Genomic DNA, 54,664 nt, shown 5'->3' with positions numbered 1-54,664 from the left:
AAGGCGGCCTGTCTGCAAAGCACCGGCACCGGAACCGGTGATCAGCGGGTGGCCAACTGGGACAACCAGCGCGCTTACTACGAGTTGTGTTACTCCGACACCGTCCCGCTCTACAGCGCAGAGTTGTTGAGCCAAGGCAAGTTTCCCTACAAGTCGAGCTGGGTCGAGACCGACTCGACCGGCGCCAAGCAGATCCGCTACGACGGTCAGCCGGCGGTGCGCTACATGGAGTATCCGGTGCTGACCGGGATCTACCAGTACGTGTCGATGGCGCTGGCCAAGACCTACACCGCGCTGAGCAAGCTCGCGCCCCTTCCGGTGGTGGCCGAGGTGGTGATGTTCTTCGATGTCGCGGCATTCGGGCTGGCGCTGGCCTGGCTGGCCACCGTCTGGGCGAGTGCGGGACTGGCCGGCCGGCGGATCTGGGACGCCGCCCTGGTCGCCGGGTCGCCGATATTGATCTTCCAGATCTTCACCAACTTCGACGCGCTGGCAACGGCTTTCGCGATGGCCGGGCTATTGGCCTGGGCGCGACGAAAACCGGTGCTGGCCGGCGTGCTGATCGGCCTGGGTGCCGCGGCGAAGCTGTATCCATTGCTGTTCTTGGGCCCGATGCTGCTGCTGGGAATCCGGACCGGGCGCCTGCGCGCGTGGGTCCGCACTACGGTGGCCGCCGGTGTGACCTGGCTCTTGGTGAACCTGCCCGTGCTGGTGTTTTTCCCGCGCGGCTGGTCCGAGTTCTTCCGGCTCAACACGCGTCGCGGCGACGACATGGACTCGCTCTACAACGTCATCAAGTCGTTCACCGGTTGGCGCGGATTCGATCCCAAGCTCGGGTTCTGGCAGCCCCCGACGGTGCTCAACACCGTCGTCGCGGTGTTGTTCGTGGCCTGTTGTGCCGCAATCGCATTCATCGCGCTGACCGCGCCGCAACGCCCACGGGTGACGCAGCTGCTGTTCTTGGTGGTCGCGGCTTTCCTGCTGACCAATAAGGTGTGGAGCCCGCAGTTCTCGCTGTGGCTGGTGCCGCTCGCGGTGCTCGCACTGCCGCACCGCCGGCTACTGCTGGCCTGGATGACCATCGACGCGCTGGTATGGGTGCCGCGGATGTATTACCTGTACGGCAACCCCAACCGCTCCCTGCCCGAACAATTCTTCACCACGACTGTGCTGCTGCGCGATCTTGCGGTTATCATGCTGTGCGCGTTGGTGATTCGCCAGATATACCGGCCCGGCGAGGATCTGGTGCGATGGGGCGCACGGGTGGACGACCCGGCGGGCGGACCGTTCGACCGCGCGGCTGACGCGCCACCGGGCTGGTTGCCGGACTGGCTGCGCCCGGTTGGGTCACGCCGCTCGAACGTCCCGGCCTCCGACGAGGCCGACGAGCAACGCGTCGTGGCAAGCGGCGCGGCGCCATGACGCAAGTCGCGATCCCGATCTTCCCCCGGTTCACCGCGCTCGACGCCGTGGGGCCTTACGAGGTACTGCAACGCATTCCGTCCGTCGACGTTGTGTTCGTCGGGCACCAGCGCGGTGAGGTGCGGACGGAGAACGGAATGCTCGGTGTCAGCTGTGATGCCACCTTCGAGGAGGTGGGCGCTCCCGATGTGGTGGTGTTCCCCGGCGGCATCGGCACCCGGCAGCTGATTCACGACGAGGCCATCCGGGCGTGGCTGCAAGCGGTACACCACACCACCAGGTTCACCACGTCGGTGTGCACCGGCGCCCTGCTGCTGGCCGCGGCCGGCCTGCTCGACGGGCTCACCGCCACCACCCACTGGCGGGCCGCCGAGCTCCTCAATGGCCTGGGCGGGCGCTACGTGCCGGAGCGGGTCGTCGAACACCTGCCGCAGCGGATCGTCACCGCCGCCGGGGTGTCCAGCGGCATCGACATGGCGCTGCGTCTGGTCGAACTGCTCGTCGATCGGGAGGCCGCGCAGGCGGCCCAGCTGCTCATCGAATACGACCCGCAGCCGCCCTTCGACTCGGGCGCGCTTGCCAAGGCCGATCCGGCGACGGTGGCGAGGGCCCACGAATACCTGGCCGCCCGGCAATAGCGACGTTGCCCCGCCGTCCGGATTTTTCTGGTCAGCCCGCTATCCGGTACCCTGATGCGGTTGCCGACGCAGGCGACCCTCCTGCCACGGAGCGTCCGTGGCCGCTTGAGACCAGAGGAGGTGGTGAGGTTTCCATGCGTCCATACGAAATCATGGTCATTCTTGACCCCACGCTCGACGAGCGCACCGTTGCCCCGTCCTTGGAGACGTTCCTCAACGTCGTCCGCAAGGATGGCGGATCCGTCGACAAGGTCGACATCTGGGGCCGGCGCCGGCTGGCCTACGAGATCGCCAAGCACGCCGAAGGCATCTATGTCGTCGTCGACCTGAAGGCCGAGCCGGCGACGGTATCCGAGCTCGACCGCCAGCTGAGCCTCAACGAGTCGGTACTGCGCACCAAGGTGATGCGCACCGACAAGCACTAACAGCCTTGGCTGCGTCGCGTGCTTCTCGTCGGCGCACCTGCTTAGGCTGTGGGGAACTCAGCGAAAGTACGCTCATGACATCCATCACCGGAGCGGCGAGGAACAGGGTCGAACGAGGAGGAAATTGTGGCTGGTGACACCACTATCACCGTTGTCGGAAACCTGACCGCCGACCCCGAATTGCGGTTCACACCGTCGGGTGCCGCCGTCGCGAACTTCACCGTGGCGTCGACACCGCGTATCTATGACCGCCAGAGCGGGGAATGGAAAGACGGTGAGGCGCTGTTCCTGCGGTGCAACATCTGGCGCGAAGCCGCCGAAAATGTCGCGGAAAGCCTCACACGGGGTGCCCGGGTGATCGTCACGGGCCGGCTCAAGCAGCGCTCTTTCGAGACTCGTGAAGGTGAGAAGCGCACCGTGGTCGAGGTTGAGGTCGACGAGATCGGCCCGTCGCTGCGGTATGCCACAGCCAAGGTCAATAAGGCCAGCCGCAGCGGCGGTGGTGGTGGTGGCGGCTTCGGCGGTGGTGGCGGCGGCGGCGGATCCCGCCAGCAGTCGGCGCCGGCGAGCAGCGCGCCCGCGGACGACCCGTGGGGCAGTGCGCCCGCATCGGGCTCCTTCGGCGGCGGGGACGACGAACCGCCTTTCTGATACGACAAAACTTCAGTAATAGAGAACGGAAAGAAAGACAGACATGGCCAAGTCCAACAAGCGGCGGCCGGCTCCGGAAAAGCCGGTCAAGGCACGCAAATGTGTGTTCTGCGCCAAGAAGGATCAAGCGATCGACTACAAGGACACCACGCTGCTGCGGACGTACATCAGCGAGCGCGGGAAGATCCGTGCGCGTCGCGTGACCGGCAATTGTGTGCAGCACCAGCGTGACATCGCCATCGCGGTGAAGAATGCCCGCGAGGTGGCGCTGCTGCCCTTCACCTCCTCGGCGCGATAGTCGCCGCAGGCCTACCGAAAGTACGAAACGATGAAGCTGATTCTGACGGCTGACGTCGACCACCTTGGAACCGTCGGCGACACTGTCGAGGTCAAGGACGGTTACGGCCGCAACTTCCTGCTCCCGCGCGGATTGGCGATCGTGGCCTCCCGCGGCGCGCAGCGGCAGGCCGACGATATCCGCCGGGCCCGCGAGACCAAGGCCGTGCGCGATCTTGGGCACGCCAACGAACTCAAGACGGCGATCGAGGCGCTCGGGCCGGTTTCGCTACCGGTCAAGACGGCGGCCGATTCCGGGAAGCTGTTCGGCTCGGTGACCGCCGGCGATGTCGTCGCGGCGATCAAGAAAGCCGGTGGCCCCAACCTGGACAAGCGGATCGTGCGGCTGCCCAAATCGCACATCAAGGCCGTCGGGACCCACCCGGTGGCGGTGCACCTGCATCCCGAGGTCGACGTCGAGGTCGCGCTCGAGGTAGTCGCGCAGAGCTAAGCACCGACATTTGCTCGTTCCCGGCGGTGGCCTAGATCGGCCGCCGCCGGGCTTCGTTTGCGCTTAGGGCAAGCGGGCGCATCCCGGTGGCGCGGATCGCGGACGTGCTCCCTGGCGAACAATTTCCGGGGTGCATTTCGCTGGGGCGCTTTACCGGCCCGTAACGCTGGGAAAACACGGCGGAAAGCCAACACGCCCGGCGCAGTAACCTGGCCCGACACGCCGTAGAGATTCTTGTCCACATGAATTCCATGGCGTTGTATGGCCGGTATCTGCAGTGATGTCCGAGCCCTTTGCATCAATCCACAGGTTCTCCACACCCCGCTCAACACAGGTGTCGACGGATATGCACACACGATGCACAGCTTCATAAACAGCACCCCCTTTGCGTACTAGCCAGCAACGTTTAACGTCGTCCCGGCGCCGGGCGTACGGGTGCTGCGCGGCGCAGGTTGTCAGGATCTTGACTTACGCTCGATGTCGGCTATCGAATGTATGTTCGGATGCGTGAACCAGGGGAGGAGGGAATCCGTGGCGGTCGTCGATGACTTGGCGTCGGGCATGGATTCCTCGCCGCCGAGCGAGGACTTCGGGCGGCAGCCGCCGCAGGACATGGCGGCCGAGCAGGCGGTGCTGGGCGGCATGCTGCTCAGTAAGGACGCCATCGCCGACGTCCTCGAACGGCTGCGGCCCGGCGACTTCTACCGCCCCGCCCACCAGAATGTCTACGACGCGATCCTCGACCTCTACGGGCGTGGCGAGCCGGCCGACGCGGTGACGGTCGCCGCCGAACTGGACCGCCGCAACCTGCTGCGCCGCATCGGCGGGGCGCCGTATCTGCACACGCTGATCTCGACGGTGCCGACCGCGGCCAACGCGAGTTACTACGCGACCATCGTCGCCGAAAAGGCGCTCCTGCGCCGCCTCGTGGAGGCCGGCACGCGTGTGGTGCAGTACGGCTACGCGGGCGCCGACGGCGCCGACGTGGCCGAGGTGGTCGACCGCGCGCAGGCCGAGATCTACGAGGTGGCCGAGCGCCGGACGTCGGAGGATTTCGTTCCGCTCGAGGATCTGCTGCAGCCGACCATGGACGAGATCGACGCCATCGCCTCGAACGGCGGCGTCGCGCGCGGCGTCCCGACCGGTTTCACCGAGCTCGACGAGGTGACCAACGGTCTGCATGCCGGGCAGATGATCATCGTGGCGGCCAGGCCTGGCGTGGGCAAATCGACGCTTGGACTGGATTTTTTGCGGTCATGCTCCATCAAGCACCGCATGGCCAGCGTCATCTTCTCGCTGGAAATGAGCAAGTCCGAGATCGTCATGCGGCTGCTGTCCGCGGAAGCGAAAATCAAACTTGCCGACATGCGGTCGGGTCGCATGAGCGACGAAGACTGGACGCGGCTGGCGCGCCGGATGAGCGAAATCAGCGAGGCGCCGCTGTACATCGACGACTCGCCGAACCTGACGATGATGGAGATTCGTGCCAAGGCGCGCCGGCTGCGGCAGAAATCCGACCTGCGTCTGGTGGTGGTCGATTATCTGCAGCTGATGTCGTCGGGAAAGAAAGTCGAGTCGCGGCAGCTCGAGGTATCCGAATTCTCCCGTCAACTCAAGCTTTTGGCGAAGGAGCTGGAGGTGCCCGTCGTCGCGATCAGCCAGCTGAACCGCGGGCCCGAGCAGCGCACCGACAAGAAGCCCATGCTGTCGGACCTTCGTGAGTCGGGATCGCTGGAGCAGGATGCGGACATGGTGATCCTGCTGAACCGGCCCGACGCGTTCGAGCGTGACGACCCACGCGGGGGAGAGGCGGATTTCATTCTCGCCAAACACCGCAACGGCCCCACCAAGACGGTGACGGTCGCGCACCAATTGCATCTGTCGCGGTTCACCAACATGGCGCGGTGACCTGGGTCAAGCTCACCCTGCTCGACCGTCGCTGTGGCCTTGTCGGCGATTCCGCGGCGGCGTGTTACGGGCGGCATCGGCAGCTTTCTCCGCCGCCGTCGTGGCCAGCCACAAGCGCGGCGACTACTCGATGATCCTGTGGCGGAAGAATTTTCATCACGCTCTTGCGAACACCGGCGCTCTGAGTTATATAAAAATGTATGCCGCAAGGCATAGATAATCGGTGTGAAGTGCAGATAGATGGGAGTGTTGGAGGTGACGACCATGTTGGTGCGTAGCGATCCGTTTCGTGACCTCGGTCGCTTCACTCAGCAGGCGTCAGGCACCGCGGCGCGTCCGGCGGTGATGCCGATGGATGCCTGGCGCGAGGGCGAGCAGTTCGTCGTCGAATTCGATCTGCCGGGAATCGATGAACGGTCACTGGATCTCGATATCGAACGCAATGTGGTGACGGTGCGCGCGGAACGCCCCGATGTCGATCCAAGCCGGGAGATGCTGGCCACCGAACGGGCGCGAGGGGTGTTCAGTCGGCAATTGGTGCTCGGCGACAATCTCGACACGGACCACATCGATGCGCGCTACGACGCCGGGGTCCTGCGATTGCGCATTCCGGTAGCCGAGAAAGCCAAGCCGCGCAAGGTCGCGGTCAAGCGCGAAGACAGGCAATACGCCGCCATTAACGCGTGATCGGCGATGCTTACAGAACGCGGGTTTGCGATGCCACGCTGCGGCATGGGAGCAGCAGCAGCGCCCCGTACGGCCTCAGAAGGTTTGGCGGTGCCGCCGTCCGCGGTCCTACCAGACGAGGACCCGGGGTTGTGCCTGCTGATCGCTGAGGTCGACGCCATCTTGTGCGACGCGGCGGCCACCCTGCTTCGGCCCGCATCGCCTCCAGTCGCCGGCTGCGCCCTGGTCGGCCCGCCGTCAGTCGGTCGGGACGGCACGATCATCGTGCAGAGGTGGAGTGCGCCCGCACCCGACGTGTGCGCCGTGCAGCGCAGCCCTCCGAGAGCAGCATTCGCGAAAAATGGCGCTACAACACTTGAGGAAGGCAGGTGATGGCATCACACCGAGTATGACCAGGCCAGTCCGCCGGCCGGGGAAGACCGTGGGCGCTACCTGAATCCCGATACGGATCAGGCACGCCACTGCCACAGCCAGGCAACTCGTCTCCCCGGGCGGGCGGCCTGCACTCACATCCGCCAGTGAGGTGGCATCGATGCTGAAACATTGTGCTAGGTAGTGCTATTCGCCAGTGGGAGGAAGAGGTAACCGTGATCAAGCAAGCGATCCCCAACCGCGCTGCGCACGGACATTTGGGCGCGCTGCGCAACTTTCGCCCGGTAGAGGCCGATCTCGCCGACTGGGCCGAACAGCAACTATCCGTTCCCTTGGCCGACGACGAATATCCCCACACCGGTGGTGACCGCAGCAACTGGTGACTAGGTGGGTTTTCCCGGCATGGAGCGAAGGGAAGTGTGCAGTGCCGCTCTGGCTAGGCTCCTACCGTCAAGGCATTGCGCGACTGAGCGTTTCGCCGCCGTGCGGGGGCAAGTTCAAAAGGCCATGTCGTAGCTGACCCACAGCAACGGGCCGACCAAGAGCAAAGCCAGCAGGGTGACGCCCCCGATGATGCGCCATGCAATGGTCGAACGGAAGATCACCGCCGTCGCCGCCGAAGCGGTGGCCAGGACGGTCAGCACTGCCGCGATGACGATTTCGGTGCGCGCTGACTGCACCGCCGCTTCGGACAAGGGCGGGAAGAAGCCGGCTTCCAATTTGAATGCCAGAGCGCGGTTGCTCACGGCGATCAGCAGCAGAAGAATCGCGAGCATCATCGCCCCCAAACCGGCCAGCGACAGGCATGCTCCAAAGGTATTGCGGTTGCCGGGGTTTATCGGGCCGCTGTAGTGGGGCATCTCGTCCACAACCCAGATCGTAGGGGCTGAATCCACGGCAACGCGCGCAGGCAAAGGTCGCACCGTTCAGCGTTGTTGGCCGATTGATCATGCAGTGGATACCTGGTCGTGGCACCGTGCTGATGTGCGAGCCGACCCGTCGGCCGGCCGATCACGCCTGGCCGGCCGGTTTCACGCCTGCTGTGCGGCGTTCGTCGGACGGTTGCCGTTCGGACTCGGGGCCATCGTCGCGCCGACGTTTGTCGGCTTCTGTGTGATCAACGGCTGCACCTTCGCCGTCGATCTGGTGATCCTCACCTGCCTGCGGGGCGCGCTCGGGCTCGCGGTGCCGGTCGCCGTCACGGTCGCCTACGCGTGCGCGTTCGCCCTCAGCTACGTGCTCAATCGGATTTTCAACTTCCAGTCCCATGCGCCCGTCGGACCCCAGGTTGCAACCTACGTCGTGGTGGTCGTCGTCAACTACCTGGCTTTCATCCTCGGGGTGACCACGGCGCTGGCGGCCGTTGGCGTGCAGTATCAGCTATCGCGGTTGGCGGCCGGCACGTGTGAGGCGGTGTACATGTACAGCGCGATGCGATGGGTGGTCTTCCGCCGCTGAGCTGCTCGCCGGCCCGCACTTGGTGTCCGAGGTGTAGCCCGTGCGTGACCTCCTCGCGACGGCGAGGCAGGACCCTCGACACGTGACGGTAATCGCGGCGATCGCCGCGCTCGCGATAGCAGCATGCGTGGGCTACCACTTCGGGCGACGCGCGGCCTCGACGCGGGCGACCTGGAAGCAGCGAACGAGTCGCATCGCATTGGGCAGGCAGGCCTTCAACCTGCTCGCCATCTTCACCGCGCGCCGGATCCAGCGGCGCTTCGCCGCCGAGCGCATAGCCGCCGAGTTCGCCGCCAGATGCGGGCTGAGAATAGTTGCGCCACCCCAATTTCGACGCGGCGGCCTGGTGCGGTTGCGGTCCTATTAGAGTGCACGGGCATGGCTGCACTGCAGGGCAAGGTGGCGTTGGTGACCGGAGCGTCGTCGGGCCTGGGCGCTGAAACGGCGAAGTTGTTCTCCCGCGAGGGCGCGACGGTTTTCGGCATCGGACGCGATACGGATCGCTTGGCCGATGTGTTCGCCGCAGTCGAACGCGGCGGATTCGCGTCCGTGGACATCGGCTCGGCGCGGGCCTGCCGAGAGGCGGTCGAGCAGTGTGTCCGTGAATTCGGTGGACTCGACGTCCTGGTCAATGTTGCTGGGCGGCACCAGATGCGCCGAACTGACGCGATGACCGACGACGACTGGGAGCAAGACCTAGCGGTCAACCTCAACGGGCCGTTCTGGCTCTGCAGGGCGGCGCTGCCTCATCTGCTCGAACGCGGCGGCAACATCGTCAATGTCAGCTCCATCGCCGGAGTCGAGGGACAGGCGTATTCGGCCGGCTACTGCGCCGCCAAGCACGGTCTGATCGGCCTCACCCGAGCGTTGGCCGTGGAGTACACCGCGGATCGGTTGCGCGTCAACGCCGTATGCCCCGGCGGCATGCTCACGCCACAGATCGAGCAATTCAGCGCGCCAGACAATCCCAACTACGATCTGATCATGCGCACGGCCTCACCGCGCGGCATGATGCAACCCCTCGAGGTCGCCAATGTGATCGCCTTTCTCGCCAGCGACGCCGCGGTCGCGATCCATGGGGCTGTCTACCGGGTCGACAACGGCAAAGGCGCCGGCTGAGAAGCGCCGGCGCGAGCCGCCACCGCCCGTCGCTACCAGAGCAGCGCGTCGAACATGAGCGCCGTGCCGGCGGCGGTGGAGGCCTGATAGAGCGGCTCCCACCGGAACAGCCGCGCGGTGCTCGGCACCGGGGTCATGCGGCGTCCACCGGCGAAGCGGTAGGACCAATACAGTGCTCCCGCAGCAAACCCGACCATCCCGAACCAGTTCGCGGCGGCGATCCAAGAGAATCCTGCGGTCACGGACGGCAGGTCGGGTGAGGGCAGCTTCATGCCGGGCATGTCCATCACCGCCGAGTCAGGTCTTGGGTGAACGGGGGTGCGAACCCCCGGCACGACTCCGCTCATCAGCGCGTACATCCACGCCATTGCACCCATCATCGCCGCGTAATAGCACGTTTTCAGGCGCTGACGGGATACCGACGGCGTCCACACGGCAGCGCACAAGAACCAGACCCCGGCAAGAAGAAAAAACAGGATCGGCCCTGTCGCCGGGAGGCCGAGCCCAACACGCCACACCATCAAAACCATCGCCACCGACATCGTCAGGTGGATCAGGTGACTGACCATTCCTGTCCACTGATCACGTTGTGCGACAGCGACGTACGCGTACATCACGACGCTCACGCCGAACAGGACGGTGACGGCCCAGCGCAGCGCCGGGTCGTCGATCATGGCATGCAATCCGGTGACCTGACGAATGCTGTCCGCGGGACGCCCATGGCGCAACAGTACCCCTATGGGGTATTCGATCCAACCACCGCCGCGGTGTCGACGAATAGCCGGCGTTCGACCGCGGGCGCGGTAACGGTTCAGGCACGTTTCGGTCACCCCCCGACACGTCGTGCGGCACCATGGTTCTCGTGGTTGACAATTCGGGGCATGACGCAATCGCGGGAGTCCGACGATGGCGCGTGAGATCTCGCGGCAGGCGTTTCTGCGGGGCGCCGTCGGAGCGTTGGCCACCGGCGCCGTCCTCGGCGCACCGCGGGCGGCCGCCGATCCGAGACCTACCGGATGGGAGGGCCTGTCCACCGCCCTGGGCGGGAAGGTGCTGCTTCCCGACAGCCCTCAATTTGCCGGGGCCAAACAGGTTTTCAATACCAACTACAACGGTCTGACGCCCGCAGCGGTGGTCACCCCCACATCGGCGGCCGATGTGCAAAAGGCGATGGCATTCGCGGCCGCCCACAACCTCAAGGTCGCCCCACGCAGCGGCGGCCACTCCTATATCGGCGCGTCGACCGCCAACGGAGCCATGGTGCTCGACCTGCGCCAACTGCCCGGGGATGCCAATTACGATGCCGCCACTGGGCAGGTGACGGTGACGCCGGCCACGAGTCTGTACACGATGCACCGGACGTTGGCCGCCGTCGGCCGCGGTGTCCCAACCGGCACCTGTCCGTCGGTCGGTGCCGCGGGACATGCGCTGGGCGGCGGCATGGGGGCCCAGTCGCGACATGCCGGCCTGCTATGCGACCAGTTGACGTCGGCATCGGTGGTGCTGCCCAGCGGTCAGGTGGTGACAGCATCCGCCGCCAGCAACCCCGACCTGTTCTGGGCGCTGCGCGGCGGTGGTGGCGGAAACTTTGGCGTGACGACCTCGCTCACGTTCGCCACGTTCCCCACCAAGGACGTCGACGTCGTCAACCTCAACTTCCCGCCACAATCCTTCGCGCAGGTCCTCGTCGGCTGGCAGAACTGGCTACGCAGCGCAGACCGCAACAGTTGGGCGTTGGCCGATGCCACCGTCGACGCGATGGGCATGCATTGCCGAATCCTGGCGACCTGCCCGGCCGGATCGGGGAACAGCGCCGCGGCCGCGATCACTCAAGCGGTGGGACTGCAACCGTCGGGTACCGAGAACCACACCTTCAATTACATGGATCTGGTGAACTACCTGGCCGTCGGGAACCTCAACCCGTCGCCGCTGGGATATGTCGGCGGATCCGACGTCTTCGCCACCGTCAACGCGGGCGTGGCACAGGGGATCGCCGCGGCGGTCAATGCCTTTCCCCGCGGAGCCGGCCGCATGCTGGCCATCATGCACGCAATGGACGGCGCCCTCGCCACGGTGGCACCCGGCGCCACCGCCTTTCCGTGGCGCCGGCAGTCGGCGCTGGTGCAGTGGTATGTGGAGACGGGCGATCCGGCGGCCGCAACCAGTTGGCTCGGCACCGCACATCAAGCGGTGCAACAATATTCGGTCGGTGCCTACGTGAACTACATCGAGGCCAATCAGCCGCCGTCGCGTTACTTCGGCCCCAACCTCTCCCAGCTGAGCGCCGTACGACAGAAATACGATCCCGGCAGGGTCATGTTTTCGGGGTTGAACTACTAGCCGCCGAACGGGCGCGGATGCCGCGGGCAGCCGACACTCAATGGTTAGCCGGGCTTGGCACTGGGTACTTCCAGTGTGTCTGTGGCGAGTAGGGGGTTGGCGAATGGCAATCGAACACGGTCATACACGGTGCCCGCGTTGCATGGCGTGGGCCCAGTACCGCTTTCTGGAGCGTGGTGACGACCGGCTCGAGTATCAGGTGCATTGCGATGCGTGCGGGAACCTGTACTCCGAGGTGAACATGGCGTCCACCGTCACCACACCGGCCGCCTAGGGGTCCTGCCCGGCCGCCTTTCCACCTCGGGGAGGCGGCCGCGACCTGCTACGTTACGAATCTGAGTCCTGGTGTAAGGTCTGGACCGCGAGCCAAGACGCCCCCACACTGGAGCAGCGCCAAGTGCGCGCAACGCCGTGCGAAAACGCGGTGAAAGGGGCGGCGTGAACGAAGTATTGGCGCGAGCCGGCATTTTCCAGGGGATCGCCCCTGATGCGGTCGATGCCTTGGCTCGCCACCTGCAGCACGTAGCGTTCCCGCGCAGGCGAACCGTCTTCGTCGAAGGCGAGCCGGGTGACGACCTCTACGTCATCCTGTCGGGCACGGTGAAGATCCGCCACCAGACGGCGGACGGTCGCGAAACTGTTTTTGCGGTACTGGGCCCCGGGGACGTGTTCGGTGAGCTGGCGCTGTTCGATCCCGGCCCGCGAACCTCGACGGTGATCACCCTGACCGAGGTGAAGGCGGTCAGGATGGACCGTCACGCGCTACGGACATGGATGGTCGAACGTCCCGAAATCGCCGAGCAGCTGCTGCGGGTGTTGGCGCGCCGACTCCGGCATACCAACAACGCCCTGAGCGACCTGATCTTCACCGATGTCCCCGCCCGGGTGGCCAAGCAAATTCTCGACCTGGCAATGCGATTCGGCACCAGTACCGGGGGCTCGGTGCTGGTCGAGCACCACCTCACGCAGAAGGAACTCGCTCAACTCGTCGGGTCCTCGCGCGAAACGGTCAACAAAGCCTTGTCAGACTTCGCCCAACGCGGATGGATTCGACAGCAGGGCAAGGCCCTCATCATCGACCAGCCCGCGAAGCTGGCTCGCCGCGCGAGGGCTTAGCGCCCCACCGACGGTGCGTCGTCATCCGTGAAATGCTGCTGGGGCAAGCACAATACGAATGCATCGCCCAGTTCAGGCTCTAGGTGATCGACCAGAATTCCAGCAGGGTCCGTAGCGTCGCGACCAGGGGAAGCGGCTGGTCCAGCATGGGATGGTGGCCGGCCAGGGCCAACTCCACGAAGGGCCCACGCAGCTGAAGCAGGGATCGGATGCGTTCGGCCATATCGTCCGGTACCAAACCGGCTTCGCAGCGCAAATACCCTACGCGGCAACGCATCGCGGCCAGCATGGTCTCCAACGACTCCTCGTCGGCGGGCGTCGGCTCGAGAAACTCACCGGCGAAGATGGCCGGGTCGAACTTCCAGATCCATCCTCCGTCGGTTTTGCGTATCGACTCGCCCGCTATGTGTTGTCGGACGTAGGGCAGGATCAACTCCTGCGAGGGCACGGCCGTAAAGCGGGCCAGGATCTCGTCCCTCGTCTGGTAGCGGGTGTGTTTGCGCCTCCGCAGTCGCCCTTCCTCGGGCGCAGGCTCCCACAGCGGCGAGTCGATGACCAGCATGCTGTTGATCTGCTGGCTGTAGTGCATCGCTGCCGTGGACACGACCCAACCGCCCATACTGTGGCCGACGATCGTCGGCCGCGCGGCGGGGCCGGCGGCCGCCGCGACCGCCATCACTTCGGCTGCCCAGGTTCGCAGGTCGTAACGGCCACGCGATTCGCTGTCACCATGCCCGGACAGATCCGGCGCGATCACCCGATGGGTGCGGGCAAAGAACGGCGCGATGTGATCCCACCAACCTGAATGTGCTCCGCCGCCGTGGACGAGCACCACCGGAGGTTGGTCAGCAGCGCCCCAAACGCGCAGGTGTATGCGGCAACCGTCAACGTCGATGTCGCGGTGCTCTGGTTGGTGCTCGAGCGCCGTGGTGAACCAGGACGCGACGGTCGGCATCGGGCGCGGACGGGCGAACAGTTTATCGACCTCCGCATCCGAGGTTCAGACGTGGTGCCATGGACCAACTTCCGCTCGGCTGCAGCCGAGCGTGGCACTGCTGGGCAGGACTCGTGGAACTCAAGAATGCGACCCGGTGAGCCGCACGGTCACGGTGACAGCACCCCTCTCGTCCTGCGTGGCGACGGCGTGTCCGGCGCATTCGGTCTCGTCAAGGCGCAGCGTGAGGGGGCCACCGGTGTTGAGGAAGTTGCGCCACCACGTCTTCGCCTCGGGCATGCCGACGCTGATGACGATGTCGCCGCCGGCACGTTGGTAGGCCACCGGGATGCTGTATGTGCGTCCGGACCGTCGACCCGTGTAGGTCAGCATCGTGATGTTGCGATTGATCAGGCGGCCAAAGCGACGGGAATTGCTCAGTGCGGCTATCGGCGCATTGAAAACGGGCGCGGCTCGCAGCAAGAGGCGGCCAAGTTTGTTAAGACCCACGGGGAAAGTATCGCAGCAAATCCCCAGAGCAGTTGACCGCGGGAATCAACAGGATGCCGGCCCGATCGACATGGAGGTAGCATCCCCGCGAAGACGCTCCAGTGGTTGCGATGAACGAGGAAGAGGGCGCTGATGACTGCTCCTGTCGACCGCTCGGTGCCGCCCAGCGGTATGGGCTGCGTCGAGTGCGACGAGGCCGGTGGTTGGTGGGTGCACCTGCGGCGTTGCGCCGCGTGCGGGCACATCGGTTGCTGCGACGATTCGTTCTCTCGTCATGCGACCAAGCACTGGCAGCAGACCGGGCATCCGATAATCCGGTCGTTCGAACCGGGTGAGGACTGGTTCTGGAACTACGAGGCGAACGACTATTACGAAGGCCCCCCGCTTGCACCGCCCCAGTGCCGTCCCGAGGACCAGTCGGTGCCTGGGCCGCGCGGGCGGGTGCCGCATAACTGGTTCGAGCTGCTCCGCCATCGACAAGGCTGATCGCAGCTAATTGCATCGCGTGGCGGGTGCGGTGGGCCCGGTCTAGACTCTTAACGCCCGTACCGCGCGAAAGGCATTCGCCCGTGCCAGAGACCAATTCCGGCTCGCCGTTGGTCCGCAACCCCATCGTGCGCGTCATCGCCGATCAGCGTCGTTGTTGTGGGCACTTCGAGCACGGTGGTTGCCGGCAGCCGACCCGATGGTGATTCAGGATCGGGAGCGTGCCGACCCTGAGCAACCATCGGCATGGGCACCGCTTCGCAACCGCGTGTATCGCAGCCTGTTCATCGCGCAAGTGGCCTCTAGTGTCGGGACCTGGATGCAAAGCGTTGCGGCCCAATGGTTCCTCGTGGAACAACACAGCAGCGATGTCATCGTGGCGCTGGTCCAGACCGCCAGCCTTGGGCCGACGCTGCTGCTGGGTCTGTTCGCCGGCGTGCTCGCCGATCTCTTCGACCGGCGGCGGTTGCTGTTTGTGCTGCAGTCATACGCGGTGCTGGTGGCGTTGGCGCTGGCGGTCCTGACTTATCTCGGCCGCACGACCCCGACGTCGCTGCTGATGTTCACCGTGGCCATCGGTTGCGCGGCCGCACTGGCCGGGCCGGCCTGGCAGGCGATCCAGCCCGAGGTGGTCCCCCGCGAACAGATACCGGCCGCCTCGACACTGGGCAGCCTCGCGGGCAACGCCGCGCGGGCGATTGGCCCGGCAATCGGTGGTGTGGCGGTGGCCCTATCCGGACCCGCCGCTGTGTTCGCGATCAACGCGGTGTCGTTTGCGGGAATCATCGTCGCTCTCGCGGCGTGGAAACGGCCGAAGCAGATCGCGCCGCTGGAACGAGAACACTTCGGCCACGCCATCCTTACCGGGCTCCTGTTTGTCAACAATAGCCCGATCTTTCGCAGGATCCTTTTGCGCGCAATCCTTTTCCTGTTTCCGGCTTCGGCCGTGCTGGCGTTGTTGCCGGTGGTCGCGGCACACCGATGGCACCTGGGCGCCGGCGGGTACGGGATGGCGCTGGCGGCGATCGGCCTGGGAGCCGTACTGTCAGTAGGGTTTGCCGCACGGTTACGTCAGAGGGTTTCCGATAACCTGCTGCTCGCCGGGTCCGCGGCCGTGTACGGGCTGGCGCCGCTGGCGGTGGCCTGGCTCCCGTTCGCCGCGGCCACCCCGATTTTGGTGCTGTCCGGCATGTCGTGGCTGATCACGTTGACGACGTTGAACGCCGCTGCTCAACTCTCGTTGCCCCGCTGGGTGCGCGCCCGCGGCCTGGCGGTGTATCTGCTCGTCGCGACGGGAGCACAGGCGATCGGCTCCTACGCCTGGGGGGCCGTCGCCACGCGAGCGGGACTGCACACCGCGCTGGTGGGGTCGGCCGTGGTGCTCGGCGTTGTCGCGCTCAGCATTCTGGTCCTGCCGTTGCTGCCCTGCACCGGGGCGCTGAGCGTCGACGTTTCCAGCGCTTGGCCGTCGCCCACGCTCGTGTTCGAACCATCACCCCGGGATGGGCCGGTGCTGGTGACCGTTCGCTACCAGGTTCCGCCGGAGAACCTGCACGACTTCACCGAAGCGATGCGCGCCGTCAGGCGCTCACGCCTTCGGACCGGCGGACACAGCTGGCGGCTGTATCACAGTGTCGGACAATCCGATACGTTCCTCGAGAGGTTCACGGTGGCGTCGTGGACCGAATTCGAGCGTCAGCGCACGGAGCGTTGGCTGGAATACGACACCGATGGCGTCAGTAAGGCGTTGGATTACACCGTCGACCGTGCCCGGCGCCACGAGTACTTCCTCGCGCTGCGCTTGCCCCGATGATGTCTTTCCACGCCGAACGCCCCCGCCGGGACGCAATAGGCACGGCCACCATCCGCCCATCCGCCGCGGCGCATCTGTGACAATGCACCGTGCGGAATCTTCAACGGAGGCGTGGGTGAACTTCGACACTGGGCGGCTTATCAGATCACGGCAGGTGATCGCGACGGTGGCAGTCCTTGCATCGGCGACCGCATTCACCGGACCTGCAACTGCCGGCGCGGACGCGCCGATGTGCAATCCGTCGAGCGTCGATGCGAATCAGATGTGCCACTTTGATGCCTCAGACCCCCTGTCGAACATCAGCATGGTGTTTCCGGCCAACTATCCCGATGAGCAGACAATGGTCGGCTATTTGACCAAGACCGATGACGATTTCCGCAACGCCCGCGGTCCGCTGAATACATTGAAATCGCCGACTGCGCTGAAGGTTACCGGTACCCGATACAGCTCGGGTCCCCGGGCGACGGGCACCCAGTCGGTGGTCACCGAGATTTACCAGAACCTCGGCGCCGCTCACCCGTTGGTTTGGTACAAATCCTTCAACTACAACCTGGCCACTCAGAAGCCGATCACCTTCGACGCGTTGTTCCAGCCGGGAACTCAACCGCTGCGGGCCATCTTGCCGATCGTGCAGAAGACTCTGGCCGACCGGTACCGGGCGAAGGTTTCGATTCCGCCGGCCACCGGTCTCGAGCCGGCGAACTACCAGAGCTTCGCGATAACCAATGATGCGATCGTGTTTTTCTTCGACCAAAACGCGCTGCAGCCGGCGATGGAGGCCACGCAAGTATCGGTGCCGCGCAGCGCGGTCGCGTCGATAGTCAGTCCCGACGTCGCCTAGTCGGCCGATCTAGTCGCATCACCACGGATGCCAATGCCGAAGCGGTGGCGGCGGTCATCAATCGCATGCGCCGGAATCGCGAAGGCCGTTCGCCCAGCCGGTGGCCGCGACGATGTTCGCGTGCGTGACTCCCGACGGGTCCTTTCTCTTGATGCTGTCGCTGATCCGCGATAGTTGAAATGCCAAGTGGGTCATGGATTCACCGCCGTATACCGGCGAATACGGCCCGAAGTTGTCGGGCTGGTTGGTGATGATCAATGGCTTCACGCGTGGTGCCAGAAAGGCCGTCGACCTGTCGATATTGGCGACCACAGTGTGAGCGTTCCCCGCCACACTGCCAACCGAGTAGTCGTCATGCTGATCGCCGAGGTACCGGTTGAAGTCGTTGATCTGGTCCATAAGCGGATCGAATTGCGACTTGAACCATTGGCAGGAGTCCGACATTCCGCCGATCATCTCTGGTGTGACGCGCGCCGTAAATGTGTTGTACGGCCAGATGGTGAAGTTCGGTGACCAATCGGTGGGCGCGGGCGTGAACACCGGCAACGGCGGAGGGGGCTGGCCGGGATCGGCGGCGGCGTGGCCGGAAATCACCACGGCGGCGGCGAGTGCCGGCCCGGCGCACACCAGGCCGCTCCATGACAGTCGCAAGGTTGTCAGATTCATCCGTTCTTTCCAGAGGAATACGATATCCCTCGGTCGCCGAATATCGAACCAACAATGTTGTCGCCACATTGGGACTAACATTTCGCGGGCTCGGCGATTCCGGTCGTCAACGCCTCGCCCGGACGGCCGCCGCTGCGGCTACGGTGATCTGTATGCCTTCGGCTAGCCGCTCGTCCGCAGATCAGGTGAAGCGGCGCCCAAAGGACCGCAAGATCCAGATCGCCCGCGCCGCTACCGATGCGTTCAGCGAGTTGGGTTATCACGCGGTCAGCATGGAAAACATCGCGGCACGAGTGGGAATCTCCGCTGCGGCGTTGTACCGCCACTCGCAGGGCAAATACGACCTGTTTCGCGAGGTCTTCCTGGCGCTGGGACAGCAACTGGTCGACGCCACGGCGTTCGCGGACGCCTTAGCCGCCGATGGCGATGCCGAAGAGCAACTCCGCGCTCTCATTGGAGCGCTGATCGACACTACGATCGTCAACCGCACCGCCGGTGGACTATATCGGTGGGAGGGCCGCTACCTGCGTGGTGGCGATCAGCGCGCTCTGGCCGAGCAGATCAAACTGACCAACCGTCGCCTGCAGCGCCCGCTGATGAGACTGCGGCCGAAATTGACCTCGCGGCAACGCTGGATCCTGTCGGCGGCCACGCTGAGTGTCATCGGCAGCATCACCGACCATCGGTCCCGGTTGAGCAATGCCGAGATCCGCGCGACGCTGGCCGATATCGCGATCTCGGTGTTGCGCGCCGAGCTGCCAAGCCAGCGTGGTCGTGGCTCCGACCGGCCGCGCCCCGCGACACTGACCAGCGCCGCCGGAAGTTACGAACTTCTCTTGCACGAATCGATGCGCCTGTTCAACGAGCGCGGCTATCGCGAAACCGGGATGGAAGACATCGCCGCAGCGGTCGGCATACCGGTTGCCAGTATCTATCAATACTTTCCGGGGAAGGCCGCCATCTTGGCGGTCTACTACCGGCGTGCCGCCGACCAACTCTCGGGTGACCTCTCCAGCATCCTGGCCACCAACGCCGACCCGGAACAGGCGCTGGCGCAACTCATCGAGGCCTACGTCTCGCGGTCGTTCGCCAATCCCGAACTGGCCTGCGTGTATTACACGGAGCGTCACAACCTGCCCGACACAGACGCGGTGCTGCTCTACAACATTCAGCGCTCCACCGTCGAATCCTGGGCCAGCCTCGCCGTCGCGGCCAACCCCGAACTCACCCTGGGCCGGGCCCGATACGCCGTCCACGCCGCGTTCGCTCTTGCGGTGGACATCGGGCGGCTGGTCTACCCCGACACGGCCGCCAGCCTCACGGTGCGGCGCTTGATGGAGGTCACGGTGCTGGGACGGCCCGCCTCCTCCCGCAATGCGCCACGCGGCGGCCGACCACGTCGCTGACGGGTCTTCGCAGATGGCCCGTACCCGAAGAACCAACCCCCACTTGCTGGTGAGATATCCACCTCGCCGGCGTATCGGGCCGAGCTGAACGCCCGCTTCCAGCAGCGCATCTCCGGTATTCGTTGGCGTGCCCGAGCGCCGCCGATGAGCCCACTGGGCTATCGGATCTTCCGAATCACTATTAACATAGACGGATCTAGTCCGCATGCCGGGTGTGCTGCAGTCCTCATGGCTGTTGTGGGCCGCGGTCAAGCTCGGCGGCGCCCGTGTGAAAGGCATGCCCATGCTCAGCAGGATTCGCACATTCCTGGAGTATCAATTGACCATCGCTGAACTGTTGGGCCTGGCGATACTGCTGGGGACGCCGTACCTGATCGTCGGCGTGATCTGGTCCAGCACCCACACGCAGCATCTGCACGACATGCACGGCGCCGATTTGGTGGTGTCTTTCCTCGGCTCGATCGTGTCGTGGCCGGTGCTGCTTTTCGCCAACGTCTGCATGACGTAGGGGCTCGCGTGACCAACCGCGTGGCGCTGATCGTCTTCACCGCCGTGGTGCTCTTGGCCGGAGGGCTATTGGCACTGTACTTCCCGGTATTCATCGATGCTTTTGACCAGTTCGGCTGGCAAGTCAAGTGCGGCAACGGCTTTACGACCGAACTGACCCAGGCCTCAAGCGCGGCCGGCACGGCGCGGCGCTACGTCGACCAATGCAATAGTGCGCTGATGATCCGGCGGTCATGGGCCATCCCGACGGCGGCGCTGGGCGGCGTGACGCTGACGTGGCAGGCTGCGGCCGCGGTCGTCCACGACCACCGGCGCTCAACGCTGTCGGCGCGCGGGGCGCAATCGCCACTGCGGGGCCGGGAAATGTCTCGGCAAGACGAAATATCCCGCTGAGAATCGACATTCACTGGCCAGCAAATCGCTGGGCCGCGCTACCGTGTGCTCTCGTCGGGTAGGTCGTGGCGCGACTGGTGCAATCCCGGCCCGTCCGGATCCTCGTCCTGGTGCTCGAGTTGCTCTTGCAACTTGCGCTGTTCCTCGGTCGCCTCGCGCGCGTCCTCGGGCGCCGCGGGCGGGTCGAAGTTGACTTGCTGATCCACCGAGATCTCCTTTGTACGTCTGCACTGCCTGTAGTCAGGGTCTCCCGGATGGCAGGCGTCGAAACCCGGCCCAATCCGTCGATGCCGATTGCGCTGCTCACGGCGCCGCCGGTGTGTGACAGCTGGCGTGCCGTCAGCCGAGGTGCGCGGACAGCAGCCAAGCACCCACCGACTTGCGACCGTTGTCCTCGTCGCGAATGTCGGCACCGGCGAAGGCTTCAAAGCCGGCCAGGAAGCTGTCGGGCACGTTGGCATGGATGCGCGCGGGCCGGATCTCGTCGATGACCCAATACTTCGAGACGACACCGCGCAGCTCGGTCTCGGTGACCGCGTTGACGGGGCCATCGGCCGGCATCGCGGCGCGGTCGAACACGAGCACGAAGTACGAGGCTCCCGGTGCGGCGGCCCGCACGATCGACTGCTGATAGCCCTCGCGTAGTTCGACGGGCATCGAGTGGAAAAGGGTGCTGTCGATGATGGTTCCGAAGCGGCCGTCGTAGCCGGTGAAGGCGCTGATATCCGCGACCTCGAAGGTGGCGCTGGTCAGGCCCCGCCGGGCGGCTTTCTGGGTAGCCAACGCGATGGCGGTGGGCGACTGGTCCAGGCCTACCGTGGTGAAGCCGCGCTCGGCGAGATACAGCGACACCGCCGCCTCGCCGCAACCGGCGTCGAGCACGTCGCCGTGGAACTTGCCCTCCTGGATGAGGGCCGCGATCTCGGGCTGCGGCTCACCGATGCTCCACGGTGGTCGGGCGCCCTCGCCCATCTCGGGAGCCTCACCCCGATAAGCGGATTCGAACATCTCTTGAGTCGGTTGCGTCATGACTCCTTTATATCAACGACACTGATATATGTCAATGAGGCTGACATGCTCTCTTGAGCGTCGCCGTCATCTCGGTGCGTGCCACGCCCAGCTCCTCTCCGCGGTCAGCGCTGATTCGCTAGCTGGGCTAAGTGACGGCTCGACTGTGCCTTCGCTCCCAATCGGCCGGTGCGGGCTCGGCCCGGGGAATGTGGCAACGGTGACCCGGTGTTCGCTGTAGGTATGGCTGATGAAATCGAATTGAGCCCGAGGGGCTGGGTGCGCGACCAGACCGAACGGATTTTGAGTCAAGGCACGACCGATGGAGTCGAGGTCTTCGACCGGCCCATCGTTCTGCTGACCGTCACCGGGGCGAAGTCCGGCAAGCAGCGCTACGTACCGTTGATGCGGGTCGAGAAGGATGGTCGCTACGTCATCGTCGCGTCGCACGGCGGCGCCCCGGAACATCCGGTTTGGTACTTCAACCTGAAGGCGAACCCGGCGGTGACGCTGCAGGATGGCGACAAAGTTGTCACGTTGACCGCTCGCGAGCTCGACGGCGCCGAGCGCGAGGAGTGGTGGCAGCGGGCCGTTGAGGCATTCCCTCCCTATGCGGAATACGAGGCGAAGACGGCACGTCAGATTCCGGTTTTCATTCTGGAGTAACCGCTTTCCATCGGACGGCGTTATTGCAAGTGATGAATACCGAAAAATTTGCATTCGATATGCGCTCGGCCCGTCCGGTTGACCCCTTGTGCTCGCCCCACATACCTTCGAACGCATAGGCCAGGCATGTCCGCCGAACAAAGACGTTCGTGGTAGCTCTAACCGCCTGTGCTGCACGGCTTTACACATTTCCTACCTGCCGTGATCGGGTGGTTGTCGAACGCCCACCGCTAATTGACCTATTCGGGGGAGGGCCGGTGCAACAGGTGGAACAGCCAGTTCGCGAGGATGTGGAGAAGGCAGCGCCATCCCGAATCGACCGGATGCGCGAGACGCTGCCGTATGACCTGCCGGCCTCGTTGGTGGTCTTTTTGGTGGCGCTTCCGTTGTCACTCGGCATCGCAATTGCTTCGGACGCGCCGGTTCTCGCGGGTTTGATCGCAGCGATTGTTGGCGGCGTGGTTGCCGGATGGATCGGCGGCTCACCTCTGCAGGTGAGTGGGCCGGCCGCGGGACTTACTGTCGTGGTCGCCGACCTGGTCTCTCAGTTTGGCTGGGCAATAACATGTTTTATCACCGTGATCGCGGGGATCCTGCAAGTCCTGTTGGGATTCAGCCGGATTGCGCGGGCCGCACTGGCAATCTCGCCCGTCGTGGTGCATGCCATGCTGGCCGGAATCGGAATCACGATCGCTTTGCAGCAAGTACACGTATTGCTGGGCGGCGCTTCCAAGAGCTCGGCCTGGAGCAATGTCATCGGCCTGCCCGCACAGATCCTCGGCGCCCACCGACCGGGTCTTTTCCTGGGCCTGTTGGTGATCGCCATTCTCGTTGCCTGGCGCTGGGTTCCGGCCCGGGTTGCCAAGGTTCCCGGCCCACTCGTCGCGATCGTCGTGGTCACCGCTATTTCGGTGATCTTTCCGTTCAATGTATCCAGGATTGTCCTGGATGGCTCCGTCATCGAGGCGTTGCACCTGCCGTCGCTGCCGCAGGGGAACTGGGGAGCCGTTGTCGTCGCCGTCATCACCGTCACCCTGATCACCAGCGTGCAGAGCCTGCTGACCGCGGTATCGATCGACCGGATGCATACCGGCGCCCGAACCGACTTCAACCGCGAGCTGATTGGGCAGGGCGCGGCGAACATCGCGTCGGGTGCGGTCGGTGGGCTTCCCATCGCGGGTGTCATCGTGCGCAGTGCGGCCAACGTGAATGCCGGTGCGAAAACGCGCGTCTCGACCATCTTGCATGGCATTTGGATACTGGTCTTCGCCGTACCATTCGCGGGGCTCGTCGAAAAGATCCCCACTGCGGCACTCGCCGGCCTTCTCATCGTGATCGGCATCGAGCTGCTGAAGCCGGCACATATCGAAACCGCTTTGCGCAACGGCGATCTCGCTGTCTACGTGGTGACCGTGCTCAGCGTCGTTTTCCTCAATCTGCTGCACGGCGTCATGATCGGACTCGCACTTGCTGTCGCCGTGACCGGATGGCGGGTGGTGCGGGCCAGGATCGAGGCCAAACCCGTTGGTGACGGATGGCACGTCGTCGTCGAAGGTGCGTGCACCTTCCTGGCATTGCCACGCCTCACCGGCGTCCTGTCATCCGTTCCCGAACGCACTTCGGTCACGATTCACCTGCTCACGAACTATCTTGATCACGCCGCGCACCAGGCGATCAGCGACTGGCAACGACGGCACTGCGCTACCGGCGGACAGGTCCACGTTCGTGATTCGGTCGACGCGCGCGACCGTGACGCCCTGGCCTCTGGCGGACTCATGGAATCCGTTGGCCCCGAGGCGAAGCCAGCGAAGGCGAACCGCCGCAACGTACACCTGAGCCTGGTCGAGGAGTTGTCCGCGTCCGGCGGCAAGTAAAGCCGCTAGGTCAGGTCGGTGGCGACCTGTTCCAAGGCGGCGAGGTGCTCGTCGACGCTCGCGAAGCCGGCCTTCATGGTGTTCACCGACAGGTGACTGGCACCGGCGGCCTTCCATGCGCCGACGGTGGCGGCGAGCTTGTCGCGGTCTGCGGTCCAGCTGACCCGGCCTTCCAGAGGCGAGAGACTCGGCTTCAAGCATGATGTAGTCGTGACGGCTAAGAAGGTCAGTGGGGTGCTACGGGTCGGCGAGATGGAGCCGACCTTCGAACACGAGTTGGCCACGCGCTACGAGATTCCGGCGCTTCCCGACGGAACCGCGCGAACTGAGTTCCTGGTTGAGCACGGCGCCGATGTGCGCGTGCTGGTGACGTCGGGATCGCCCGGCGCCGATGCCGCCACCATCGCGGCACTGCCCAATCTGGAGGTGATCGTCAACAACGGGGCCGGGGTGGATCTGATCGATTTGGGTGCGGCGAAGCGCCGCGGCATCGGCGTGAGCAACACTCCCGACGTGTTGTCGGACACAGTTGCCGATACGGCAGTGGGCCTGATCTTGATGACGCTGCGGCGTTTCGGTGCCGCCGATCGCTATGTGCGCGCCGGTCGATGGGCTCGCGAAGGCCCTTTTCCCTATGCCAGAGATGTCAGCGGCCTGCAGGTCGGCATTTTAGGGCTGGGCCGAATCGGGTCGGCGATCGCGACCAGGCTCCTCGGCTTCGACTCCGCCATCGCCTATCACAACCGCCACCGCATCGAGGGATCGCCATTCCGCTACGCCGAGTCGACGGTGGAACTCGCAGAGTCGGTCGACGTGCTGGTCATCGCTACGACGGGCGACCGCCACACTCGCAAGCTGGTCGACCGTGCCGTGCTGGAAGCATTGGGCCCCGAGGGTTATTTGATCAACATCGCCCGGGGCAGCGTCGTCGATGAGGACGCGCTGGTGGAACTGCTGGCTGCCGGGCAACTCGCAGGTGCGGGGCTGGACGTCTTCGCCGACGAGCCGCGGGTACCGGCGGAGCTGTTCGACTTGGACAACGTGGTGCTTCTCCCGCACATCGGCAGCGCCACCGCGCGGACCCGGCGGGCAATGGCGCTGCTGGCGATCCGAAATCTCGACAGCTACCTCGACACCGGCGAATTGGTCACACCCGTCTTATCGCCCAACCGTTAGAACCTGTTTAAGGCAGTTCGTCGCTATGACCTGGCGATTCTGGATGGCTATCCAGCTGTGGCCGAAGCGATACTCGCAGAAGGTTATTGCCCCAACCGCATCTGGGTATGTGGCATTTATGGATTCGCTACAGCCGGAGACTGCCACGCCGGTGCGGCTGACGCTCGCCGGCACAGCCCGCCCGGATACGGCGGCGCAGTGGCGTCGTGCGCTGCAACGGTGGCTGCAGCAGGAGGTGCACGCGCCGGAACACATCCGTGAAGACGTCGTCCTGGGCGTCAACGAAGCGCTGGCGAATTGCGTTGAGCACGCCTATCGCTCGCATCACCAGGTCGGCGCCATGAAACTTCAGGCCAGCTACGACCCGGACGCCGAGTCGATTCGGGTGTGCGTCAGTGACCGCGGTAGCTGGCGGAAGCCCACCTCCCGGCACTACAACGACCCTCACGCATCGCGCGGGATCATGCTGATGCACGGCCTAGCCGATCACTGCACCATCCACGCCCGGCCCAATGGCACCAGTGTCTACCTGGATTACGCGACCGACGCGGACCTCGTCGCTCAGCAGCACCGTTGAAGCACCTTTCAGCAGAGTTCAGCCACCTGATCTTGCCGAGGGCGTGAACTTCACCGGCATGTTCTCCAGACCGCTGACGAAGTTCGCGGGACGCAGCGGCAGCGGCTGATCGGACGCCAGCCGCATGTCGGGAAGACGCTTCAGCAGCCGCTCGAGCATGATCGACAGCTCCAGGCGCGCCAGCTGATTGCCCAGACAGAAGTGGGTTCCGAACCCGAATGCCAGATGGTTGTTGGGGTAGCGGTCGATGCGGAAGCTCTCCGGATCTGCGAACACCGCCGCGTCGAAGTTCGCCGATTCGAATAGCAGGATGATCTTCTCGCCCCGCTTGAGCTGCGCGCCGTGAAAGTCCAGGTCGGCGGTCATGGTGCGGGCCATGTTCTTGACCGGGGCGGTCCATCGAAGCATCTCCTCGATCGCGTTGGGTAGCAGCGCAACGTCCTCGACCAGCCGCTGGTGCTGCTGGGGGTGCCGCAGAATCTGCGCGGTACCGCCGGAGAGCGTGTGCCGGGTGGTCTCGTCGCCGCCGATCAATAGCAACAAAACCTCCGTGACGATCTCGTGGTCGGCCAGCTTCTCGCCGTCCACCTCCGCGTGCACCAGCACGCTGACCAGGTCATCGGTCGGATCCGCCTTGCGCGCCGCGATCATGCCGGTCATGTACTCGGTGTAGGCGGCGAACGCGTCGACCGAGACCTGAAAGTCCTCTTGCGCGGTCGTGCTGCTCAGCAGGGTCACCATGTCGTCGGACCAGCGAAGAAACATTTGGCGTTCCTCCGGAAGCACCCCGAGCATGTCACCGATCACGGCCATGGGGAGCGGAGCCGCAAGGTCCCAGACGAAGTCGCACTCGCCCCGTTCGCAGACGTTGTCGATGAGCGCATCGCACAGTTCGCCGATCGAGTGCTCCCTGTCCTTGACGCGTTTGCGGGTGAAGCCCGCGTTGACCAGCTTGCGCCGAAGCAGATGCGCGGGGTCATCCATCGCGATCATCATCGGCGGCGCGTCCTGGTCCGGGCGGATACCGCCGGCGTTGGAAAACAACTCCGGCGCCCGTTCGGCTTCGATCACCGCCTGGTAGGTCGCTGCGGCCGCCAGGCCGTTGCGGTCCCGAAAGACCGGTTCGTTCTCGCGCATCCACCGATAGACCGGCCGTGAGTCGCCCGCATAGAAGGCGCCGTCGGTCAGATCAATATCGGGTCGTAACTGGTCGCGCGTATCGCTGGTGCCTGGCACGGTTCGCCCCTCCCGCATGCGGTTACTTACCGTGGACCTTACAGTAGGAGCTGTGGTATTCCCCACCAAAGGATTCGGCGGACGAATCTGCCGTCGTATCGCCTGCCGCACGCGCACGTGGTACGGCAAGCGACGCAACGCATTCAGATGCCTGCGATGAGTTCCAAATCCTTCAGGGCCGCCTCGAGGTGACCCAGCATCCGCTGTAAATGCGGGACGCTGCGGCGGCAACCGACCAGACCGAAGTCGAGATTGTCTGCGTTATTGGTGACGGTGATGTTGACCGCCTGGCCGTCCAGGGGGATCGACAGAGGATAGTTCCCGTCCAATCGTGCTCCGCGCCAATACAATTGGTCGCGGTTGCCGGTCGACACATTCGAAATGACGATATTGAAGGGCGGCGAGGCCGCGGACAGGTAGCCGGGGATCAGGCCGAAGAACAGCCCCCCGATGTTGAACGCGGACAATGCCAACTGCTGAACCGGGGGAAGCTGCCAGAACACCTCTTTGGTCTCGCGGATGGACGCGCTGATGGTCTCGAGCCGCTTCGCCGGGTCGTCGAGGTTCGTTGCGAGATTGCACAGGAAGGTCCCGACGTTGTTCCCGCCGCGATCGTCGTCGTCCTTGCGCAGATTGACAGGGACCATGGCGGTCAGGGGCGCGTCGGGGAGGGCGTTCTGATCGATCAGATAGGCGCGCAGGGCCCCGGCGGACATCGCGAGGACGACGTCGTTGATCGTCGCACCGGTAGCCGACTTCACCGCTTTGATGCGCTCCAGCGAGTAGGACTGGGCCGCAACCCGCCGGGCGCCGCCGATCCGCACGTTGAACATGGAGCGCGGCGCCCGAAACGGCAGGGTCAGTTGTTGTTCGAGCAGCGCCGCGCGCGCGAGCTTGAGCGTGGACGGCGCCAAGGCGAATGCCGACCCAGCCGTGCGACCGACCCGGTCAAAGAGTGACGACTGGTGGCCTCGCCCGCTGCGCTTGCGCGGACCCAGGTTCCACGGCACACGCACCTCGTCGTCGTGCGGATCCGACGTGAAGGCGCGCTGCATCAGGCGTAGCGCTGAGACGCCATCCATGAGGGAGTGGTGATACTTCGTGTAGACCGCATACCGACCGTCCTGAAGCCCTTCGACGAGGTGTGCCTCCCACATCGGACGGTGCCGGTCGAGCAGGCTGCCGTGCAGCCGGGAGGCCAGTTCGAGCAAGTCCCGGACTCGTCCGGGTTCGGGCAGCGCGGACCGGCGCAGGTGGTAGTCGAGCTCGACGTCCTTGTCGAAGGACCACGCCACGTTCGTGATGCCCCCGAAGAAGGCGGGATGCTTACGGAAGGTCGGCTGTACGTCGGTGCACTCGAGCATCGCTTGATACGCCTCGCGCACGAAATGAGGACCGGCATCCTCCGGGGGCTCGAAGAGCTGCAGTGAGCCCACGTGCATCGGATGTTCGCGCGACTCGCCGATGAGGAACAACGCATCCATCGGTGATATCGGTTCCATAGCCGTTCCCATCCCCTCCGCTGTGCCGCACATCCGGCGCACGCCCCTTTCGTATTAGCCACAGGAAGCGTTTGCTAATCCCCGCGCAGCGTTCGGGCTCGCGACCGGTCAGCGCGCTTGCGCACGCATTCGTTTGGGTATTGACGCTCAAGGGGGTGACGATGGCGGCGGATTCGGGTTGTCCCAAGCGGATGGAGTTCGGGCCGTGCGGAGGGGTGCGCCCGGACGGACTGTGCGAGATGCGCCCGAGTCCGTGTGTGTTCGACGACGTGGTGCCGTGGTCGGGCCATCGCCCCACCCCCCGCTTCGCGAGCGCTCCGCGGGTGCTCACCGACTTCAGTGCCGCCCCATTCGATCCCGGTGACATCGCAGCGACCGCGGCCATCCTGGCGCCGGGCTGCGACGCCGTCCTGGTCGGCGAGCATCAGAACAAGCCCGACTTCCCTCCGACGCTCATGGCGTCGCTGCTGCTCGACGCCGGCGTGACGCCGTGGATCACGCTGTCGTGCCGGGACCGCAACCGCGTGGTCCTCGAGCAGGAGTTGAGGGGATTGCGCAGCATCGATGTCGACACGGTGTTGTGCGTGACCGGGGACGGACGCGGCTACGACGTGCGTCCCGACGTCACGCAGACCTTCGACCTCGACGGGCCCCGCCTGGTGTCGCTGGCCGCCTCGGTCGGCATGGCCGCCGCGGTACCCGAGACGCCCACCGCTCCACCCGTGCACCGCCGGCCGGCTCGGTTGGTCGAGAAGCAGCGAGCCGGAGCGAGCCTGGCGGTGCTGAATCATGCGCCTTTTCCGGACATGATCGGCGATTTCATGACGACAGCGCGATCGGCCGGCTTGACCATCCCGGTGATCGCGTCGGTCGCGGTGTTCACCGACAGCATCTCTGCGGCGGTGCTGGAAGGCCTGCCCGGACTTGAGCTCGATCCCGCTGTGACGCAACGGGTCTTGAGTTCGCCGGATCCGGTGGCCGCCGGTATCACGGCGGCGGTGAGCGAGGCGCGGGCGCTCTTGTCGATCGAGGGCATCGAGGGTGTCAACGTGTCGGGACTTGCGTCGGCGTCGGGTCCTCGTGTCGGCGCGGAGATCAAGGCCGAGGTCGGTCGTCGGATCCGGGCGGATGCCCCGTGAACCGCGCCGCGACGATGCAATGGGGATGCAGCGATGGGGAGGAGGGGCGCCCGTGACGGATGCGATGGAGGCCGAGTTCGACACCGTCGCCGAATGGACGGCGCAGGTGGCGGCGGAACTCGGGCCGGACTACCACCTGCCTGCCGGCTGTCGGGGAAGCGGAAGTCCGGCCGCGCTCGACTGGCTCATCGACCGGATGGAGCTGGCGCCCGGCGGCTTGCTTCTGGATTCCGGCGCGGGTGTCGGGGGCCCCGCCGCCTACGCCGCCCGATCCGGCGCGGTGCGGCCCGTGCTCGTCGAACCCGAAACGGGCGCCTGCCGCGCGTCGCAGAAACTGTTCGGCTTTCCTGTGGTGTGCGCACTGGGATCGGCCCTGCCGATGAGAGACGCGAGTTTCGACGCCGCCTGGTCGTTGGGCGTGTTGTGCACGACACCGGACCAACTCGCATTGCTCACGGAGTTGCGCCGCGTCGTGCGGCCGGGTGGGCGCATCGGCTTGCTGGTTTTCGTCGCACACCGGGCCGTACCGTCAAACACTCTGGAAGGCAATCACTTTCCCACGCCAAGCGGATTGCGTGAGCTATTGACAGGGGCCGCACTTCACGTCGAGCATTGGCTCGGCACCGCGGACCTGCCGCCGATCGCCGACAGGTGGAACGAGCGCGTCGACACGGTGGAGAGCGTCCTCGGCGACCGGCACGGACACACGGAAGCCTGGCAGTTGGCCGAACGTCAGAGTTCACGGATTGGTCGGCTGCTCGAGGACGGCACGCTGACCGGTGAGTTGTTGGTGCTGCGCCGCCAGCCGGATGGCTAGCGCCCCGTGGCCTGGAAGATGACCCGGCGCGCGATCGCGACCGCATGGTCGGCGAAGCGTTCGTAGAAACGGCCCAACAGGGTGGCGTCCACGGCGGCGGCGACTCCCTGCTTCCAAGCGGGACTCATCAGCACCGCCAGCAGCTGATGGTGCAGCTCGTCCATCGCGTCGTCGTCGTGGCGAATCTGGGCGGCCCCGCGCGGGTCTTGCGACACCAGCACTTGCCGTGCTCCGAAAGCCAGTGCCTCGGCCGCCTCGCCCATGGCGGCGACGTATGGCCGCACCTCGACAGAAACGGCCGGGTAGGGGTGACGGCGGCGGGCGATCTCAGCAATGTGCACGGCCAGCTCGACCATCCGTCGCGCGTCCGCGGCGATCCGGATGGCGCTGACGACCGCGCGCAAATCCGTGGCCACGGGCGCCTGCAACGCCAATAACGCAAATGCGGTTTCCTCCACGTGAGCGTCGAGAGCGACGATGTCCCGATGCCCGGCGATGACGCATTCGGCCGTCGTCAAATTCGTCTCCAGCAGCGCCTCGCTCGCCTGCGTGATCGCCTCGGCCGCCATCGCGCACATATCGGCGAGCTGGTCGGTCAGCATGTCCAGCTGCTGGTGGAAACCGGTCCTCACCCTGAAAGGGTTAGCTCGTCAGCGCGCGAGATAAACGTGCCCACGCAAGAACGATGCAAGGTTCGCCCCCGATTGCCCGCTAGCTGATGCCCTCGGCGAGCGCGCGGGCCTCCCGCTCGGATTCGACGGCGGGCCCGGAGCCGGGCAACGGTTTGCGGGCGACTTCCGGGGTGAACAGCAAGGTGATGGCTCCCACCACACCAGCGAAGATCAGCATGTAGGCCGGCACCATCACATTGCCGGTGCCGGACACCAGCGCCTGCGCGATCAGCGGTGTGATGCCGCCGACGAGTGAAATCGAGATGTTGTACGAAATCGCCAGCGCCCCGTAGCGCACGTTGGTGGGAAACAACGCCGGCAGCATGGCCGGTCCGGTGCTGTCGAAGCACAGTTCCATCAGGCCGATCAACAGCACCCCGATGAAGATCACCGGGTACCAGGCACCGAAGCGGATGAGCAGGAACGCCGGGACGGAGGCCGCGATGAGCAGCCCACAGCCCGTCCACATGATGGGTTTGACGCCGATCCGGTCGGACAAGCCGGCGACGAGCACCACGGTGACCATCAGGATCGCCAGCGTCGACACGATCATGACCAGTCCTGCGGTGTGCCCGACACGGACGAAGAGCCTGAGATAGGTCGGCAGGTATCCGGTGAGCATGAAGTCGGCGACCTGGGAGGTCAGCACCAACGCGGCGCAGATCAGCATCGGGCGCCACTGCGCCGCGACGGTGCGCAGAATCTGCTGCCCGCCTTGGCCGCCAGGCGCGGGCGCGGCGTCGTTGGCGCTCTGGTAGGCGGAGGACTCTTTGAGCCGGAGCCGCAAGTACAGGGCGACCAGGCCGAAAGGGAAGCCCAACAGCAAAGGGATCCGCCAGCCGTAGGTCAGCATGGCGTCGTCCGGCAGCCAGGTCTGCAAACCGGTCACCAGCAGCCCGGCAAGAACGAATCCGACCAGGTTGCCCATCGGCAAGAAGCCGACCATCATGCCGCGTTTGTGGTCCGGGGCCTGCTCGACGAGATAGGTCATTGCGCCGACGTACTCGCCACCGGTCGATAGGCCCTGAAAGATTCGCGCGACGACGAGCAGGATCGGCGCCCAGATGCCGATGGTGCTGTAGGTGGGCAGCAGGCCGGTCATGGTGGTGCTCACCGTCATCATGAGGATGGTGACCACCAGCACCCGGTGCCGTCCGATCCGGTCGCCCAGCGGGCCGAAAATGAATCCACCGAGGGGGCGCACCACGAATGCCGCCGCCAGCGTGCCGAAGGTCGCGATGAGGTGGACGCCGCTCACGCTCTTGCCGGGATAAAACACCTGGGCGATCGTGGTGGCGATATAGCCGTAGACCCCGAAGTCGTACCACTCCATGAAGTTGCCTATGGCGGTGCCCATGATGGTTTGGCGCATAGCCGGATCGGCGACCCTGATGTCTTTACGTGCCCATTTCCTCCGGCGGCGGTGTGGAATACCCATCGGTTGATGGCTTACCCGAAACGTTCCCGGGACGAACCGGCGGGGTCGGGTAATCAGGCGCACCGACGGGCTGTCCGCAGGCCGCCGCGCTGATGCGGCGAGGCCGTGGGTGGATGCGAGTGCGTCCGGAAATTGCCAGCTAGCACGCGTCGGTGGCGCCGGCGTCGACGGCCTCGCTCAGGGGCCCGGACCGAGATTCGTTATTCGCGTCACGTCGGCGTGACCTAGGCGCGGCTCATTGGCCTTTCAGGCTCCCGATGCGCAGCGAGAAGTCGGTGGGCTTGGGCTGCGTCGGCCCCTCGAACTGTTCGACGTAGCGCCGGGGGTCACGATCCGTGATCGGCAGGCCCTCGGTGGTGGGGTGCTCGGCCATGAACTCGCTGTATTGACGGCCGAGGGCTTCACGAAGCCCAATGGGCGCGTTGCGCCGAAAATCCGACAGCCCCTCTCGTTCCTCCTCGGCCATGTGATCGTCGTTGGCCACCCGGGTGCGCCCGACGGCCGCCCACCACTGTTCACTGCCGAGTGCGGCGGCGTCGGCGTCGCGCACGCCGTCGCGAATGTCATTGTGGTCGCCGATCGCGTCGAGGGTCTCGCCTTCGGCGTCCTCACCCCCGCGTTGGAGCAGTTGGGGGTAGAAGATCTTTTCTTCGATGTAGGCGTGCACGTCCAGCTTGTCGGCAAGCGGGCGCCACACTCGGTTGAGCGCGGCCCGGTCGTCGGGGCGCTGGGCCTGCAGATCGTCCAGTCGCGCGAATTGTTCCCGGAACCACTCGTGGTCGGCGAGGATCAACCTGGTGATGTCTGCCATCGGGAGAGTCCCGCCTCTCTGAACGCCGGTCAGCCGGGCTTACCCGGTTTACCAGCTGAGGTAACAACTCGGCGCGTGATCCGTCAACCGCGCGCGTCCGCTGACTCACGGACCTTTCTCGAGTTTGCCTGCGCCACAGACGCTTTACTTCGTTGACGCTCGCGTAAGTCATCTGGTGGCCGTGCGCTGTCAGGGACGCCGTCCGCGCGGTTTTCCTTGGCGCTGTGGCCCTGAACAGGAACTCGCCGGAAGGGCGCGGTCATCCGGGCGGATACACTGGTGCGTCAGTCAGGCGATCAGCTTCGATCGCACCCGAATCAAATAAGAATCAGTCAGAGGTTGTGCCTTGTCCGAAACACCCGGCGATGCCGTCAGCTTGGAACCGCATTTCGAGGACGTACAAGCGCACTATGACCTCTCTGACGAGTTCTTCGCGCTCTTCCTAGACCCCACGCGGACCTATAGCTGCGCCTATTTCGAGCGCGACGATATGACACTGGAAGAGGCGCAGTACGCCAAGGTCGACCTCTCCCTGGGCAAGCTTGGACTGCAACCCGGCATGACGCTGCTCGACATCGGGTGCGGGTGGGGCACCACCATCGTCCGCGGCCTCGAGAACTACGACGTCAACGTCGTCGGTCTCACGCTCAGCCGCAATCAGCAGGCACACGTGCAGCGCCGCCTGGACAGTCACCCTTCGCAGCGGTCGAAGCGGGTGCTGCTGCAGGGCTGGGAGCAGTTCGACGAGAAGGTCGACCGGATCGTTTCGATCGGCGCCTTCGAGCACTTCGGACGCGACCGGTACGACGAATTCTTCAAGAAGGCCTATGAGGCGCTACCGGCCGACGGCGTCATGATGCTGCACACCATCATCAAGCCCAGCGACGAGGAGTTCGCCGAGCGTGGGCTGCCCATCACCATGACCAAGCTGCGCTTCATGAAGTTCATCATGGACGAGATCTTTCCGGGTGGCGACCTGCCACAGGCCAAGGGCGTCGTGGAGCACGCCGAGCGCGCCGGCTTCGGTGTGAAGCTGATCCAGCCGCTGCGCCTGCACTACGCCCGCACCCTCGACACCTGGTCGGCCGCGCTCGGGGCGCGCCGGGACGATGCCATCGCCATCCAGTCCGAAGAGGTCTACGACCGGTACATGAAGTACCTGACGGGATGCGCCGAACTGTTCCGTGAGGGCTATACGGACGTCGCCCAGTTCACCCTCACCAAGGGCTGACGGCAACTCTCCCGCCGGCGGATCGGGCTCCCCGGTCGGCCGGAGTGCGGTTTACCGGTCAGATTCTGCGGGTAATTCCACGGCAACAACCTGTTTCGGTGCGCGCCGGTGTACTTCGGTGTAACGCCGCTGGAAGGATTGACCGTGAGCGCCAAACACCGCATGCCGGAGCCACTGGAGCAAACTGCCCACCGTGGCCGTTGGCGTGGGCTGTCGGGCCCCGCGTCGGTATGCGACATCGTCTCCGCTTCGCTGTTGGGTGCCGCCTGCGTGATGGCGCTGGTGCTCAACGGAGCCCAGCCCGAGAGGCGCGCTGTCGCCGCCGATCTCGAACCGCCGGCCACCTCGCAGCCGGTGAGTCAGGAAGGGACCGTGGTGGCCGTGTCGGCGGACTCGGTGACGATGCGCGGGGTCGACGGGCGTATCCAGACCTATCGGCTCACCCCGGACACCACCGTGGTCACCCGCGGTGCGCGTCAACCCATCACCGCCGTACCGCATTTCACGGTCAACGACAAGGTCGTCGTGGTGGGGACGATCGAGGGTGGAACGGCGCTGGCGACCGCGGTGGCGTACCGGGGTGCGGGACATGGCGAAGCTCCCCCGTTGGATTACCTTGACGGTCAAGCGGTTCCACCCGGCGCCGCCTGAGCCGACAACACGGGCAACGGGTTGGTGTTCTACAAGCCACTGGAGCGATAGAGTTTCGAGAAAGCCGGTGCGCGTTCACTTTCCGGTGCGCTCTCGGTGTTTGCAGCCCGGCCAGCAGCAAGGCCGGCGCTTGCCCTCTTCCAACTCCTCCTGGGTCCGACGGATGCGGCGCTCTCGGGTCGACTGCTGCTTGGCATCCTCGACCCAACAGATGAATTCGTTGCGGGCCAACGGCGTGATGTCCTTCCAGGCGGAAAGCGCGGTGGCATTGCCGATCAGTGACTCGCGCAGATCAGCCGGCAACTTGTGCACGACACCGCCCGGCACTCGCTGGCCGCTCATCGGCCCACCAGGTGCGCGCTGTCATCGTGTAATTCGTCCCGGCGCAGCGTCATTGGGGTGAGCGCCGGAACGTCGCCACCCGCGACCACGGCGCGCGTGAGGGGGGTGAGCGCCTGGAACAGCACCTCCACCTCGTCGTCGCTGAGGGCGTCGAGCGCTGACAAGGCCAGCGTGTCGGTCGTCAACTCGATGTGGTCCTTCAGTTCCCGCCCGGCCGCGGTCAGTGTTCCGTTGTCGTCGAGCAATCCCCGCTCGGCCAGTGCGTGTTCGTGTTGACGCCAGGATGTCTCGTCGTAATCACGGGTGCGGGCAATGTAGTCGCGAGCGACGTTGCCCGCCGCGGCGTGTAGGACGTTGGATTCCCGACCGGAGACGCCGGCCGCGGCCAGCACTGCCACGTGCGCGTCGCCGCGCTGTTCGCGCAGCAGCGTGGTGGCGTGCCACAGGGTGGACAGCGGATCGTCCGGCCAGGGCAGCGCCACGTTCGCCGCGAACAACGGCCGCGCATCCAGGGGCGCGTGGCGGGCCGCCCTACCCGCCAGTTCGGCTGCAATACGCACATTTTCATTGTCTGAGTCCAGGCCGTAGCGGCGTAGCGCCGCCACCGCCGACTCTTGCCGTGCCCGCAACGCGGCCTGCGGATCCGCGATCTCCCATGCCGCCGGCAGTGCCTTGGCGACCCGTTCGGGTGCGAAGTTGTAGAAGACCGCGGTGACCACCTCCCGAGGCGCCACACCCAACGGCGCCGAGCGTGCCGCGAAATAGCCCATCCAGAAACCCCGATAGCCCAGTGCGTCCAGCGCGGCACGCGCCTCCGGAGCGAAATAGGTCACCGCGTGCACCGGTTCGTAGCGATCGAAAAAGCGTCGGGCCAGCACCGGTTGTCGTCGCATGCTCGCAGTTAACCACTGGAGGTGTCCGCGACAAAGCACGGGACCTGCGGCGGGAAAAGCGCCCCACCTTAGGCTCGAGTGGTGACCATTGCCTATGACCAGCCTTTGCGTGACCGGATTCGGAACAATCTGGCAGGCCACAACCGCCGCGCGGTAACCGATCCGACGAAGCGGCATGCGGCCGTCGCGGTGGTACTGGTCGATTCGCAGGTGGGGGAGGACCGCGTCGATCCGGTCGCAGTGGACGACTGGAATGCCGGGCGTCCGATGCCCGCCGCCCATCTGGACGGCCGGATGGTCGACGTGTCCGGTGGTGCCGCTTTTGTGCTGTGCCGCAGGGCATCTCGTCTCAGTTCGCATGCGGCGCAGTGGGCGCTGCCGGGCGGGCGCCTCGATCCGGGTGAGACCGCGGTCGACGCGGCGTTGCGGGAGCTGCGTGAGGAGGTCGGCGTCGAGCTGTCCGATTCGACCGTGCTGGGTTTGCTCGACGACTACCCCACCCGATCCGGGTACGTGATCACCCCGGTGGTGGTCTGGGGAGGGGGACGGTTGGAGCTTCGCCCCGCGCCCGACGAGGTCGTCGCCGTGTACCGGGTTGGGCTGCACCAACTCCAGCGCGACGATTCGCCACGGTTCATCACCATCCCGGAAAGCCCGCGACCGGTCGTGCAAATCCCCCTGGGGAATGACCTCATCCACGCGCCGACCGGCGCGGTGCTGCTGCAGCTGCGTTGGCTGTGTCTGGAAGGGCGAGCCGATCCGGTCGACGAGCTGGAACAGCCGGTTTTTGCGTGGAAGTAGCTCTCGCACAACGCCTGGCGCCGTCGGGCTTCTCGCGTCGCTGACCTCAGCGCGGGCCAGGGGCGCCGAACAGCGCGTTGGCCAATTCGACCAGCGATGTGCCCGAGACGTCGAACGTGCCCGTGGGTTCGGAGTCCGGATCCCGGCCGGGCCCGAATTCCTGCGGCCGAGAAACGAAACCGGTCGCCAGACCGCTGTTCTTGGCCGCGTCGAGGTCGCTGGGATGTGCCGCCACCAGCATCACTTCACCGGGTTCCAGACCGAGCAGGTGTGCGGGCGTTTGGTACGCACGCGGATCGGGCTTGTAGGTCTTGCCGACATCGGAACCGAGCACCACATCCCACGGCAGACCGGCGTACTTCGCCATATCGACCAGCAGCCCGGTATTGCCGTTGGACAGCGGCCCGACGATGACGTGCCGCTTCATGGCCGCGATGCCGTCGACGCTGTCCGGCCACGGCGGCAGCCAGCGCCACGCGCGGGCCAGTGCCTCGACCTCGTCACCGGGCAGCACCTCGGTGTCGATCCCGAACTGCTCGAATGAGGCGAGCAGGTTTTCTTTATGCAGAACGTCAAGCGACACGAATCCGCGACGGCCCGAGAGAACCTCGGACATCGACGGCAGGTACCGGCTGCGCCATTCCAGCGCGAACTCACCGGCGTCGACGCCCAGACGGTGGCGCTGCGCGAAATCGCGGACTGAGGCGGCGATCCCGGAACGCCAGTCGACGACCGTCCCGAAGGTGTCGAACAAAACGGCACGCACTGCCCGGCCCGTCGAGGGCGATCGGTATTCGGTCATTCCTCAGGCTAACGTCGCGCGCGACGGGGCGACCGGGTCGTTTTCCGAACTCAACGGCGGGTAGCAGCCCTGCGCCGCGAACGCCCGGAGCCCGCAGCGCCTGCCGACAGGCGACGTTCGGCGATGCTCAGCGCGTGTTCGGCCCACCGGATGTTCTCCTCCTCGAACGAGATTCCGCGCATCAACGTCAGGTAGGGGCCAATTCGATCGGATTCGACCAGGTACTCGTCCTCGCTGCGCCCGTCCAGCATTCGCGCCCGCAGCCGCTCGTAGCGCTGCACCTTGGCGGCCGCCCATTCCAGCCGTTCGCGAATGAATCCGCGGACCGCGTCGAGGTCGCCCGCGTCGGAGGCTTGGACCTTGACCAGCAACTCATCGCGGATGACCGACGGCTTCGGCGCCCTGGCGGTGAACTGCCGGATCGCCTCACGGCCGGCGCCGGTCAGCGAGAACATGCGCTTGTTGGGCCGGCGTTCTTGCTGCACGATTCGGGCCCGAATGAGGCCTTGCGCAGCCAGCCGGTCGAGTTCGCGATACAGCTGCTGTGGGGTGGCCGGCCAGAAGTTGGCGACCGAGGCGTCGAAATCTTTCGCCAGGTCGTATCCGGACGATTCGCCCTCGAGGAGGGCGGCCAACACCGCGTCACGCAGCGACATCGATCGATGCTACAACAATGCTATTAGTCAACAAAGTGATTAACCGCACTCTGGACAACCGCCTGCGAGCGCCCTAGCGTCGAACCCACCTACTCAACTAGTTGACTATGTGAGGTCGCGATGCATCCGTTCCGCAAGGCCGTCGAAGAGCGCGATGAGAACGGCATCCAGGCGATGTTGGCCGACGGCGTCGTCTTCACCAGCCCGGTGGCGTTCAAGCCCTACGTCGGCAAGCCCATTACCGCCGCGATCCTGCGCGGTGTGTTGCGAATCTTCGAGGACTTCCGCTACATCCGCGAGATCCACGACCCAGGCGGGCACGATCACGCCTTCCTGTTCGAGACCGGGATAGTCGGGGTGCCAGGGGTGAAGATCACCGGCTGCGATTTTGTGCACTTCGACGACGACGGTCGCATCGACGACTTCATGGTGATGGTGCGACCCCTGTCCGGCGCGACGGCGCTGTCGGAAGCGATGGGCGCACAGTTCGAGCGCATCCAACAGGAGGCTCTCGAATTGGCCAATCAATCCGGTACAGCGTAGAAGTAATGACCATGCGGATTGGGCTGAGCGTCAATTATGCGGGCGGTTTCAAGGACGTGGCCGCCGAAGTGGCCGACCTGGAACGCGCCGGACTGGACATTGTCTTTGTCCCCGAGGCGTATTCGTTCGACGCGGTGAGCGCGCTGGGCTACCTGGCCGCGAGCACCGAACGCGTCGGGTTGGCCTCGGGCATCCTGCAGCTCTACACCCGCACGCCCACCCTGACCGCGATGACCGCGGCCGGCCTCGACTACGTATCCGACGGCCGGTTCACCCTCGGCCTGGGCGCCTCCGGGCCGCAGGTCATCGAGGGCTTCCATGGTGTTCCCTACGACGCGCCGATCGGCCGCACCCGTGAGGTCATCGACATCTGCCGCCAGGTGTGGCGGCGCGAGACCCTCCAACACCAGGGCAAGCACTATACGATCCCGCTGCCCGCCGACCAGGGCACCGGGCTCGGCAAGCCGCTCAAGCTGATCAATCAGCCTGTCCGCGAGCGGATTCCGATATTGGTCGCCGCGCTGGGGCCCAAGAACGTCGAACTGGCAGCGGAGATCGCCGAGGGCTGGCAACCGATCTTCTATCTGCCCGAAAAGGCGAACGAGGTGTGGGGAGATTCTCTGGCCGCCGGCCGGGCGAACCGCGATCCCAGCTTGGGCGAGCTCGACATCTATGCCGGACCCGTCCTGGCCATTGGCGAAAACGTGGAACCCTTACGGGAATTCGTCAAGCCGCACCTGGCGCTCTACATCGGCGGAATGGGCGCCAAGGGCAGGAATTTCTATCACGCCTTGGCCACCAAATACGGCTACGGTACCCAAGCCGACCGTATTCAAGAGCTTTACCTGGCCGGTGACAAAGACGGCGCGGCCAAGGTCGTGCCCGACGATCTGGTGCGAGACGTCAACCTGATCGGCAGCCGCGAGTTCGTCAAGGAACGTTTGGCGGCGTTCCGTGCGGCCGGGGTAACCACCCTCAACGTGGCACCCATCGCATCCACGACGGGTGAACGGGTCAAGCTGATCGAGACGCTGCGCGAACTCATTTGATCGGGGAGGCACCAATTCAGCCTTGCCGGTGACTATCCCGTCGTAGCCGCACCGCCCTGGTGACCGCCACTGCCGAGGCAAGAACCGCCATCACGGAAAGGATCACCACCGAAACCGCCGAGCCGACGGTCGCCAGGACCAGCGGAAGCCCGAAGCCGACGTACGTGACGACATAGAACACTCCGGTCAGCGCGCCGCGCAGCTGCGGTGGGGCGGCGGCCTCCAGGTCGATCAGCCCTTCGCGCAGGCACAGACCCGAAGCGCAGCCGAGTACAAGCAAGAGCGGAAACCCCAACGCCTGGCTGAGGGCGGGCGGCGCCATCGCGGCCAGCGCGTAGCCGAGCGCGGCCAGCACCGCGCCCGCGGTACCCGCCTGCGGCCCCCACCGGAGCACGCGGGCCAATACCTGGACGACACCGCTGACACCGTTGACGATCAGGGTGGCCGTGCCCGCGGCCATCGGAGCCGCGAGCGCGGTGTGTAGCCGGGTGGGGATGGTGACGAAACCCAATGTCGCCGAGGCGTATACCCACGGCGCGAGCGGCATCGCCCAGCTCAGGGCGCGGCTGAATCCGCGCGCCGCCGGCGCCGCCCGGCCCGCGTCGTAGTCCGTGGCCGGCCCGGTCACTTCGGTGCGTCGGGCAGCGCCGATGACGGCGAACGTCGCCAGCACCACAATGGCGGCGGCCACACCGAAGGAGACCTGGACACCGGATCGTCCGGCGCAGACGATGAACCCCCCCACGAAAGGGCCGAGCGCGAAACCGGCCGTCAACACCGCTCCGGCGGTAGCGGCACCCGCGGGGCCCCTCAGATCCGATGCCCACGCGGTGCACGAACTGATGGCAAGGCCCACACCGATCCCGACGATGAGCCGGCCCAGCAGCAGTGCGCCCGTGTGCTGGGACAGCAGCATCACCGCCGTCCCCACCAGTGCGGCCCCCGAACCCGTCAGCGCCACGGACCGGCGCCCGAGCGCGTCCGACACGCGTCCGCCCACGAGCAACCCGGGCAGCAGCCCCATCGCATAGATGCCGAAGATCCCGTCGAGCGTGGCGGTGCTGAGGTGCGCGCTTTCGCTGATCGCCGGCATCAACCCGACGAAGTGATTGGCGACCCATCCCGTGGCCAACAGCAGCGCCAACACGCTGGCAAACAACGCCTGGGTCGCTACCGGCTCACGCCCCGACCGGGCCCTGCCATCGTGGCCGACGCGCACATTCGACGAGGTCACGGAGCTCCTCCCTCCCCAATCCAAGACGCGTGAGCGGCCGACCGACCATGGTAGAACGCGCACTCACCCGGGCGGTTATTCCCGCGGTTATTCCCGATGGGGGCGATCACACCGCCGCGTGGGCGCGACAGCACCGGTTCGGCGCGCCCGCCTGCAAACACGGCGCTCACGGGTTCGGAGCACCCTTCGTGGTTTGAAATCAGGCGATTTGGTGTACTGATACCACTACTCGCACCCAGGAAGGCAAATGATGAAGTACATTGCGGCAGCCACGATCGCGATCTCCGTCTTGCTGTCCAGCGCGTGTTCGGCCTCACAGGTCATCAACACCGGCGGCGATACGAAGTGCAAAGATTTCACCACCCAGGACGAGAAGAAGCAGAACGACGAAGTCAGCAAGATGCTCAAGGACAAGAACGGAGCGGATCCGAGCAATGTGGAGATCTCCGCAACGCGGCTCTCGGCGATGACGTACTGCCAGACACTCGGCAAGCCCGACACCAAGATCTCCGAGGCACCGCACGGCTGACGGCGGCTGCCGACGCGCGCAGCCGGTTCCCGCATGGGCGTCCGCTGCACGCAATCACAAAGCGCCTCGCGGTGTTTCGCGGCGACCGGCGTGACGGTTGGGTCGGGCGCTCGAATCAATCGGCCGGCTTGGGCACGCTCACCGATGGGGCCCTGGGAGCCGTGGAGACCCGGATCGCGGGGCGGCGTGGGTAGCCCGCGTCAGCAGACACGCGGCGGTGAGCAGTTGCCAGGCGATGATCGAGTACACGCTTCCGCGTTCCCATGCGCCGTTGGGCAGCAGGACCGACTTTGCCGTCGCCGAATTGACCATCAGCATAGCGATAGAAGAAAAGCCTAAAGCTGCAATCACTTTGGAAGCCAAGCGGTACCAGCGGCAGTCGGCAAGCGCCTCGATGGCGTCGGGGCCCGTCAAGATGGCGGCGTTGCCCCCGACTATCGCGAGCGCAGCGCCGTCGACGTGCACCGTGCCGCTGTGCACTGTCCCGATCACCACGTTGCCGACCGCATTTCCGGCGACGGCACCCAAAAACATTCGGGCCCTTCGGTTGTCGGGTACTCCCACGATCAGCGACGCTCCGAGCAGGAACAGAATGCCCTGCAGGTAGAACGCCGCGTGCATCAGGTACGCCCGCGGTGAGTACACCGTTCGTCCGCGAACCAGCCTGCCGCTGGGGAGGCCGAGATCGCTGATGTAGTCGCGGGCATAGCTGTAGGCGGGCTCGAAGCCCGCGGCGGCGACGGCCTCCAGGACCAGGTAACCACCCGCGGCCACGCACCAGAGGGCCGCTCCACGCGTGCTGGCCAAGTTGGCCGCTCCTTTCTGGCGGGCTGGACGAACGACCGGACGCTGCTCCGTCTGTGACGCCATGCTTCCACGTGGGCCGGCATACCCGCACAATTACGCGATGCGTGCAGTGCTGGAGACCTCAAGAATCGCGGCTTATCCATCGCGCGCCGTTGCGGGTGTTCGTCGATGTCTGCCGACCGTCGCGCTGTTGCTCGCGCTGATGGGATGCGGGGGAGAAGCACACAACCCTGGCGCACCGGCGGCAGGTCGCGAGTTCGCGGGCCCGATCGACATCGGCGGCGGCCGGCACCTGTATCTCACGTGCCGTGGAAAAGGCGCACCCACAATCATTTTGGAGTCCGGATATCACAACTCGTCGGATCCGTGGGGCCAGTCCGACGCCGCTACGCCGGCAACGGGTCCGGCGGTGCTGCCGTCGCTCGCCGCGGACCACCGCGTCTGCGCCTACGACCGGCCCGGCACCCTGCGCTATCCCGATCCGCCCAGCATCACCGACCGCAGTTCGCCGGTGGCGATGCCACGGAGCGCCCAAGACGTTGTCCAGGATCTTCATGCGCTGCTCGCCGCCGCCCACCTTCCGGGCCCGTACGTCCTGGTCGGGCACTCGCTCGGTGGGCTGTTCATTCGGCTGTACGCCCAGACCTACCCCGACCAGGTGCGGGCGCTGGCGTTCGTCGATGCCTTTCCGGTGGAAATACCGGACCTGATGGGCTCGGACTGGCCTGCCTACCGCCAGGCGTTGGACCAGCCGTTGCCCCAGTTCGCGGACGCGCCGTCGTTCGAGGAAATCGACATCGACAAGAGCGTCGCCCAGGTTGGCGCGGCCCCCGCGTTACCGCCCGTAGCGACCGTCGTGATGACCAGGACCGAACCGTTTGCGGTGCCCGGCACCGTCACGCCCGAGCAGAGCGGGAAGCTGGAGCAGGCGTGGCGCGAGGCCTCGGCGGATCTGATCGCGCTGCGGCCTCAGACACCGCACATGATCGCGACCGGCAGCGACCACTTCATCCAGGTTCACCAGCCCGACTTGGTGGCGGCCGGTGTACGTCTGGTGATGCAGAGGTCGGAAACGACGCGGTGACCAGATCGGGCCGCGTGTGGGCGCCGTTCAGAAGAACGTCCCGGCATGCGGTGCTTCGGGCACGGCGAACAGTTGATCGGCCACGTCCAGCGCCACCGCATCGTCAGCCCGGGCCAGCCCCGCCGCGGCAAGGCTGCGCCAACTCGTGCCGCCGAGCAGCGCGGCGCCAAGCCCCTCGATCTCGACGCGCACATCGGCGCGGCGGGTTGTCGGTTCGGCGCCGGCGCCGGTGATCGTGAAGCTCGCCGAATTCTTCGGCAGCAGCGGGTCGTTCACCGCGAGTGTGACGGTTCCGCTACCGCTATAGGATCGCGCCGTCAGCGCACGCTCCGCGTCGATGACACGCAGCCATGTTTCGTCGTACACCGCGGTGACCTTCGCCGCGCGGCGATCGACGAACAGCCAGGGCAGTGCGTCGTCGATAGGTAGCATCCAAAACATGACTCGGTGAACAAGATCCAGGCCGAGCAGGAAACGCAGCAACCCGTAATAGGCGCCGGCGGTCGGCGCGAAGAAATCCTCGACCACGATGGTGCGCTGGTCGCTGACGAACCAGTCCTCGGTGCCGCTCGGCCGGTAGCGGGCGAAACCCGTCTCGGCGCCCGGTTCGCCATGCGCGGCGACATACCAAGCCCCCGAGGAGGATTCGGCTCGACGCCGGGCGCCCTCCCACCAAACTCCGGGGCGGTCGATCGTTCCGGGACGGGACGGGCGATTGGCCTCGTAAACGCGCGGCAGAACGTCCCAGGTTTCGGCGGCGCCCAGCAACCGCACCGGTCCACCCAGGCCGACCGAGGGACGAAACGCGGCCCGCGCGTTCGTAACCTCCACGCTCTGGGCATAACTCGCGACGCCGTAGCCGTAACGTTCATAGATGGTGGCCTCCGACGCCCGCAGCGACGCGACGACCTCACCACGCGCCGCGATGTCGCGAAGCTGGTGATGGATCAATTCGGTCGCGACGCCCCGTCGGGTGAACGACGGCAACACACCCACGTGGGTCACGGCGGCGTGACCCACGGTGGTTCCGCCCGGAAGGGTCAGGGTGCTCGTCACGGCGTCGGCGGTGCCGACGAGTCGTCCGTCGACGAACGTGCCGATGGTGCGGCCGGGCTCGAACAGCTTGCTGAGCTGGCCGCCCGGCGGGTTCTGCAAGGGCGGCAGACCCACCATCGCGGTGCGGAACAACTGAGCTGCGGCGAGGAGGTCGTCGTCGGTGTCCAGGATCCGGATCGCGGTGGTCATTCGGCCATCATGTCGTGCGCGGGGCGTGGGCTCGGTCGAACCCCCGGCCGCTAACGGATGGGCAGGCCGGTCACCGCCCGCGATATCACCAACCGTTGGATCTCGCTGGTGCCCTCGAAGATGGTGAAGATTTTGGCGTCGCGGTGCATGCGCTCCACGGGGTAGTCGCGGGTGTAGCCGTTGCCGCCCAGGATCTGGATGGCCTCGTCGGTGACGTAGACCGCGGCCTCGCTCGCGACCAGCTTGGCCATCGAACCCTCCGCCGAGTCGAAGTTCTGGTTGTTGCGCGCCATCCAGCCGGCCCGCCACACCAGCAAGCGGGCCGCGTCGATGCGGCTCTTCATGTCCGCCAGCTTGAATGCCACCGCCTGAAACTCGCCGATCTTGCGGCCGAATTGCTCACGCTGGCAGGCATAGTCGAGTGCGTACTCGTAGGCGGCCCGCGCCACGCCGACCGCCATCGCCCCGACCGTGGGTCGGGTGCGCTCGAAGGTCTTCATGGCCGCCTGGCCACCGGTCGAGGCGCCGGACTTGACCCGGGCGATCCGCGCCTCGAACTTCTCCCGCCCGCCAAGGATGGCGTCCTCGGGCAGGCGGACGTTGTCGAGCACCACCTCGGCGGTGTGCGACGCTCGGATCCCGTGTTTCTTGAACTTCTGTCCCTGCGCCAGACCTTTGGTGTCCGGACCGATGACGAAGCTGGCCTGGCCGCGGGTGCCGAGTTCGGGATGGACCGAAGCCACCACGATGTGCACGTTGGCGATGCCGCCGTTGGTGGCCCAGGTCTTGGTGCCGTTGAGCACCCACTCATTGGTCGCCTCGTCGAAGCGAGCCCGGGTGCGGATGCCGCCGACGTCAGAACCCGCGTCGGGCTCAGAGGAGCAGAAGGCGCCCAGCTTGGGCTCGTCGGACGTACCGAACATTTCGGGCAGCCAGCGCCCCAGTTGTTCGGGAGTTCCATTGCCCGCCAACGCCGCTGCGGCCAGGCCGGTGCCCATGATGGACAGCGCGATGCCGGCGTCACCCCAGAACATCTCCTCGAACGCCGTCAGCATGCCCAGGCCGGTCGGCTCGGCCGCCTGCTGCGCGAAGAAGTCGGGGGAGTACAGGCCGACCTTCGCGGCTTCCTGGATCACCGGCCACGGGGTTTCCTCCCGTTCGTCCCATTCGGCCGCGGCCGGACGGATGATGTCGGCCGCGAACTTGTGCACCCAATCGCGCACCTCGATCACGTCGTCGCTGAGTTGTAGTGAAAATGTCACAGTTGTGCTCCTGAAATAGGTTGGGAGACTAACGGTTTCTGTACTGTTTGAGGACGCTGACCGTTTGCTTGACCCACGCCTCGAAATACCGCTCTTCGTCGGTGTTGCCGGGCAGGCGACCGGTCAGCGCTTGCAGAGTCGCGGCGTAGGACAGCGACCCGATGGCGACGGCCGCGGCCGCTTCCGGATCGGGAATGCTGGTGCGGCCGGACCGGTTCGACGCCACCAGCTCGTCAGCGAAGCGCTGGTAGGCGTTGTCGGTGATCACCTGCCACGTCTTTTCGTCGAGATCACCGAGCTCGTCGGGTTCACGCAGCATCACCTTGAGTAGATCCTCGCTCTGTTTGAGGTTGCTCCAGATCAGCTGCCCGGCGATGCGCACCGCCCGCTCAACGCTGCCCGGTTGCCCGGCGTCGTATTCCTCCCGCGCGGCCACGATGCTGTCGATCCGGTGCGCAACCGCTGCCTCGAGAAGCTCGCGCTTGGAGCCGAAGTGCTTGTAGAGCGCACCCGAACCGGGCGCCAGGCCCGATTCCCGCTGGATGTCGGCCACCGACGTCGCCGCGTAACCCTTGGCGGCAAAAAGCCGCAGCGCTGCCGACAGCAGCCGGTCACGTCCGGAGGCGAGCATGGTGAGAGAGTACTCACTCACCCTGGTCAAGGCAAGATTCGTCCGGTTTTGGCAGGTGACGGCGGAGAAGGCGATGCGGCTAGCGTTAAATTCTTGCGAAACACCACCGCGCCTGCCGGACCGGTACGGCTGCGAGGGTTGTACTCAGGTTGGTTGACAAAGGGTCAGCGACCCACCGAAGGAGCCTGAAATCCGCGTCCTACCGCGTGTGCAGCTGCCGATGCGGGTGCTTTCGCTGCGCACCATCCTGATCGTCGCCGCCATATCGGTGATGACGCTCGTTGTCCTGCTGGGCACCTGGGTATGGGTGGGCGTAACCAACGATCAGTACAGCCAACTCGATCGGCGGCTCGATTCGGTCAGCAGCCTGGGCGACATCAGCAGCCTGCTCAACAACGCGGAGCGCACCGGTGCGGACCGGCCCGCCCCGGATGGCAACCTCGTGCGTACCGCCCGCATCGGCGGGGTGACCGTGTCGGTGCCCAGCAGCATCGTGTTGCCGCGGCTTCCCGACGGTTACGCCAACACAACCATCAACGGTGTGCAGTACCGCGTCAGGACCTTCACCGCGGGGCCGGCCTCCATCGCACTCGCGGCTCCATTGGCCGAAGCTCAGCATCGGATCAACGAATTACACCTGCGGGTGTTGCTGATCTGTGCCAGCGTGATCGGCGGCACCGTCGTGGTGGGCTGGGTGATCTCGTTGATCATGGTCAATCCTTTCCTGCTGCTGGCCCAGCAGGCCCGGGCGATCAACGCCCAGTCGAGTCCCGACGAGGTCCAGGTTCGCGGCGTGCGCGAGGCCGTGGAGATCGCAGAAGCGGTCGAGGGGATGCTGGCCCGCATCGGCAAGGAGCAGCAGCGCACCAAGGCCGCGCTCGAGTCGGCCCGCGACTTTGCGGCGGTCGCTTCCCATGAACTGCGCACACCGTTGACCGCCATGCGCACCAACCTGGAGGTGCTGTCCACCCTGGATCTGCCGCTCGACCAGCGCCACGAGGTCATCGGCGACGTCATCCGCACCCAGAGCCGCATCGAGGGGACGCTGACCGCGCTCGAGCGGTTGGCCCAGGGTGAGCTGACAACCGTCGACGACTTCGTCCCGTTCGACATCACCGAGCTGCTGGACCGTGCCGCGCACGACGCGCTGCGCATCTACCCCGATGTGGACGTCTCGCTGGTGCCCTCACCGACCGTGCTGATGATCGGACTGCCCACGGGGTTGCGGCTGGTGATCGACAACGCGATCGCCAATGCCGTCAAGCATGGCAATGCCCGCAAGATCTTGCTGACCGTCGGCAGCTCCGGTGCGGGCGTGGAGATCTCGATCGACGACGACGGCACCGGGGTTCCGGAATCCGAACGCGCCACCGTCTTCGAGCGGTTTGCCCGAGGCTCGACGGCCTCACGGTCGGGCTCGGGGCTGGGCTTGGCGCTGGTCGCCCAACAGGCCGAATTGCATGGCGGCACAGCGGCATTGCAGACCAGCCCGCTCGGTGGCACTCGATTGTTGTTGCGGCTGGCCGGCGATGGGCGTGGTCCGGCCTAGCGGCGGGCCGCTTGTGCCGCCGCCATCGCGCGCATAACGCGCTCGAAGAGCCGTTCTTTGATGCCCGGGACGGGTTTCCTATCGGAATGCCCAAAACAAGCCGTGCGTGTACCCGATTCGTTTATCTCGGTTGTTCATTTGTGCGGCGTCGATCGCCGGTGCATTCCCGACGTGGCCGCGTCCTTCGAATGGGTGCCGCGATAGTTGACCGCTCGTTTCCCAAGGCCCGGCAATTATGGTGGACTTTTTGTTCTTACCATTCGGCACCAAACGCTCAGCCGTATGCCGCCGCGATTCGGGGCTTCCTGAAAGCGCTATGACCTGATCGCCGTGTCAGGTGACGGAGGTACTTTTGTGACTGCCGAGTCTCCAGTGGCCACTGAGGTTTGTCATCGACTCCTTTTGGTAATCCAGCATTTTCACGCGCGAGGTCGGCCGGGCTTGACGAAATTCCGTGCCCTAAGTCCGTCCCGGGCGGAGTGAATACAAGATCAACGAAATCCCATTACACTGTGGCCCCAGGATTTGGGTTGAGCGTTCGGAGGGAAATCATGGGTCCTGTCACGTCCGTACAGTCAGAGGCGGTTCTCGCGTCGGCCGGTGCCGAGTCGGCGATCAGCGCGGAGACCGAGGCAGCGGCTTCGGCGGCCGCGCCTGTTCTGCTCGGTGTGCTGCCGATGGGCGGTGACCCGGACTCGGCCATGTTTGCGGCGGCGCTCAACGCCTGCGGCGGTAGCTACCTGGGCGTAGTGTCTGAGCACGCCGCCCAGCGCGGCCTGTTCGCGGGCACTCAGAGCATCGCCTCGAGCACGTACGTCGTCACGGAGCTCATGCGCAGCCTGACGATGGCAATCGGGGCCTAGATCCCGGCGACTTGACAAAGGGGGAAAGTACGCATGGCCGATCCGGGATGGGCTGCGCGTACGCCTGAGGAAAACGACATGCTGCTCAAGGCGGGGGCCGGCGTCATCACTCACCTGGCGAACCAGGCCGCCTGGACCGCCTTGGCGGCCACCCATCACGGCTCCAGCATCGCGTCGACCATCAACACCGTCGCAACGTCGGCGAGCTGGACGGGCTCGGGTTCGTTGGCTTCGGCGGCAAACGCGACCGCGCTGAACGCGTCGCTGCACGGGCTGGCGGGCTGGGTCGACGTGAAGCCGGCGGTGGTGTCGACCGCGGTCTCGGCGTATCAGATGGCGTACGGCTCGATGCGTCCCGCTCCCGAATGCATCGGCAACCGCACCGAGACCGCCGCCGACTACGGCATCAACCCGCTGGTTCTCGGCGCATTGACCCCACGCATCACGTCGCTGGAGCTCGAGTACTTCGGGTCGATGTGGCCGAACAACTCCGCCGTCGGGGCCAGTTACGGAACGATCCTGACGGCCTTGTCGCAAAGCCTCACCATCCCTCCGCCGATCGCGTCCATGGGTGCGTCGCCGGCCGCGCCCGCGCAAGCGGCGGCGGCGATTGGCGAGTCGGCGGCCGAACAAGGAGCCGGCGACGGCATGCGCGCCGCCATGCAGGGAGCACAGACGGGGGTGCAGGGGACCGGCCAGGCCGCCTCGGGTGGGCAGGACTTCATGAATCAGGCCAGCACGCTGATGCAGCCGGCTCAACAGCTGATGGGGGCGATCCCGCAGGTGATGCAGGCTCCGATGCAGATGATGCAGGCTCCGATGCAGATGGTTCAGCCGCTGATGGGCATGTTCGCCAATCCCGGCGCCCTGGGCATGGGCGGGGCGACGCCGGCGGTGTCGGCGGTCTCGGCCACGACCGGACTCTCCGCGGCGGAGGCGGGTGCCGGCGGCGGCGCGTCCCTGGGCGGGGCGGGCATGCCCGCAACCAGTTTCACCCGCCCCGTCAGCGCCTTCGAGCCCCCAACCAGTGGCCGGCCGGTCGGGCTGCGGCCCGCCGGCGCGTTGGGCGCCGAGGCCATGCGACCGCAGACCACGACGGGGGGTGGTGCCCCGATGGGCGGTATGCCGGTGGGGCACGGGGCGGGAAGCAGCGACCGCGGCTCCCGTGACAAGGCCGACCAGCCCGCGACCGTGCGGGTCGTCGATGCCCGGGTGTGAACCCACTGGTGAAGGGTGAATCGACAGGTCTAATTAGCCGCCATACACTTCGCTTCATGCCCACACGGGGGGCGGCCCACCGGAGAAGGAGAATTCCGTGACAATCAAAGTAACGCCGCAAATGCTTCGCGATGCTTCCAACGCCATTCAGGCGAACATGGAGCACGCGATCGGGATCGGCCAGGGATACGTCGCGAATCAGGAAAACGTGATGAACCCGTCCACCTGGTCTGGTTCGGCGGTGACGGCGTCACACGCGACGGCCATCGAAGTTCAAAACGACTTGAACAAAGTCTTGACCGGCGGCACGCGTCTGGCCGAAGGCCTTACGAAGGCGGCGGCCTTGATGGAAGGCCACGAGGCGGATTCTTCCCACGCCTTCAGCGCGCTATTCGGCGGCCACGGCTCCTAACCATCCACTCATTCGCATTTCCATCAATGGTCTTTTGAAAGGAACTTCACGATGTCCGACCCGATCACCTATAACCCCGGAGCCGTCGCCGACTTCGCCACCGACGTCGCCTCCCGGGCGGGCCAGTTGCAGTCGATTTTCGATGACACCTCCAACCGCACCCACGCCCTGCAAGAATTCTTCGCCGGCCACGGCGCATCGGGCTTCTTCGAGGCGCAGGCACAGATGCTGTCCGGGCTGCAGGGTCTCATCGACACCATCCGCCAGCACGGCGTGACGACATCCCACGTGCTCGACAATGCGCTCAGCACCGACCAGCACATCGCCGGCCTGTTCTGAGTCCGCTTGACCAAGCGAAGGTGGGGCAGATGCGCCGGGCGCGTGTGCCCCACCTTTGGTCTGCTATCCACCGATCGACGGTCTCACTCACCGAGGGCGAGGCGACATGCTGACGACGACGGTCGACGGCTTGTGGGTGTTGCAGGCGCTCACCGGGGTGGAGCAGACCTGCCCTGAATTGGGGCTGCGGCCGATGCTGCCGCGCCTGGACACCCCGGAGCGCGCGCGGAGCCACCCCGCGGCCGCCGAGTTGGTGGCGGCCGGTGCGCTCGATGAGGCGGGCAACGTCGACCCCATGATTCGTGAGTGGCTGACCGTCCTGTTGCGACGGGACCTCGGACTGCTGGTGATGATCGGGGTTCCGGGCCGCGAGCCGACGCGTGCGTCGATCTGCCGCTTTGCTACGTGGTGGGTGGTCTTGGAACGCCACGGTGACATGGTGCGGTTGTATCCCGCGGGGACGGCCGGCAATGAAGCCTCGGCCAGCGACCTGCTCGTGGGTCAGATCGAGAGACTGTGCGGCGTGGCCGAGGCGGCACCGCTGAAGCCGGTCACCCTGGACACCGAGCAGTTACTGAACTCGGTGCGCGACACCGCCAGCCTGCGTACATTCCTGCTCGAACAGCGCCTCGACGCCGACCAGCTACAGATGGTCCTGGCGGCCGCAGATCCCGCGCGGTCCGCGCACGCGAACATCGTCGGCTTGCAGGCCGGCGTCGGGCCCGACGAATTGGCGCGAATTGCCGTCGGCGATTCGACGGTCTCCATCGTCGACACCCCCGCGGGACGGATCTGCATCGAAAGTGTCGCTTCGGGGCAGCGTCAATACCAGATCCTCTCGCCCGGCTCACGCACCGACATTGGCGGAGCGATTCAACGGCTCATCCGTCGATTGCCCGCCGGCGAGGAGTGGCACTCGTATCGGCGAGTGGTATGACGCTGCGCTTTGCTATCGGAAGCAAAACGTAAGGGGCGCCGCGGAAGCGAAAGTCACTTAGATAACCAAAGTCTTGGAATAGCAACGTCTGTCACACTGCGACCGTTTTTGTACGGGGTAAACGCGGTATCGCCAACCGTGTTAGCATCGCGTCGTGACGAGCCCTTGGAATGACCCGAATATGTCGGACGAAGGAGCGCTCAGACGGGGGGATCCGTCAGGGGCCAGCAACTTCCCGGATTCGGTATCCGACACAATGCGTATTACCGATCTGGCCGCCCCGCGGAAAATTCCACCGGGGTCGGGCTGGCGGAAATTCATTTACTCCATATCTTTTCATCAAATAAATCCCGGCGAATCCCCGCGTGAACGGCACTACCGAGATCTGCAGAATCGCATCCGGCGGCATATTCGACGGCAATACGTCATCACGGTCGTGTCCGGCAAGGGCGGCGTGGGCGTCACCACGCTCGTGGCCTGCCTCGGGGGTGTGTTCCGGGAATGTCGCCCGCAGAACGTCATTGCGATCGACGCCGTCCCGGGTTTCGGGACACTGGCCGACCGCATCGACGAGTCACCGCCCGGGGATTACACCGCCATCATCAACGACACCGATGTCCAGGGGTACGCGGATATTCGAGAACATCTGGGACAGAACGTCATTGGCCTTGATGTCCTGGCTGGAAACCGGGCCTCCGACCAGCCCAGGCCGTTGGTGCCCGCCATGTTCTCCGGGGTGCTTTCGCGGCTGCGGCGCACCCACACGGTGATGATCGTCGACACGTCCCCGGACCTCGAACACGAGGTGATGAAGCCGGTGTTGGAAAACACCGACACCCTCGTGTTCGTCTCCGGTATCACCGCGGACCGGTCACGCCCGGTGCTGCGCGCGGTGGATTACCTGCGTTCGCAGGGCTACCACGAGTTGGTGTCCCGCAGCACGGTGATTGTGAACCACACCGACCAGATCACGGATAAGGACGCGCTGGCTTACTTGACCGAGCGGTTCACCAAGGTCGGGGCGACGGTCGAAGTGCTGCCGTTTGACCCCCATCTCGCCAAAGGCGGCATCATCGATACGGTTCACGAACTGAAAAAGAAGTCGCGACTACGCCTCTTCGAAATCACCGCCGGGCTGGCGGACAAATATATTCCTGACGCCGAGCGGTCGGTGCCGTGACAGCGCCGCATAAGGTCGCCTTCCCGGCGCGTTGTGCGGTCAACATTTCTTACGAGAAGCATCTGTGCTCCCAGGTATTTCCGGCCGGAATCCCTATGGAGGGATTCTTCGAGGGAATGGTGGAGCTCTTCGATGCCGACCTGAAGCGCAAAGGTTTCGACGGCATCGCATTGCCCGCGGGCAGCTACGAACTCCACAAGATCAACGGCGTCCGGCTCGATATCAACAAGAGCCTCGACGAGCTCGGTGTTCAGGATGGCGACACCCTGGTGCTGGTGCCGCGGGTCGACGGTGAGTCGTTCGAACCGCAATACGAGTCACTGTCAACGGGTTTGGCAGCCATGGGCAAGTGGCTGGGCCGCGACGGCGGCGATCGGATGTTCGCGCCGGTGACGCCGCTGACGGCCGCGCACACCGCGGTCGCCGTGATCGCGATGGCCGTCGGGGTCGTCGTGGCCCTGACACTGCGGGCAAGGACATTCACCGACGGCCCCATCCCGGCCGCGGTGGCGGGCGTCGTCGGCGCCCTGCTCGTGGTTGCCACGTTGGTGGTGCGACGGGGGTGGCGAGGGCGCCGCGACCTGTTCGGTGGATTCGCGTGGCTGGCGGTGTTGGCGCTGGCCACCGCCGGTGCCTGCGCGCCCCCCGGTGTGCTCTCCGCCGCCCATGGGCTGATCGGCGCGGTCGTGGTGATCCTGGGTGCGATCGCCATCGGGGTGACCGCTCGAAACCGTTGGCAGACAGCGGTGGTCACCGCGGTGGTGACGGTCTGCGGGCTTCTGGCCGCCGTGGCGGCCGTGCGCATGTTCCGGCCGGCTTCGGCCCAGGTGCTGGCGGTCTGCGTGCTGGTCGGATTGCTTGTCCTGGTACGGATGGCCCCACTGATCGCGCTGTGGGTGGCGCGGGTCCGACCGCCGCACTTCGGATCGATCACCGGCCGGGACCTGTTCGCCCGGCGCGAGGGGATGCCCGTCGACACGGTGGCTCCGGTCAGCGAGGACGAATCAGAGGA

Annotated in this window: 63 protein-coding genes and 1 pseudogene (2 of these 64 only partly in view); 42 read left to right on the top strand and 22 right to left on the bottom strand. The window is 65.6% G+C overall.

What is annotated here, in order from left to right:
* The 9 genes from AC5Y4H_RS02765 to AC5Y4H_RS02725 form a co-directional block, all read left to right on the top strand.
* Positions 1-1,422: the 3' portion of a glycosyltransferase family 87 protein gene (locus AC5Y4H_RS02765; RefSeq protein ID WP_499978371.1), read on the top strand. The gene continues 237 nt to the left of window position 1, outside the view; 1,422 of the gene's 1,659 nt are visible here — the last part of the coding sequence; the start codon falls outside the window, past its left edge; it ends in the stop codon at positions 1,420-1,422.
* Positions 1,419-2,060 carry a DJ-1/PfpI family protein gene (locus AC5Y4H_RS02760; RefSeq protein WP_499978370.1) on the top strand — a complete coding sequence of 214 codons (642 nt, stop codon included), beginning with the start codon at positions 1,419-1,421 and terminating at the stop codon, positions 2,058-2,060. The genes AC5Y4H_RS02765 and AC5Y4H_RS02760 overlap by 4 nt, the downstream gene beginning before the upstream one ends.
* A 134-nt stretch (positions 2,061-2,194) precedes the next feature.
* Positions 2,195-2,485, top strand: coding sequence for a 30S ribosomal protein S6 (gene rpsF, locus AC5Y4H_RS02755; RefSeq protein WP_007771721.1), 291 nt, complete (start codon positions 2,195-2,197; stop codon positions 2,483-2,485).
* Between the two features lie 126 nt (positions 2,486-2,611).
* A complete protein-coding gene (locus AC5Y4H_RS02750; RefSeq protein ID WP_499978369.1) occupies positions 2,612-3,136 on the top strand; it encodes a single-stranded DNA-binding protein in 525 nt (174 codons plus the stop codon).
* A gap of 43 nt (positions 3,137-3,179) precedes the next feature.
* Positions 3,180-3,434, top strand: coding sequence for a 30S ribosomal protein S18 (gene rpsR, locus AC5Y4H_RS02745; RefSeq protein ID WP_499978368.1), 255 nt, complete (start codon positions 3,180-3,182; stop codon positions 3,432-3,434).
* Positions 3,435-3,464: 30 nt separating this feature from the next.
* Positions 3,465-3,923: a 50S ribosomal protein L9 gene (gene rplI, locus AC5Y4H_RS02740; RefSeq protein WP_065029504.1), complete on the top strand. Its 459-nt coding sequence runs from the start codon at positions 3,465-3,467 to the stop codon at positions 3,921-3,923.
* A gap of 531 nt (positions 3,924-4,454) precedes the next feature.
* Positions 4,455-5,831 carry a replicative DNA helicase gene (dnaB, locus tag AC5Y4H_RS02735; protein WP_499978367.1) on the top strand — a complete coding sequence of 459 codons (1,377 nt, stop codon included), beginning with the start codon at positions 4,455-4,457 and terminating at the stop codon, positions 5,829-5,831.
* A 264-nt stretch (positions 5,832-6,095) separates the two neighbouring features.
* Positions 6,096-6,518 carry an Hsp20/alpha crystallin family protein gene (locus tag AC5Y4H_RS02730; RefSeq protein ID WP_499978623.1) on the top strand — a complete coding sequence of 141 codons (423 nt, stop codon included), beginning with the start codon at positions 6,096-6,098 and terminating at the stop codon, positions 6,516-6,518.
* 587 nt (positions 6,519-7,105) lie between these two features.
* Positions 7,106-7,273 carry a hypothetical protein gene (locus tag AC5Y4H_RS02725; protein ID WP_499978366.1) on the top strand — a complete coding sequence of 56 codons (168 nt, stop codon included), beginning with the start codon at positions 7,106-7,108 and terminating at the stop codon, positions 7,271-7,273.
* 114 nt (positions 7,274-7,387) lie between these two features.
* Here the strand turns inward: AC5Y4H_RS02725 and AC5Y4H_RS02720 are convergent, their stop codons facing one another.
* Positions 7,388-7,759 (bottom strand): hypothetical protein, encoded by a 372-nt coding sequence (locus AC5Y4H_RS02720; RefSeq protein ID WP_499978365.1) that lies wholly within the window; start codon positions 7,757-7,759, stop codon positions 7,388-7,390.
* A gap of 115 nt (positions 7,760-7,874) precedes the next feature.
* On the opposite strand from AC5Y4H_RS02720, the gene AC5Y4H_RS02715 reads away from it, so the two are divergent.
* The 3 genes from AC5Y4H_RS02715 (at position 7,875) to AC5Y4H_RS02705 (ending at position 9,467) form a co-directional block, all read left to right on the top strand.
* Positions 7,875-8,348 carry a GtrA family protein gene (locus AC5Y4H_RS02715; RefSeq protein WP_499978364.1) on the top strand — a complete coding sequence of 158 codons (474 nt, stop codon included), beginning with the start codon at positions 7,875-7,877 and terminating at the stop codon, positions 8,346-8,348.
* Positions 8,349-8,430: 82 nt separating this feature from the next.
* A complete protein-coding gene (locus tag AC5Y4H_RS02710) occupies positions 8,431-8,715 on the top strand; it encodes a hypothetical protein (protein WP_499978363.1) in 285 nt (94 codons plus the stop codon).
* An 11-nt stretch (positions 8,716-8,726) separates the two neighbouring features.
* Positions 8,727-9,467 (top strand): SDR family NAD(P)-dependent oxidoreductase, encoded by a 741-nt coding sequence (locus AC5Y4H_RS02705; RefSeq protein WP_499978360.1) that lies wholly within the window; start codon positions 8,727-8,729, stop codon positions 9,465-9,467.
* Between the two features lie 32 nt (positions 9,468-9,499).
* On the opposite strand, the gene AC5Y4H_RS02700 is transcribed toward AC5Y4H_RS02705, so the two are convergent.
* A complete protein-coding gene (locus AC5Y4H_RS02700; RefSeq protein WP_499978358.1) occupies positions 9,500-10,141 on the bottom strand; it encodes a DUF5134 domain-containing protein in 642 nt (213 codons plus the stop codon).
* 232 nt (positions 10,142-10,373) lie between these two features.
* Here AC5Y4H_RS02700 and AC5Y4H_RS02695 point away from each other — a divergent pair, with 232 nt between their 5' ends.
* The 3 genes from AC5Y4H_RS02695 (at position 10,374) to AC5Y4H_RS02685 (ending at position 12,923) form a co-directional block, all read left to right on the top strand.
* Complete coding sequence (locus AC5Y4H_RS02695; protein WP_499978356.1) at positions 10,374-11,807, top strand: FAD-dependent oxidoreductase; 1,434 nt, start codon at positions 10,374-10,376, stop codon at positions 11,805-11,807.
* Positions 11,808-11,949: 142 nt separating this feature from the next.
* Positions 11,950-12,081, top strand: a complete 132-nt coding sequence (locus AC5Y4H_RS02690; protein WP_499978355.1) for a hypothetical protein — start codon at positions 11,950-11,952, stop codon at positions 12,079-12,081.
* Between the two features lie 164 nt (positions 12,082-12,245).
* Positions 12,246-12,923 carry a Crp/Fnr family transcriptional regulator gene (locus AC5Y4H_RS02685; RefSeq protein ID WP_499978354.1) on the top strand — a complete coding sequence of 226 codons (678 nt, stop codon included), beginning with the start codon at positions 12,246-12,248 and terminating at the stop codon, positions 12,921-12,923.
* A 79-nt stretch (positions 12,924-13,002) separates the two neighbouring features.
* Here the strand turns inward: AC5Y4H_RS02685 and AC5Y4H_RS02680 are convergent, their stop codons facing one another.
* Positions 13,003-13,878, bottom strand: coding sequence for an alpha/beta fold hydrolase (locus tag AC5Y4H_RS02680; RefSeq protein WP_499978353.1), 876 nt, complete (start codon positions 13,876-13,878; stop codon positions 13,003-13,005).
* A 120-nt stretch (positions 13,879-13,998) separates the two neighbouring features.
* Entirely contained in the window at positions 13,999-14,367 is a 369-nt protein-coding gene (locus AC5Y4H_RS02675) for a nitroreductase/quinone reductase family protein (RefSeq protein WP_499978352.1), read from the bottom strand.
* A gap of 132 nt (positions 14,368-14,499) precedes the next feature.
* On the opposite strand from AC5Y4H_RS02675, the gene AC5Y4H_RS02670 reads away from it, so the two are divergent.
* The 3 genes from AC5Y4H_RS02670 (at position 14,500) to AC5Y4H_RS02660 (ending at position 17,507) form a co-directional block, all read left to right on the top strand.
* Positions 14,500-14,853 (top strand): UBP-type zinc finger domain-containing protein, encoded by a 354-nt coding sequence (locus AC5Y4H_RS02670; protein ID WP_499978350.1) that lies wholly within the window; start codon positions 14,500-14,502, stop codon positions 14,851-14,853.
* 181 nt (positions 14,854-15,034) lie between these two features.
* Positions 15,035-16,666, top strand: coding sequence for an MFS transporter (locus tag AC5Y4H_RS02665; RefSeq protein ID WP_499978349.1), 1,632 nt, complete (start codon positions 15,035-15,037; stop codon positions 16,664-16,666).
* Positions 16,667-16,781: 115 nt separating this feature from the next.
* A complete protein-coding gene (locus AC5Y4H_RS02660; RefSeq protein ID WP_499978348.1) occupies positions 16,782-17,507 on the top strand; it encodes an esterase in 726 nt (241 codons plus the stop codon).
* A 57-nt stretch (positions 17,508-17,564) separates the two neighbouring features.
* On the opposite strand, the gene AC5Y4H_RS02655 is transcribed toward AC5Y4H_RS02660, so the two are convergent.
* Entirely contained in the window at positions 17,565-18,173 is a 609-nt protein-coding gene (locus AC5Y4H_RS02655; protein ID WP_499978346.1) for a hypothetical protein, read from the bottom strand.
* A gap of 152 nt (positions 18,174-18,325) precedes the next feature.
* Here AC5Y4H_RS02655 and AC5Y4H_RS02650 point away from each other — a divergent pair, with 152 nt between their 5' ends.
* The 3 genes from AC5Y4H_RS02650 to AC5Y4H_RS02640 all read left to right on the top strand — a co-directional run bounded on the left by AC5Y4H_RS02650 (position 18,326) and on the right by AC5Y4H_RS02640 (position 20,479).
* Positions 18,326-19,579 (top strand): TetR/AcrR family transcriptional regulator, encoded by a 1,254-nt coding sequence (locus tag AC5Y4H_RS02650; protein WP_499978345.1) that lies wholly within the window; start codon positions 18,326-18,328, stop codon positions 19,577-19,579.
* 283 nt (positions 19,580-19,862) lie between these two features.
* Complete coding sequence (locus AC5Y4H_RS02645; protein WP_499978622.1) at positions 19,863-20,087, top strand: hypothetical protein; 225 nt, start codon at positions 19,863-19,865, stop codon at positions 20,085-20,087.
* Positions 20,088-20,095: 8 nt separating this feature from the next.
* Positions 20,096-20,479 carry a hypothetical protein gene (locus AC5Y4H_RS02640; protein ID WP_499978344.1) on the top strand — a complete coding sequence of 128 codons (384 nt, stop codon included), beginning with the start codon at positions 20,096-20,098 and terminating at the stop codon, positions 20,477-20,479.
* Positions 20,480-20,517: 38 nt separating this feature from the next.
* On the opposite strand, the gene AC5Y4H_RS02635 is transcribed toward AC5Y4H_RS02640, so the two are convergent.
* Positions 20,518-20,685, bottom strand: coding sequence for a hypothetical protein (locus tag AC5Y4H_RS02635; protein ID WP_499978342.1), 168 nt, complete (start codon positions 20,683-20,685; stop codon positions 20,518-20,520).
* A gap of 133 nt (positions 20,686-20,818) precedes the next feature.
* The gene (locus AC5Y4H_RS02630; protein ID WP_499978341.1) at positions 20,819-21,508 is read right to left on the bottom strand and encodes a class I SAM-dependent methyltransferase; all 690 of its coding nucleotides are present in this window, start codon (positions 21,506-21,508) and stop codon (positions 20,819-20,821) included.
* A 222-nt stretch (positions 21,509-21,730) separates the two neighbouring features.
* On the opposite strand from AC5Y4H_RS02630, the gene AC5Y4H_RS02625 reads away from it, so the two are divergent.
* Both AC5Y4H_RS02625 and AC5Y4H_RS02620 read left to right on the top strand, forming a co-directional pair.
* Positions 21,731-22,153 carry a nitroreductase family deazaflavin-dependent oxidoreductase gene (locus tag AC5Y4H_RS02625; protein ID WP_499978340.1) on the top strand — a complete coding sequence of 141 codons (423 nt, stop codon included), beginning with the start codon at positions 21,731-21,733 and terminating at the stop codon, positions 22,151-22,153.
* 323 nt (positions 22,154-22,476) lie between these two features.
* The gene (locus AC5Y4H_RS02620; RefSeq protein ID WP_499978621.1) at positions 22,477-24,027 is read left to right on the top strand and encodes a SulP family inorganic anion transporter; all 1,551 of its coding nucleotides are present in this window, start codon (positions 22,477-22,479) and stop codon (positions 24,025-24,027) included.
* A 5-nt stretch (positions 24,028-24,032) separates the two neighbouring features.
* Here AC5Y4H_RS02620 and AC5Y4H_RS02615 read toward each other — a convergent pair.
* Positions 24,033-24,203 (bottom strand): annotated as a pseudogene (locus AC5Y4H_RS02615) (LLM class F420-dependent oxidoreductase); the annotation flags it as partial.
* A gap of 76 nt (positions 24,204-24,279) precedes the next feature.
* On the opposite strand from AC5Y4H_RS02615, the gene AC5Y4H_RS02610 reads away from it, so the two are divergent.
* Both AC5Y4H_RS02610 and AC5Y4H_RS02605 read left to right on the top strand, forming a co-directional pair.
* Positions 24,280-25,203 (top strand): 2-hydroxyacid dehydrogenase, encoded by a 924-nt coding sequence (locus AC5Y4H_RS02610; protein WP_499978619.1) that lies wholly within the window; start codon positions 24,280-24,282, stop codon positions 25,201-25,203.
* Between the two features lie 151 nt (positions 25,204-25,354).
* A complete protein-coding gene (locus tag AC5Y4H_RS02605; RefSeq protein ID WP_499978618.1) occupies positions 25,355-25,780 on the top strand; it encodes an ATP-binding protein in 426 nt (141 codons plus the stop codon).
* Positions 25,781-25,798: 18 nt separating this feature from the next.
* Here AC5Y4H_RS02605 and AC5Y4H_RS02600 read toward each other — a convergent pair whose 3' ends face one another.
* A complete protein-coding gene (locus AC5Y4H_RS02600; RefSeq protein ID WP_499978339.1) occupies positions 25,799-27,034 on the bottom strand; it encodes a cytochrome P450 in 1,236 nt (411 codons plus the stop codon).
* Between the two features lie 125 nt (positions 27,035-27,159).
* Entirely contained in the window at positions 27,160-28,518 is a 1,359-nt protein-coding gene (locus AC5Y4H_RS02595) for a WS/DGAT/MGAT family O-acyltransferase (protein ID WP_499978338.1), read from the bottom strand.
* Between the two features lie 161 nt (positions 28,519-28,679).
* Between AC5Y4H_RS02595 and AC5Y4H_RS02590 the strand changes: the two genes are divergently transcribed.
* Together AC5Y4H_RS02590 and AC5Y4H_RS02585 are read left to right on the top strand one after the other, a co-directional pair.
* Entirely contained in the window at positions 28,680-29,657 is a 978-nt protein-coding gene (locus tag AC5Y4H_RS02590; protein ID WP_499978337.1) for a methylenetetrahydrofolate reductase, read from the top strand.
* 52 nt (positions 29,658-29,709) lie between these two features.
* Positions 29,710-30,474 carry a class I SAM-dependent methyltransferase gene (locus AC5Y4H_RS02585; protein WP_499978334.1) on the top strand — a complete coding sequence of 255 codons (765 nt, stop codon included), beginning with the start codon at positions 29,710-29,712 and terminating at the stop codon, positions 30,472-30,474.
* On the opposite strand, the gene phoU is transcribed toward AC5Y4H_RS02585, so the two are convergent.
* The 3 genes from phoU to AC5Y4H_RS02570 all read right to left on the bottom strand — a co-directional run bounded on the left by phoU (position 30,471) and on the right by AC5Y4H_RS02570 (position 33,394).
* Complete coding sequence (gene phoU / locus AC5Y4H_RS02580) at positions 30,471-31,106, bottom strand: phosphate signaling complex protein PhoU (protein WP_499978332.1); 636 nt, start codon at positions 31,104-31,106, stop codon at positions 30,471-30,473. The genes AC5Y4H_RS02585 and phoU overlap by 4 nt on opposite strands.
* Positions 31,107-31,185: 79 nt before the next feature.
* Positions 31,186-32,517: an MFS transporter gene (locus AC5Y4H_RS02575; RefSeq protein WP_499978616.1), complete on the bottom strand. Its 1,332-nt coding sequence runs from the start codon at positions 32,515-32,517 to the stop codon at positions 31,186-31,188.
* A gap of 301 nt (positions 32,518-32,818) precedes the next feature.
* Positions 32,819-33,394 carry a hemerythrin domain-containing protein gene (locus AC5Y4H_RS02570; protein WP_499978331.1) on the bottom strand — a complete coding sequence of 192 codons (576 nt, stop codon included), beginning with the start codon at positions 33,392-33,394 and terminating at the stop codon, positions 32,819-32,821.
* A 346-nt stretch (positions 33,395-33,740) separates the two neighbouring features.
* Between AC5Y4H_RS02570 and AC5Y4H_RS02565 the strand changes: the two genes are divergently transcribed.
* On the top strand, positions 33,741-34,625 hold the full coding sequence (locus AC5Y4H_RS02565) for a cyclopropane mycolic acid synthase family methyltransferase (RefSeq protein WP_499978330.1): 885 nt from the start codon (positions 33,741-33,743) through the stop codon (positions 34,623-34,625).
* 144 nt (positions 34,626-34,769) lie between these two features.
* Entirely contained in the window at positions 34,770-35,276 is a 507-nt protein-coding gene (locus tag AC5Y4H_RS02560; protein ID WP_499978328.1) for a hypothetical protein, read from the top strand.
* 75 nt (positions 35,277-35,351) lie between these two features.
* Here the strand turns inward: AC5Y4H_RS02560 and AC5Y4H_RS02555 are convergent, their stop codons facing one another.
* Together AC5Y4H_RS02555 and AC5Y4H_RS02550 are read right to left on the bottom strand one after the other, a co-directional pair.
* On the bottom strand, positions 35,352-35,618 hold the full coding sequence (locus AC5Y4H_RS02555; protein ID WP_499978327.1) for a YdeI/OmpD-associated family protein: 267 nt from the start codon (positions 35,616-35,618) through the stop codon (positions 35,352-35,354).
* Positions 35,615-36,511, bottom strand: coding sequence for an SCO6745 family protein (locus AC5Y4H_RS02550; RefSeq protein WP_499978325.1), 897 nt, complete (start codon positions 36,509-36,511; stop codon positions 35,615-35,617). Before AC5Y4H_RS02550 ends, AC5Y4H_RS02555 begins: the two co-directional genes overlap by 4 nt.
* Positions 36,512-36,592: 81 nt before the next feature.
* On the opposite strand from AC5Y4H_RS02550, the gene AC5Y4H_RS02545 reads away from it, so the two are divergent.
* Positions 36,593-37,312: an NUDIX hydrolase gene (locus tag AC5Y4H_RS02545; protein ID WP_499978324.1), complete on the top strand. Its 720-nt coding sequence runs from the start codon at positions 36,593-36,595 to the stop codon at positions 37,310-37,312.
* Positions 37,313-37,358: 46 nt separating this feature from the next.
* Here the strand turns inward: AC5Y4H_RS02545 and AC5Y4H_RS02540 are convergent, their stop codons facing one another.
* Together AC5Y4H_RS02540 and AC5Y4H_RS02535 are read right to left on the bottom strand one after the other, a co-directional pair.
* On the bottom strand, positions 37,359-38,114 hold the full coding sequence (locus tag AC5Y4H_RS02540) for a haloacid dehalogenase type II (RefSeq protein WP_499978322.1): 756 nt from the start codon (positions 38,112-38,114) through the stop codon (positions 37,359-37,361).
* Between the two features lie 50 nt (positions 38,115-38,164).
* Positions 38,165-38,770 carry a PadR family transcriptional regulator gene (locus tag AC5Y4H_RS02535; protein ID WP_499978320.1) on the bottom strand — a complete coding sequence of 202 codons (606 nt, stop codon included), beginning with the start codon at positions 38,768-38,770 and terminating at the stop codon, positions 38,165-38,167.
* Between the two features lie 120 nt (positions 38,771-38,890).
* On the opposite strand from AC5Y4H_RS02535, the gene AC5Y4H_RS02530 reads away from it, so the two are divergent.
* Together AC5Y4H_RS02530 and AC5Y4H_RS02525 are read left to right on the top strand one after the other, a co-directional pair.
* Positions 38,891-39,313, top strand: a complete 423-nt coding sequence (locus AC5Y4H_RS02530) for a nuclear transport factor 2 family protein (protein ID WP_499978319.1) — start codon at positions 38,891-38,893, stop codon at positions 39,311-39,313.
* Between the two features lie 11 nt (positions 39,314-39,324).
* Complete coding sequence (locus AC5Y4H_RS02525) at positions 39,325-40,362, top strand: LLM class F420-dependent oxidoreductase (protein WP_499978615.1); 1,038 nt, start codon at positions 39,325-39,327, stop codon at positions 40,360-40,362.
* A gap of 16 nt (positions 40,363-40,378) precedes the next feature.
* Here AC5Y4H_RS02525 and AC5Y4H_RS02520 read toward each other — a convergent pair whose 3' ends face one another.
* Positions 40,379-41,596, bottom strand: a complete 1,218-nt coding sequence (locus AC5Y4H_RS02520) for an MFS transporter (RefSeq protein WP_499978318.1) — start codon at positions 41,594-41,596, stop codon at positions 40,379-40,381.
* Positions 41,597-41,843: 247 nt separating this feature from the next.
* Here AC5Y4H_RS02520 and AC5Y4H_RS02515 point away from each other — a divergent pair, with 247 nt between their 5' ends.
* Positions 41,844-42,125 carry a hypothetical protein gene (locus AC5Y4H_RS02515; RefSeq protein ID WP_067357681.1) on the top strand — a complete coding sequence of 94 codons (282 nt, stop codon included), beginning with the start codon at positions 41,844-41,846 and terminating at the stop codon, positions 42,123-42,125.
* Between the two features lie 138 nt (positions 42,126-42,263).
* On the opposite strand, the gene AC5Y4H_RS02510 is transcribed toward AC5Y4H_RS02515, so the two are convergent.
* Entirely contained in the window at positions 42,264-42,932 is a 669-nt protein-coding gene (locus AC5Y4H_RS02510) for a DUF998 domain-containing protein (RefSeq protein ID WP_499978317.1), read from the bottom strand.
* A gap of 100 nt (positions 42,933-43,032) precedes the next feature.
* Between AC5Y4H_RS02510 and AC5Y4H_RS02505 the strand changes: the two genes are divergently transcribed.
* The gene (locus tag AC5Y4H_RS02505) at positions 43,033-44,016 is read left to right on the top strand and encodes an alpha/beta fold hydrolase (protein ID WP_499978315.1); all 984 of its coding nucleotides are present in this window, start codon (positions 43,033-43,035) and stop codon (positions 44,014-44,016) included.
* Between the two features lie 27 nt (positions 44,017-44,043).
* On the opposite strand, the gene AC5Y4H_RS02500 is transcribed toward AC5Y4H_RS02505, so the two are convergent.
* From AC5Y4H_RS02500 to AC5Y4H_RS02490, 3 genes are read right to left on the bottom strand one after another with little or no spacing between them, the layout of a single operon-like run.
* Positions 44,044-45,261 carry a GNAT family N-acetyltransferase gene (locus AC5Y4H_RS02500; protein ID WP_499978314.1) on the bottom strand — a complete coding sequence of 406 codons (1,218 nt, stop codon included), beginning with the start codon at positions 45,259-45,261 and terminating at the stop codon, positions 44,044-44,046.
* A gap of 50 nt (positions 45,262-45,311) precedes the next feature.
* Positions 45,312-46,523 carry an acyl-CoA dehydrogenase family protein gene (locus tag AC5Y4H_RS02495; RefSeq protein ID WP_499978313.1) on the bottom strand — a complete coding sequence of 404 codons (1,212 nt, stop codon included), beginning with the start codon at positions 46,521-46,523 and terminating at the stop codon, positions 45,312-45,314.
* A 28-nt stretch (positions 46,524-46,551) separates the two neighbouring features.
* Positions 46,552-47,154, bottom strand: coding sequence for a TetR/AcrR family transcriptional regulator (locus AC5Y4H_RS02490; RefSeq protein ID WP_499978613.1), 603 nt, complete (start codon positions 47,152-47,154; stop codon positions 46,552-46,554).
* Between the two features lie 220 nt (positions 47,155-47,374).
* On the opposite strand from AC5Y4H_RS02490, the gene AC5Y4H_RS02485 reads away from it, so the two are divergent.
* From AC5Y4H_RS02485 to eccD, 8 genes are all read left to right on the top strand, one after another.
* Positions 47,375-48,703 carry a sensor histidine kinase gene (locus AC5Y4H_RS02485; RefSeq protein WP_499978612.1) on the top strand — a complete coding sequence of 443 codons (1,329 nt, stop codon included), beginning with the start codon at positions 47,375-47,377 and terminating at the stop codon, positions 48,701-48,703.
* A 551-nt stretch (positions 48,704-49,254) separates the two neighbouring features.
* Entirely contained in the window at positions 49,255-49,566 is a 312-nt protein-coding gene (locus AC5Y4H_RS02480; protein WP_067351724.1) for a PE domain-containing protein, read from the top strand.
* Positions 49,567-49,599: 33 nt separating this feature from the next.
* On the top strand, positions 49,600-50,784 hold the full coding sequence (locus AC5Y4H_RS02475) for a PPE domain-containing protein (protein WP_499978308.1): 1,185 nt from the start codon (positions 49,600-49,602) through the stop codon (positions 50,782-50,784).
* 97 nt (positions 50,785-50,881) lie between these two features.
* The gene (locus AC5Y4H_RS02470) at positions 50,882-51,196 is read left to right on the top strand and encodes a WXG100 family type VII secretion target (RefSeq protein ID WP_040630553.1); all 315 of its coding nucleotides are present in this window, start codon (positions 50,882-50,884) and stop codon (positions 51,194-51,196) included.
* Between the two features lie 51 nt (positions 51,197-51,247).
* Positions 51,248-51,535, top strand: a complete 288-nt coding sequence (locus AC5Y4H_RS02465; RefSeq protein ID WP_007771836.1) for a WXG100 family type VII secretion target — start codon at positions 51,248-51,250, stop codon at positions 51,533-51,535.
* 106 nt (positions 51,536-51,641) lie between these two features.
* On the top strand, positions 51,642-52,472 hold the full coding sequence (locus AC5Y4H_RS02460) for an ESX secretion-associated protein EspG (RefSeq protein ID WP_499978305.1): 831 nt from the start codon (positions 51,642-51,644) through the stop codon (positions 52,470-52,472).
* Positions 52,473-52,626: 154 nt separating this feature from the next.
* A complete protein-coding gene (locus tag AC5Y4H_RS02455; RefSeq protein ID WP_499978302.1) occupies positions 52,627-53,652 on the top strand; it encodes a MinD/ParA family ATP-binding protein in 1,026 nt (341 codons plus the stop codon).
* On the top strand, positions 53,649-54,664 hold the 5' portion of the coding sequence (gene eccD / locus AC5Y4H_RS02450) for a type VII secretion integral membrane protein EccD (protein WP_499978299.1). It continues 514 nt past the right edge of the window; the window shows 1,016 of its 1,530 coding nt (coding positions 1-1,016); the start codon lies at positions 53,649-53,651; the stop codon falls past the right edge of the window. The genes AC5Y4H_RS02455 and eccD overlap by 4 nt, the downstream gene beginning before the upstream one ends.

Source organism: Mycobacterium sp. NGS58 (assembly GCF_059812385.1).
This window is presented reverse-complemented; position numbering and strand designations above follow the sequence as displayed.

Excerpts from the sequence above, each read along its gene's own strand:
- AC5Y4H_RS02670 (WP_499978350.1), top strand. The coding sequence starts at position 14,500 with ATGACTGCTCCTGTCGACCGCTCGGTGCCGCCCAGCGGTATGGGCTGC.
- AC5Y4H_RS02515 (WP_067357681.1), top strand. The coding sequence starts at position 41,844 with ATGATGAAGTACATTGCGGCAGCCACGATCGCGATCTCCGTCTTGCTG.
- AC5Y4H_RS02680 (WP_499978353.1), bottom strand. The coding sequence starts at position 13,878 with ATGCCGACCGTCGCGTCCTGGTTCACCACGGCGCTCGAGCACCAACCA.
- AC5Y4H_RS02650 (WP_499978345.1), top strand. The coding sequence starts at position 18,326 with ATGCCTTCGGCTAGCCGCTCGTCCGCAGATCAGGTGAAGCGGCGCCCA.
- AC5Y4H_RS02595 (WP_499978338.1), bottom strand. The coding sequence starts at position 28,518 with ATGGAACCGATATCACCGATGGATGCGTTGTTCCTCATCGGCGAGTCG.
- AC5Y4H_RS02540 (WP_499978322.1), bottom strand. The coding sequence starts at position 38,114 with ATGACCGAATACCGATCGCCCTCGACGGGCCGGGCAGTGCGTGCCGTT.
- AC5Y4H_RS02535 (WP_499978320.1), bottom strand. The coding sequence starts at position 38,770 with ATGTCGCTGCGTGACGCGGTGTTGGCCGCCCTCCTCGAGGGCGAATCG.
- AC5Y4H_RS02530 (WP_499978319.1), top strand. The coding sequence starts at position 38,891 with ATGCATCCGTTCCGCAAGGCCGTCGAAGAGCGCGATGAGAACGGCATC.
- AC5Y4H_RS02705 (WP_499978360.1), top strand. The coding sequence starts at position 8,727 with ATGGCTGCACTGCAGGGCAAGGTGGCGTTGGTGACCGGAGCGTCGTCG.
- AC5Y4H_RS02460 (WP_499978305.1), top strand. The coding sequence starts at position 51,642 with ATGCTGACGACGACGGTCGACGGCTTGTGGGTGTTGCAGGCGCTCACC.
- AC5Y4H_RS02760 (WP_499978370.1), top strand. The coding sequence starts at position 1,419 with ATGACGCAAGTCGCGATCCCGATCTTCCCCCGGTTCACCGCGCTCGAC.
- AC5Y4H_RS02655 (WP_499978346.1), bottom strand. The coding sequence starts at position 18,173 with ATGAATCTGACAACCTTGCGACTGTCATGGAGCGGCCTGGTGTGCGCC.
- AC5Y4H_RS02730 (WP_499978623.1), top strand. The coding sequence starts at position 6,096 with ATGTTGGTGCGTAGCGATCCGTTTCGTGACCTCGGTCGCTTCACTCAG.
- AC5Y4H_RS02700 (WP_499978358.1), bottom strand. The coding sequence starts at position 10,141 with ATGATCGACGACCCGGCGCTGCGCTGGGCCGTCACCGTCCTGTTCGGC.
- AC5Y4H_RS02500 (WP_499978314.1), bottom strand. The coding sequence starts at position 45,261 with ATGACCACCGCGATCCGGATCCTGGACACCGACGACGACCTCCTCGCC.
- AC5Y4H_RS02645 (WP_499978622.1), top strand. The coding sequence starts at position 19,863 with ATGCTCAGCAGGATTCGCACATTCCTGGAGTATCAATTGACCATCGCT.
- AC5Y4H_RS02630 (WP_499978341.1), bottom strand. The coding sequence starts at position 21,508 with ATGACGCAACCGACTCAAGAGATGTTCGAATCCGCTTATCGGGGTGAG.
- AC5Y4H_RS02485 (WP_499978612.1), top strand. The coding sequence starts at position 47,375 with ATGCGGGTGCTTTCGCTGCGCACCATCCTGATCGTCGCCGCCATATCG.
- AC5Y4H_RS02480 (WP_067351724.1), top strand. The coding sequence starts at position 49,255 with ATGGGTCCTGTCACGTCCGTACAGTCAGAGGCGGTTCTCGCGTCGGCC.
- AC5Y4H_RS02625 (WP_499978340.1), top strand. The coding sequence starts at position 21,731 with ATGGCTGATGAAATCGAATTGAGCCCGAGGGGCTGGGTGCGCGACCAG.
- AC5Y4H_RS02620 (WP_499978621.1), top strand. The coding sequence starts at position 22,477 with ATGCGCGAGACGCTGCCGTATGACCTGCCGGCCTCGTTGGTGGTCTTT.
- AC5Y4H_RS02590 (WP_499978337.1), top strand. The coding sequence starts at position 28,680 with ATGGCGGCGGATTCGGGTTGTCCCAAGCGGATGGAGTTCGGGCCGTGC.
- AC5Y4H_RS02610 (WP_499978619.1), top strand. The coding sequence starts at position 24,280 with ATGGAGCCGACCTTCGAACACGAGTTGGCCACGCGCTACGAGATTCCG.
- AC5Y4H_RS02490 (WP_499978613.1), bottom strand. The coding sequence starts at position 47,154 with ATGCTCGCCTCCGGACGTGACCGGCTGCTGTCGGCAGCGCTGCGGCTT.
- AC5Y4H_RS02465 (WP_007771836.1), top strand. The coding sequence starts at position 51,248 with ATGTCCGACCCGATCACCTATAACCCCGGAGCCGTCGCCGACTTCGCC.
- AC5Y4H_RS02575 (WP_499978616.1), bottom strand. The coding sequence starts at position 32,517 with ATGCGCCAAACCATCATGGGCACCGCCATAGGCAACTTCATGGAGTGG.
- rplI (WP_065029504.1), top strand. The coding sequence starts at position 3,465 with ATGAAGCTGATTCTGACGGCTGACGTCGACCACCTTGGAACCGTCGGC.
- AC5Y4H_RS02550 (WP_499978325.1), bottom strand. The coding sequence starts at position 36,511 with ATGCGACGACAACCGGTGCTGGCCCGACGCTTTTTCGATCGCTACGAA.
- AC5Y4H_RS02475 (WP_499978308.1), top strand. The coding sequence starts at position 49,600 with ATGGCCGATCCGGGATGGGCTGCGCGTACGCCTGAGGAAAACGACATG.
- AC5Y4H_RS02555 (WP_499978327.1), bottom strand. The coding sequence starts at position 35,618 with ATGAGCGGCCAGCGAGTGCCGGGCGGTGTCGTGCACAAGTTGCCGGCT.
- AC5Y4H_RS02505 (WP_499978315.1), top strand. The coding sequence starts at position 43,033 with ATGCGTGCAGTGCTGGAGACCTCAAGAATCGCGGCTTATCCATCGCGC.
- AC5Y4H_RS02570 (WP_499978331.1), bottom strand. The coding sequence starts at position 33,394 with ATGGCAGACATCACCAGGTTGATCCTCGCCGACCACGAGTGGTTCCGG.
- rpsF (WP_007771721.1), top strand. The coding sequence starts at position 2,195 with ATGCGTCCATACGAAATCATGGTCATTCTTGACCCCACGCTCGACGAG.
- AC5Y4H_RS02690 (WP_499978355.1), top strand. The coding sequence starts at position 11,950 with ATGGCGTGGGCCCAGTACCGCTTTCTGGAGCGTGGTGACGACCGGCTC.
- rpsR (WP_499978368.1), top strand. The coding sequence starts at position 3,180 with ATGGCCAAGTCCAACAAGCGGCGGCCGGCTCCGGAAAAGCCGGTCAAG.
- AC5Y4H_RS02525 (WP_499978615.1), top strand. The coding sequence starts at position 39,325 with ATGCGGATTGGGCTGAGCGTCAATTATGCGGGCGGTTTCAAGGACGTG.
- AC5Y4H_RS02695 (WP_499978356.1), top strand. The coding sequence starts at position 10,374 with ATGGCGCGTGAGATCTCGCGGCAGGCGTTTCTGCGGGGCGCCGTCGGA.
- AC5Y4H_RS02600 (WP_499978339.1), bottom strand. The coding sequence starts at position 27,034 with ATGCGGGAGGGGCGAACCGTGCCAGGCACCAGCGATACGCGCGACCAG.